The sequence below is a fragment of the Alkalibaculum bacchi genome (genome assembly GCF_003317055.1).
Classification (GTDB): domain Bacteria; phylum Bacillota; class Clostridia; order Eubacteriales; family Alkalibacteraceae; genus Alkalibaculum; species Alkalibaculum bacchi.
In genome coordinates, this window is sequence record NZ_QNRX01000003.1 from 115343 (window position 1) to 173013 (window position 57671).

The following is a 57671-nucleotide window of genomic DNA, read 5'->3' on the forward strand; positions in this document are numbered from 1 at the left end:
TATCTGATTTTTTAGGATTTACTTCTGCTTCTTTTACCACCTCTGCTACTGCAGCTTTGGTGATTTCTACTTTTACATTGTCGGGTTTTAATTCAATTACTACAATATTTTCTTTAAAACCTACTACCTTCCCGTGGAAGCCCCCTATTGTTACGATTCGGTCTCCCTTTTTCAGATTATTTCTCATGTCTTGTACTTTCTTTTGTTGCTTATTTTGTGGCCTTATAATGAAAAAGTAAAAGAATACAAATACGAGAACTAATGGAAGAAAACTACTTAATGTACCTAATTGTTGCCCAGTCATATATTTTCGCTCCTTTTTGTCATATAGTTTTATTATACATGAAATATTTAACAATATCCATATTTCTTGAAAAATTCCTCTTTAAAGTCTAAAAGTCGATCTTCTTCAATGGCTAAGCGGACGTTTTTCATTAAGTTTAAAGAAAAATAAAGATTATGATACGTGAGCAATCTAGCACCTAATATTTCTCCTGCTTTTATGAGATGTCTTAGATATGCTCTTGTGTAATTTTTACATACATAGCAATCACACTCGTGATCAAGAGGCGTAAAGTCCTCCATATATTTAGCATTACGGATAACTACCCTTCCACCACTGGTCATTGCTGTACCATTTCGGGCAATACGAGTCTGCAATACACAATCAAACATGTCTACACCTCGAAGAACTCCTTCTAATAAAGCATCTGGACTTCCTACGCCCATTAGATACCTTGGCTTGTCTTTTGGAAGAAGTGGGGTGGTGTACTCGAGCATTTCGTACATAAGATGCTTTGGTTCTCCTACACTGAGTCCGCCAATAGAATATCCTGGAAAATCGATTTCTAACATTTCTTTTACGCTTTTCTCTCTTAAATCTCTGTACATTCCACCCTGGATAATGCCAAATAGAGCTTGGTTTTCTGTATTCTTATGAGCGTCTTTACATCTCTTTGCCCATCTTATGGTTCTATCTAGAGAATCTCTTGTATACTCATAAGTAGCTGGATATGGGGCGCATTCGTCAAAACACATAATGATATCAGATCCTAGGGCGTTTTGTATTTCCATAACTTTTTCTGGGGACAAGAAGTGTTTAGAACCATCTAAATGAGATTGAAAGGTTACCCCTTCCTCTTTTATCTTTCTAAGTTCTCCTAAGCTAAACACCTGAAATCCACCACTATCTGTTAAAATAGGTTTGTCCCAATTCATGAACTGGTGTAAGCCCCCTGCCTTTTGAACCAATTCATGACCTGGTCTTAGATATAGGTGATAAGTATTGGATAAGATAATCTGTGACCCAATTTCCTTTAATTCTTCAGGGGTCATAGACTTAACTGTAGCCTGTGTCCCTACAGGCATAAATATTGGCGTCTCAATGATGCCATGTGGCGTATGCAATCTCCCACGCCTAGCACCAGTTTGCTTGCATTCTTTTATTAATTCGTATTTAATAGCTCCCATAATACCTCCAATTTAGTTCTAAGTTATATGTTCTAAGTAAAAACGCTGAATGCGGAAAGCGGAATGCGGAAGATTTGGGTCAAGTCTCTCGGGTCTAAGATTCGACCATTCGCTCAATAATGACTGAGCCTCCGCCCTTACTTGCCAAAGGCGAGGTTTGTAGCGACTGTAAGGAGCTACAAGCCTGCAACCTACGACTGTCCAACGGACCAACCGTCTAACTTTTCCGCTTTCCGCATTCAGCTTTCCGCTTTTAGGGTTTTAAGATTCTGCTGACCACCTGACCACCTGACCACCTGACCACCTTAAACAATAATCATCGAATCTCCAAAACTAAAGAATCGATATTTTTCTTCTACTGCTTCTTTATAGGCTTTCATTATAAAGTCCTTTGATGCAAAGGCGCTTACTAGCATCATAAGGGTGGATTCTGGTAGGTGGAAATTGGTAATTATTCTATCTACCACTTTAAATTCATATCCTGGATAGATAAAGATATCTGTCCAACCTGAAGACTCTTGCAAGGGGCAGGACTTTTGAGCAACTGTTTCTAGAGTACGGACAGAAGTAGTGCCTACAGCTATTACTTTATTGCCTCTTCTTTTTGTCTCATTGATTATATCCGCTGTCTCTTGAGTTAAAACATAATACTCTGAATGCATTTTATGTTCTTCTACATGATCTACCTTTACTGGTCTAAAGGTTCCTAAGCCAACATGCAAAGTTACGTAAGCAATATGAACTCCCTTTTGACGAATTTCTTTGAGTAGCTCCTCTGTAAAGTGTAGTCCTGCTGTTGGAGCTGCAGCCGAACCTTTTACTTTAGAGTATATGGTTTGATATCTTTCTTGATCTTCTAGTTTTTCCTTAATATATGGTGGCAAAGGCATCATTCCTAATTCATCGAGAATTTCTTCAAAAATGCCATCATATTGAAATTGAATATGACGATTTCCATCTTCTTTTATCTCTATGACTTCTCCTCTGAGCGTATCACCAAACTCAATAACAGCACCAACTCTTGCTTTCTTTCCAGGCTTTACCAATGTTTCCCAAATATCTCCCTGTACTCTCTTTAAAAGCAAAATTTCGATTACAGCTCCTGTATCTGCTTTTGTTCCAAAGAGTCGGGCTGGGATGACTCTAGTATTATTTAAAACTAGGGTATCTCCTTCACCTAGATATTCTAGAATATCGTAAAAATGTTTGTGCGTTATCGTAGTGTGCTCTCTATTTACGACCATAAGCCGGGAGTTGTCCCTCTTTTCACAAGGGGTCTGGGCAATCAGTTCTTCTGGCAAATCATAATTAAAGTCTTTTGTATTCATTTAGCTGCTCCTTTAAAACTTGTATTTCAATATCATACTAAATAAGCTGTAGTAAATCAAGAAAAAGCATATTCGTTCTAAGTTGTATGTTGTAAGTTCTATGTAAAATCTTTAGATTAAATTTGAACAAGCGCTAAATAAAAAGATACGCTTTTACTCAAAAAAAGCGCCATTGGCGCCTCTCTTGATGGTATTTGTTCTTTATTTTTATTGTTCTTCCATCGGCATATTTAAATGTTCATATGCCCTTTTGGTTACTATTCGACCTCGGGGAGTTCTTTGTATAAAACCTAGCTGTAAGAGATAGGGCTCGTACACATCTTCAATAGTTGTCTTTTCTTCGTCAATAGATGCAGATAGCGTATCTAAGCCTACTGGACCTCCGCTAAACTTTTCAATAATACTCATTAATAATTTTCTATCTACTTCGTCTAGTCCAATAGAATCTACCTCTAATAAATCGAGGGCATCATTTGTTGTTTCTATGTCGATGATTCCATCATTTTTAATCTGTGCAAAATCACGAATTCTCCTAAGAAGACGATTGGCAATTCGAGGTGTTCCTCTTGATCTTTTTGCCAACTCTAGTGCTGCCCTTTCATCTATTGGTGAATTAAATATATCTGATGATCTCAAAATGATTTCCTTTAATTGCTCATAATCATAAATTTGAAGTCTACATATGACACCAAATCGATCCCTTAATGGAGAAGTTAAAAGGCCTGCCCTTGTAGTAGCTCCGATCAAGGTAAACTTCGGCAAGTCTAATCGAATAGACCGTGCTCCTGGACCTTTACCCACAATAATATCTAATGCATAATCCTCCATTGCTGGATATAAGATTTCTTCAACTGCCCTATTGAGGCGATGGATTTCATCAATAAAGAGCACATCACCTTCGTTTAAATTAGTAAGCATAGCTGCTAAGTCACCAGGTTTCTCAATAGCTGGACCTGAAGTAATCTTAATTGCTACATTCATCTCATTTGCAATAATTCCTGCTAGTGTCGTTTTCCCAAGACCTGGAGGACCGTATAGTAAGACGTGATCGAGTGTTTCCTTTCTCTGCTTTGCTGCTTCGATAAAAATACTCATCTTTTCCTTTACAAGCTCCTGGCCTATGTAATCTTTTAAATATTGAGGGCGAAGGGTTTTTTCAATCTCATTGTCCTGTTCTATTAGCTCTGTAGTAATAATTCTCTTTTCCAAAAAAACACCTCCTAGTTTTTAGCAAAACTAGGTGGTCAGGTGGTCGGGTGGTCAGGTGGTCAGCAAAACCATACCCCGCCTAAAGGCGAGAAGGTCTTCCCGTCCAACCGTCCAACCGTCCAACCGTCCAACCTAGTCTATTTCCCCGATAACGCTTTTTTAATCAGCTCTTCTAATGTCATATCTTCTTTGTAGACTTTTCCTACCAGCTGCGCACCTTGGTGATAATCGTAGCCTAGAGACATAAGAGCGGCAATAGCGTCTTCGCGAATACCATTCTCTATAGGTGAAGCAACTGTTTCATTGTATTGGTCGATAACTGCTATTTTGCTGAACTTATCTTTTAATTCTAAAATCATTCTATTGGCAGTTTTTTTACCTACACCAGGTGCAGTTGAAAGTGCTTTTTCATCACCTAAACTAATATATTTTAAGAGTTCATTTCCCCTAAATTTTGATAGTATTCCAAGAGCTACTTTAGGCCCTATTCCTGAAACGCTGATTAAATCTTTAAAAATCTGCCTTTCGTTTTTATCAGAAAATCCATAGAAAGACAGTTCATCTTCTCGAATGTGTTCGTATATATATATTTGAGCACTATCTGAACCATTGCTTAAATCTGTCATTGTATTTGCTGAAATAAAAATAGAATACCCTATGCCATTGCACTCAAGTATTACTTTATCATCGTATATGTCGACAATTTGTCCTTTGATGTATTCGTACAAAAAAAAACCCCTTTCTATATAGATTACATTATATAGAAAAGGAACTACTTTAGCAACCAACTACCAGTATTTAGGCTACCCATGGTAACCTTAGCATTAGCTTATACCCCTAGCCATGATAGCTTTTTAGGCTGGTGGCTTAAAAATTATTCATCATAATTTTCTAATAGCTCGTATAAATTTTCTTCTCCTTTGACGATGATTCCTCCCTCTAGTTTTTCACGTTCCCCAGAGTATACTAACTCTATAGGCGTACTTGTAATATTATCTAAAACTTCCATCCCTTCAATATTATAAGTATAGACTGCCACAAATATATGTCCTTGTCCGTCATCGTGAGTCCCTACTTTATAGTAATCTGGAGAATAGCTATCAATATTTTTTTGTAGGACCAATTTATCAGATGTAAGCTCTACAATATTCCATTCAGAGTAAATCTCGCTTAATTGATTCTTATTTTTCCCAATATTCGTATTGTCAGCTACCTTTTGTTCCGTTGATACTTCATTACATTTTGTATAGACTCGATTGTAATATATAGTAGCATTTTCTCCTAGTCCCATATCTGTAGCAGATACTCTTGCCACCTCAGCTATGTTTCTACCTTTACTGGCATCTCTAGAATCTTGAATTTTACTGAATAAATCAGCACTTAAATATCCTAAAATCAATCCAAATATAACAATGAGTGCTACACCCACACCAATTCCTTTTCTCCTCATACTACTGCCATTTGGACTTTTCATATAGTAACCTCCAATTATCTTTACAATTTACTAAAGATTTTCTCCTTTTATTGTTGATTTCATTAGCGAAAAATATATTTCCACCTATGGGTATTTTAACCAAAAGTCTAGATATTATAACATTTGTTGAACAATTGTTGAAAACAGGTGGTCGGGTGATCAGCAAAAACTTTTGGAGTCATTGCTTTCAGCTCTAAGATCCTTCGCTTCGCTCAGGATGACGAGGGCAAGTGCTCGGGTCAAGTATGTAACTTACGTCGCAGTGAATAATGAACAGTACAGGACTACGTAATTAGTAGCAAATTTGTATTATTCCACTTTTCAGTTACAAAGTTCCGCTTTCAGCATTCAACTTTCCGCTTTTAAGTTTTCCCCGTCCAACCCTATGACTACTTCGTTAAAACAACAGTTTCACTAACTAGGAAAATTTCTTGACAAAAAAATAAGCCCTAAGGCTTATTTGTATTAACACTATTAAATTTACTCTTCTTCCCAATTGTGGTATATATCTTGCACGTCTTCGTTATCGTCGAACATATCTAACATCTTTTGCATTTTTTTTGCGTCGTCTTGTGATAATTTTGTGAAGGTATTTGGAATCATAGTAATTTCTGAAGATTCAAATTTGTAATTTGCATTTTCTAAGGCCTCGACTACTCCTTGAAAATTATCTACATCTGTAATTACTTCGTATCCTTCTTCTTCAATCATCATATCTTCTGCACCAGCATCTAGTGCAACCATCATAAGTTCATCTTCATCAATATCTGAAGTCTTTGCAATCATGATTTGGCCTTTCTTTTCAAACATAAAAGATACACAGCCATTTGTTCCTAAATTACCACCATTTTTATCGAAAGCATGTCGAACATCCGCTGCAGTTCGATTTTTATTATCTGTCAAAGCTTCTACGATAACTGCTACACCTGCTGGACCGTATCCTTCATATGTAATCGTCTCGTAGCTGCTTCCTCCTAATTCGCCTGCGCCCTTTTTAATTGCTCGATCTATATTGTCATTAGGCATATTATTACCCTTTGCCTTTGTAATAGCATCTCTTAGTTTTGCATTTAATTCTGGATCCGGACCGCCTTCTTTAGCTGCAACTGATATGGCTTTAGCTAGTTTTGTAAAAACCTTCCCTCTAGCTGCATCTGCTTTACCCTTTTTATTCTTTATGGTTGACCACTTTGAATGTCCTGACATTCTATTTCCTCCCTCATAATACTTCATTAGCGTTCTTAATTTTATCATAGAATACAGGCATAGGGCAATAAGAAGCTGATTTAAAGCTGACAGCGGTAAGCGGTAAGTGGAAAATCTCCCCTATTGACGAGGCGGTTTCCTTTCAGCATTCCGCATTCAGCTTTCCGCTAAAAAACGAATATTTTTCCCAATTACACACATGATACCATCATGAATATTAAAAATATTAATACCAATTTACTACTAGCTATTTTAGGATTGTCTATTGGGCTTCTGAACGGGATTTTTGGCTCCGGAGGTGGAATTATCGCAGTTCTTCTCATGACTCACGTTTTATCCTTTGAAAACAAAATGGCTCATGCAACCAGTATATCTATTATCCTCCCTCTCTGTATAATCAGTTCCTTTGTCTTCATCAAAAACGGATTTTATGATACTGGATTGATAATAAGAGTAGCACTTGGTTCTGTTATCGGTGGGATGGTAGGAGCAAAATTACTTTGCAATATATCAAATACATTAATACGCAAAATTTTCGGTATTGTTATGATCATTTCTGCAGTTAGGATGTTGTTATAATGGCTACGATTATTGGTTTTTTATCAGGAATTATTGGAGGGATGGGCATTGGCGGTGGAATCATTTTGATTCCTATGTTAACCATTCTTTTAGACGTAAAACAAAAAATAGCCCAGAGTACAAATCTAATCTGTTATCTCCCTTTAGCTCTAGCCTGTTTGCCAATCCACATTAAACATAAAAACATTGATCTATCTGTAACAAAAAAGGTAGTCCCTTTTGGGATAATAGGAGCTCTACTAGGTTCTTATTTAGCTGTCCATCTTTCACCAGCTATGCTCCGAAAATTATTTGCTGTTCTTCTTTTAGTCATGGGGTTGAAGGAGATATTTGATTTAAGGTGGTCAGGTGGCCAGCATTAAGATGGTCAGAAAAAGCGTAGACCACCAATGATGGCTTAGTCTTAAAAACAAAGTTTGTTTATGAGGATTAAGTAAAATATCATAAATTAAGCACAAAGCGTTATCTCGCCCGAAGGCGAGTTTAGTTTTTGCTGACCACCCGACCACCTGACCACCTGACCACCTGCTTCACATATTCTTCCCTTATCTTACAAACTCCCACCTGATCATTGGTGAGCTCAACTAGATCCCCTTGAAGCTTTTCTTCTTCACTAATGGGGATATAGACATGTATGCGGACTTTGTCGTCGTAGATTGCTTCTTCTTCCTTGATTTCATTTTTGGCTAGATAATCTTTGATTTTTCCTAAGTTCGTATACTCACAGGATATTTCCATTAAGGATGAATACTGCATTTTTACGTGAGTAGATTGATTAATGCCTAGTGTTGCAGTACCACTATATGCTCGTACAAGACCTCCAGCACCTAATTTAATCCCACCAAAATATCTCGTGACGATAATGAGTATATTCGTCAAATCATTATGTAATATAGATTCTAAAATAGGTTTTCCTGCAGTACCAGAAGGTTCTCCATCATCATTATATTTTTGTATTTCTTTTTGCATCCCAAGTACATATGCATAGCAATTATGCGTTGCCTTGTAGTGTTCCTTTTGTATGCTCTTTAATATTTCCTCAACTTGGCTTTCATTTTCTACATGAAAACAATTCACGATAAACTGAGATTTCTTAATAATCTCCTCTGCCGCACAATGTCCTTCAATGGTATAGTAATCCAAAATATCACCCTTTAAAAAACAGGTGGTCAGGTGGTAAGGTGGTAAGGTGGTAAGGAAAACCTTTTTTGGGTTAATCCATTCGGGTCAATAAATTATACTTCATAATTCCGCATTGCTTGTAAAGTTCCGCTTTCCCGTCCATCCGTCCAACGAACCAACCGTCCAACCTATAAATATTTTCGCACCATATGCTCCATCTCTTCTGTATACTGCACTTTTAGCTTTATAGCCTCTTCTTCATATTTTTCTTCTAGAACCATTCCTTGGTTATGCAGTGAAGATATAATAGACATATCTTCGTATGGTATAGAGATTTGTTTTACAAGGCGCTCACCATAAATTTGCTTTTGGATTAGGCCTAATAATTCTGAAATACCTATCTCGTATTTTGCGGAGATCATGGCTTTTATACCTCTAATGGTAGAATATTTCTCTTCAAAATTTTCACACTTTTTATCAACTTTATTAAATATATACATCACTTTTTTATGATCTGCTTTTAAAGAGCGAAGTACTTCATCTACCAGTTGTATCTGTTTTAAAAAATTCTCATTAGAAGAGTCGATAACATGGAGCAATAAGTCAGACTCTACAACGCCTTCTAATGTAGACTCAAATGCTTTGACTAAATCATGAGGTAGCTTATCAATAAAGCCTACTGTATCTGATAAAAGAATCTCTTGGTCTGAATCTTTAAACTTTCTCGTCGTAGCATCAAGAGTGGCAAATAATTTGTTTTCTGATAGTACGGTACTATCTGTTAATAAATTAAATAAAGTACTTTTTCCAGCATTCGTATAACCTACGAGAGATATAATCGGTACTTGATTTTTCTTTCGCTTACTCTTTTGCTGTTCCCTAATCTTCTTCATAGACTTAATTCGATTTTCTAGAATATTGATTTCTTTGTAAATTGCTCTTCGATCCGTCTCTAATTTCTTTTCACCAGGACCTCTTGTACCAATACCTCCCCCTGTTCTAGATAGAACTTTACCTAGACCTAAAAGCCTGGGAAGTCTATACCTTAATTGAGCTAGTTCAACCTGTAATTTACCTTCTTTGGTCTTTGCATGCCTTGCAAATATATCTAAAATCAAAGAAGTTCGATCGATAATCTTTACCCCTAAGTAGGTTTCCATAACCTTTAATTGAATAGAGGATAACTCGTCATTACAGATTACCAGATTAGCTTTGCTATTTTGTATGATAATTCTTAATTCCTCTAATTTCCCTTTTCCAACATAAAAAGTATTATCTACTTTTTCCTTGTTTTGCACTACCATTGCCACAGTTGTAGCGCCAGCAGTATAGGCTAATTCCTTTAATTCTTCCATGGAATGGTCAATTTCTAAAATAATATTATCTTGTCGAATGTTTACACCAATTAAAACAGCTCGTTCTTCTTCTAATGTATCCTCGTTGACTTTTTCTCGCAAGTGCTTATCAACCTGCTCATTGTATTCTCTAAACTGGAATCTATTTAAGGTTACTAGAGAGAGAGGACCATATTCCTCTACAGCTAGATCCTCGCCTTTTAAGTGAATAAAGCCAATATTAAATAGAGCTTGCCCTGCAGGGCTTTGTCCAATAGCTCCTAAAAGATTAAACTTCATCTCCATTATAGAGGATTTATCTGCAGAGGATAAACTTGGATTTCCATTTGGATGAGTGTGAAAACTTCTCAAACCATTTAAACCTCTTTTTCTTCCGAGTTTGCTGATATTAGGAAAAGTAGCTCTATTGTGCTCCCCTACACCTATTGCTGCTACAGTATTGCTGTGATCTATGATTACTATAATTTCTTTATTTATTTTTTGGGTAGTATCAAGTAAAATATTTACTACATATTCATCGAGAATCATATCCCGTGGTATTTTATAATCTATGAGACTCTCTAATTCATTGAGTATAGACTTTCGAATACCTTCTATATTTCCATTAACCATTATATCACTCACTTACTTTTTCATTTTTCTATTAATTTTACCACAAAACAAAAGTTTATTCAGTATACGGTTTCTACGAAAGCAAAGAGCTTATATACCGGAAAAAAATCTAATTATTAACTTTATTGTAAACAAATTTGCATATAAATCATAAATATTTGTAAGAATTCATAATAATGAGTGAAAAGGATTGATATTTATGTGAATAAAATATTATAATTAAGTTGAATTTAATAGTTCAATTTTTCCTATGATGGAAATCTTAATACTAAGATTTCATTATTCATCTTAATTACAGACAATCTGGTTCAAAATACATAAAAAATATGGTTGCCTGAACCTATTGTCTAATCTTAATAGGAGGTTAAGAATGGAAAACAATAACGAAAATGATGATAAAATCATTATTGAAAGTGATCATTACGATAGACAATACATAAATGATGATTACAACGACGAGAACGAAGATGACTCTTTAAAAGATATTGAAGAGCCAAAAGTGGAGCCAGAAGTGGAGATAGAGGTGGAGACAGAACCAGAAATGGAGGATAAGCCAGAAAAAAAGCCTAAAAAGAAGTTCAGCTTTTATCTTAAATGGTCTTTGATTATCCTATTGATTCTAACGCTTGTAAGCGGCATTGTTATGAGTGCTATTGCATTTTCATGGATAAATAAAGCTCCAGAATTAGACTTAAGTAATTTTGAATACATGGAACCTACTTCAGTAGTCGATAAAAACGGTGAGTTTTATCAACAATTACAAGGCAAAGAAAAAAGAGAAATTATCAGTATTGATGAGATCCCAGATCATGTTAAATATGCCTTTATTGATATTGAAGACGAACGTTTTTATTCTCACAATGGCGTAGATTTAAAAGGCTTGACGAGAGCAGGAATCAATGTTGTCACTACAGGTTCCTTAAATGGACCAGGTGGAAGCACTATTACCCAACAGCTCATTAAGCTTACACATCTCACACCGGAGAAGAAACTTGAAAGAAAAGTCATAGAGATCTATCTAGCTATGCAGTTAGAGCGAAAATGGACAAAAGACCAGATTCTACAAGCCTATTTAAACAAAGTCGGATTTGCAAATGCTTGGGGAGTACAGGCTGCTTCTCAGACTTATTTCCGAAAAGATGTAGCCGAAATAAGCTACGCACAGGCTGCTGTATTGGCTGCCACCATTAAAAGTCCAACATATTATAAACCATATATTGTCGAAGAAATTGAGGAAGGCATTTATTCAATTAAAAAAGATGAAAACGGAAAAATTAATTACAATGAAAAAAATCAAAGCCGTGCCCTCGCAGTAATTGACAAAATGAAAGAACTTGGACACATAAACAATGAAGAATACGATACTGCAAAGACGCAACTAAAAAATAACGATTTAGACTTGCATGAGCCACCAGAACTACAAATTTATTCTTATTTTACTGATGAGCTTTATATTCAAATCGTAAGAGATTTAATGGAATCGGATCAATTTAGCTTTGCATCAGAGCAAGAAGCCGAAAATTATCTATTAAATTCTGGGTTAACTGTACACTCAACCATAGACCCAAATGTTCAGAGAGTACTTGATGAAAAATTTGCCGATGACAGATTGTTTCCAGCTCAATCATGGGCTGCAAAAGAAGCATCAAAGGCCATGTCTAAAGTATTAGGAGAAGAAGTAAACTATATGCCCGAAGGGGCAATGACCATTATCGACAACTCAAACGGTTCTGTAGCCGGAATGGTCGGAGGAAGAAGTAAGGATGAGAGCAGATCTTTAAATAGAGCTACTAAAAAATATCAAGTGGGTTCTGCTACAAAACCTCTTACAGTTTATGCACCAGGACTAGAGACAAAAGCTTTTACACTAGGCACAACTTATGATGATGTACCTTTAAGCCTAAAAAATGGAACCTGGAAACCTGGAAACTCTGGTGGTAGTTACGAAGGCATGTTGACTGTTAGAGAAGGTCTTAGAAAATCCAAGAATATGGTTGCCATTCAAGCCTGGTACGATTTAGGATTGGAAAATTCAATTAAATACGGTGAGCTTCTCGGCCTTGAATTTGAAGACAGTGATAAGGATGTTGCTCCACTAAGTTTAGGCGGATATACAACAGGTCAGAGTACTCTGGCTATGGCCACTGCATTTTCAACTTTTCCAAATAAAGGCACAAGAACAGAACCAGTTATGTACACAAAAATTGTGGATAGAGATGGAAATATCATTTTAGAAAATAAACTAGAAAAGATTAGAGTCTTTTCTGAAGAAACAGCATACTTGATTACAGACGTTTTAAAAGGCGCTGTAAGAGGTGGATCTACCAATATCTCTATACCTAATATGCAGATTGCTGGTAAAACAGGAACCACAAATGATCAAAAGGATGCCTATTTCGCAGGGTATTCTCCATATTATACAGCAGCTGTATGGTATGGTTATGACCAATACAATGTAAAGGCTGGAGGGAGAACATATCAGCTTAATATTGGTAAATACGGCGGAGAGAAAACTGCCAGCCCCTCTGCAATGTGGAAATCCGTTATGCAAGAGATTCATTCAGATCTTAAATCTAAAAGCCTTCCGGGTAGACCGGGAGGCATTGTGTCTGCAAGTATAGACCGAGTTTCTGGTAAATTGCCTACAGAGTTAAGCTCAAGAGATCCTAGGGGTTCTACGGTAATCAGCGAAATGTTTATCTCAGGAACGGTTCCTACTTCTAGAGATGATTTTCATATTGAGCAAAGAATCGACATATCAACGGGCATGATGGCTACAGAATTTTGTCCTGATGAATCAGTAGAAACAACAGTAAGAATATTAAAACCTAATGGCCGATTTCCAAAAGGTGTAAGACCCTTATACGCTAACTATGTGGCAGGTCCAGAAAAAGGTGTACTAGCTGTTAATACAAGTACTCTTTGCAATATTCACAATGCTACCAGTCCAGTAGGTGTACAGTTTATGTTAAATGATACACCTATTGACACCTTAAGCTTAGACATAGGTCAAAGCTTAACCGTTGAGGTAATTGGTTATACCATTAACAGCGAAGTAGTTCAAACTGTAGAAAATTTAACTGTTACATCAAGTAGCCCAAATGTTACAGTTAAGTCAAATGGAAACAATACTTTTGTAGTAACTGGAGTAAATGGAGGAAGTGCTAATCTTGTGGCTACTATAACCTATAAAGGTGTTGAGAAAGATATCTCTTATACTGATACCGTTATAGTTACTGTAAATACACCTTCACCACCTCCTGAAAGTGAAACACCGCCTACAGATGAAACACCACCAGCATCTACAGAACCTACTAAACCGACAGAAGGTGAAACAACAATAGAAACGCCGGCAAATAAATAAAGATGGTAATATGGTAAGGTGGTAAGCAAAAGCATTTGCCACCATTGGTGGCATAAATGATGACAAAAGTAGCTTGACTCGCATGTTTAGTTTTATTATAAGATTTAACAAGAAAGTGCCTTTACACTTTAGTAGCCATTAGTGCTAGGGTCAAATCTTACAGGTCAAAGATTTAATCACAATAAAGAGGACTTAAATAATATCTAAGCCTAAAAGTAGGACTTTCCTAAATATGCGGAAAAGAGCAGTCTAAAAGGACTGCTCTTTTTTATATAGTAGCAAAGTGCTATTTTGGGTCCTAGCTCCTACCCAATCATCTTTGACCCATGAGACTTGACCCTAGAAAACTGGTAGCTGAACGCTAATCCCTTTTACTTCTTCGTCTTTGAATTTCCAAGTATCGCTGCTATATATCCAAATAATACCACAGCAGCTACACCTGCTGATGTAGCGCTTATTCCTCCTGTAAAGGCTCCAATAAATCCGTCTTTGTCCACTGCTTCCATAGCTCCTTTAGCTAGGGAGTAGCCAAATCCTATAATGGGAACTGTTGCACCGGATTGGGCTACTTCTACAATCTTAGGATAAATTCCAATACCAGTTAAAATAGCTCCTGTAACTACATATAGCACCAAGATATGAGCCGGCAATAATTTAGTTGTATCAAGAATAATTTGTCCTATGACACAAAGAATTCCCCCGACCACAAAAACCCAAAAATAATCAGCCACTACCCTTCACCCCCTACCCAATTGGGGTTCATTTTCAATAGTAACAGCATGAGCAATACATGGGATGCTATCCCCTTGCAATGTTGTTGTAGGGGAAAGTAATGCCCCCGTAGGCACGAATAAAACCCTATTTAATTCTTTGTTTCGCAATTTCTTGTATATATAGCCTGAAAATACTACAGCAGAACAACCTGCCCCACTGCCTCTAGCATGAGTATCTTGTTCTTCATTAAAAATTTCTACGCCACAATCTGTAAAAATATTGCTCACGTCAAAACCTTCTCGTGATAGTAAATCCATTGAAATCTCTTTACCTATAGTTCCTAAATCTCCTGTTATAATGAGGTCATAATCCTTTGGCTGAAAACCTGTATCATTAAAATGAGCTATAATGGTCTCTACAGCTGCAGGTGCCATTGCTGTTCCCATATTATCAGCTTCTTTCACACCATAATCTTGGACAATACCTGTAGTAATATGAGTAATATAAGGTGATTTTTGTTGATCAGATATGACTATAGCACCTGATCCTGTTACCGTCCATTGGGCAGTCATTTTTCTTTGGACTCCTGACTCTAATGGTGATCGATACTGACGTTCAGCACTGCTAAAATGGCTAGAAGAACTAACTATAACATTCTTTGCAAATTGCCCTGAAACGAGACAAGCCGCTAATTGCATTCCTTCGGAGAATGTAGCACATGCATTATATAAACCAAAAAATGGGATTGCAATTTTTTGTGCTGTAAAACTGGTACTTATAATCTGATTGAGTAAATCTCCCCCAAGATAATAATCAATATCTGTAGCCTGTAGTTTTTCCTTTTGAAGTAACATTTGAATAGCTGTATAGCAAATACATTCCTCTGCCTTTTCGTAAGATGTCTCACCACAAGTATCATCGGTTTCCACTTTATCAAAATATATTTTCAAAGGTCCTTCCGCTTCCTTAGGTCCTACAATAGAAGCTGTATTTGAAATAGAAGGTGGATTTGGAAATCGTATGGTTTGTCGTCCAATTTTATGCATTATCATCACCTCATTTCATAAAATAATAAAGCAGTCCTATTATTATTGATGTAATGGTTCCATATACCAACACTGGACCTGCTAGTGAAAACATCTTTGAACCTACGCCTAAGATATATCCCTCTTTTTTAAATTCGATAGCTGGTGCTACTACAGAGTTCGCAAATCCTGTTATAGGAATAGCAGATCCCGCTCCTGCATATTTTCCGATATTATCGTAAATTCCTAAAGTCGTTAAAAATGCACCTATAAAAATCAAAGTCATGCTTTGCATTCCGCCAGCTATTTTGTCGCTTACATCAAATGTATTAAGATAAAAATCTTTTATAAATTGACCTAGAACACAAATACCACCACCCCACAAAAAAGCATTGACACAATTTTTAAGAATAGTTTGCTTTGGTTGTTTGTTTTTTACATAATCTTGGTAATCTTTAGGCGTCTTAATTGTCTTCATGTAAATCCTCCTCATATCATCCGTTTTTTATATTACTGATGATGAATGTCAACTAATATTATTATGAGCAGTTGTAGTGGATTCTATTAAAAAATTTTGAAAATAAGGTGGTCACCTTTCTTTTTTCAAGCAACAAAAAAAGTGGTGATACCCAAACTTAAAAACAAAAACAAACCCTTTAGCAAGAATAAAAAGAACCTCTGCTGAAATAGTTATTCAGCGAGAGATTCTTTGAGTTTCCTTAAAATTTTCTTTTCTAATCTGGAGACTTGGACTTGGGAAATATTGAGTTTTTGTGCAATTTCATTTTGTGTTTTATCCTGAAAATATCGCATCATGACAATTTGTCTTTCTCTAGGAGGTAATTCCCCTATCATTTCTTTTAAGGTGAGCTTATCTAATACCTCTTCCTCCCCTTCATCCTCTGCTTCAATTTTGTCGATTAACATTACAGCATTACCATCGTCATGATGAATCACTTCATAAAGGTAATCTGGAGTATAACAAGCTTCTAGGGACATGATGATTTCTTCTTTCTCTACGTCGATTTCTTTGGCAATTTCTTCAACTGTAGGCTCTCTCTTATGTTCATTAAAAAACTGTTCTTTAACGTAGTACACCTTCTTATAGATGCTCTTTAAATTTCGATTTACTTTTATAAGACCATCGTCTCTTAAAAAGCGTTTGATTTCTCCCATAATCATAGGTACTGCATAAGTTGAAAACTTTACATCAAAGGAAGTATCAAAATTGTCTACAGCTTTTATAAGCCCTATGCTTCCTATTTGAAACAAATCCTCTCTATCATGTCCTCGATTGAGAAATTTATTTACTACGCTATTCACTAAGCCGATATTCGCCTCAATTAAGGTTTCCTTTGCTAGTTTATCCCCTTCTTGAGCTTGTACTATTAAATTAATGGTTTGTTCGTGATTATTATATGAATATTCTTCGCTAATCATATATAATTCCTCAACGATTCATAGCGCTATTAATCGTTTTTTTCATTTTAACTCTTGTTTCTACCCCAGGAATTGATTTTACTTCTACTTCATCCATAAAACTCTCCATGACTGTAAATCCCATACCAGATCTCTCCATTTCCGGTTTTGATGTAAAAAGAGGCTCCATTGCCTTCCCTACATCTTTAATGCCTACTCCATAGTCGATTACTTCAATGATTACTGTATTTTTATCGATTTCACATGTAATATGTATGACTTCATCATCCCTATTGTATCCGTGAATTATGGAATTGGTTACTGCTTCTGATACAGCTGTTTTTATATCTGTAATTTCCTCAATAGTTGGATCAAGTTTCGCAGCAAAGGCAGATACTACTACTCGAGCAAAACTCTCATTATCAGACTTACTTAGTATTTCCAATTTCATTCTATTATTCATCATCTTCACCTCTAATAGCTATTAGCGCTTTATTAAGATTAGCGTACTCGTTGTAAATATTAAACAAACCTGACATTTGTAAAAGCCTTCTATTTGAATTATGGATATTTATCATTATTGGTATACCGTTTTTACTTTTAATCTTCTTATATCTTCCCATGAACATGCCTACTCCAGAGCTGTCCATAAAATTCATCTGAGATAAATCAAATATTAAATTTTTGAGATTATTAGAAGTGAGTAAAGAATCCACCTGATTTCGAATATCCTCCGAAGTGTGATGGTCTAATTCTCCAACGATTTTAACATATAAAGAATCTTCTATAATTTTTGTCTTTAGTTCCATTCATCTAGCCTCCTTTTATACTATACTAGTTCTACATATTTTATAAAAATCCTGCAAAGAAAAATATACAGTTTTGTCGAAAATGTAAAATTTTTAAATAAGGTGGTCAGCAAAAGCAAATATGCCACCGATGGTGGCATAAATAAGGGCGAATAATGTTCGCCCTTACAACTTTAGTATAAGTATTCAGCTATTAGTAAGCTATCCCGCCTTTGTTCTTTAAACGCTAGGGAGTCTTCGGCTAAAGCCTCTGGATGACTGGAGCAGGAACTAGGGTAGAACATTGGGGCAAGAATCTTTCTCTTCGCTCTAGGATGATGTGGGATAGGCGCTTGGATCTTTTTCTCGCCCAAAGGCGAGTAATGATTTTGCTGACCACCTAAAAACGAAGTATCTCCGCATTTTTAATCGCTTCTTCTATCAACTCACCTACATCGGCTTTAGCTTCTTCTTCTAGAACTTTTTCTAGTTTTGGTCTTGTTTCAGGGTGTTTTGGGACGAATACGGTACAGCAGTCTTCGAATGGGAGGATTGAGGTTTCGAAGGTTTCAATTTTTTGTGCAATGTCGATAATCTCATTTTTATCCATACCTATTAAAGGCCTGAATACTGGTAGCTCTACTGCATTATTTGTGGCATTAATACTTTCCATCGTCTGGCTCGCTACTTGTCCTAGGCTTTCTCCAGATACTAAAGACATGGCTCCTTCCATATATGCTATTCTTTCGGCAATTTTCATCATGCCACGTCTCATAAGAAGAGTAGTATACTTTTCATTGCATTTTAAAAGTTGCTCTTGTTGAATATCTGTAAAAGAAACCACATACAGTTTCATTGGTCCTGTATAGCTACTCATAATACGAGCTAACTCAATCACTTTTTCCCGGGCTCGGTCGCTAGTATAAGGGTAGCTATGAAAATGAACCCCTACGATTTCTACTCCTCGTTTTGCCATCATATAACCTGCAACAGGGCTATCAATGCCTCCTGAGAGCATGAGCACTCCCTTTCCACTACAACCTACTGGCAATCCTCCTAAACAGGAGATAATATCTGTATATATATATGTTTTTTCCCGCACTTCAATATGGAACATGATCTGAGGTTTCTTTACGTCAACAGAAAGATTTGTATTGTTTTCTAAAAGATAACCTCCCATTTTATTATTTAAGTCCATAGACTTTATAGGAAAAGCCTTATTTGCTCTTTTGCTACGAACTTTAAAGGTGGTCTTCTCTGTAATGACTTGATCTCCCATTAATTCTAAGGATAATTTTTTCATTTCTTCAAAATCATTCTCAATAACATATGCTTTACTTATTGACACAATTCCAAAAACCTTTTGAAGAGCAGCTACTGCTTTATCGTATTCTTCAGGTGCAAGTCGTACAATAAACCGGCCTTGTATTTTTTCTAATTTTAAGCCACTTAAGTTTTTAAGGGCGGCCTTTATATTTCTTAATAATAAATCCACAAAATAAGACTTGTTTAAGCCTTTTAAAGCGATTTCTCCATATCGAACTAATATTACTTTTTCCATTTATCTTCTCCTCGTAAATTTCCTTACATTATCCACAGACTCTTTTAACATCTTAACCATATACTCTATTTCTTCAAGAGTATTATATTTAGAAAAACTAATTCTAAGAGAGCCTTCAATGTACTTACTTGATAAATTCATGCTTTTTAGAACATGGCTTTGAGAGTTTTTCTTAGAAGTACAAGCAGAGCCTGATGAGATAAAAATTTCTTTCTTTTCTAGCAAATGCAAAAGAACCTCACTTTTTACATCTTCTATAGATATATTTAAAACGTGCGGGGCGTATTTTTCACTTTCATCAGAGTTAAAATGTATTCCACTTAGTTCCGCTTTAAGGAGTTCTATGGCTTTCGATTTTAGCGCCTGTAAATGATCTACTTGCTGCTGAAACTGGGACAATTGCTCTACTGCTACACCAATGCCCACAACCCCAGGGAGATTTTCTGTTCCCGATCGAAATCCTCTTTCTTGGCCACCTCCAAAAAGAATTGGTTGCAAAGCTAAATCTTTTCTCACATAAATAGCACCTATTCCTTTAGGCCCATGAATTTTGTGACCGCTAAATGTCAATATATCAATCCCTTCAGATAGTGGCTCAACTGGTACTTTTCCAACTGCTTGAACACAGTCTGAATGAAAAATACAATATTGTGATCTTTCTTTAATGATTTTGGCGATTTCTCTTGTATTCTGGATAGATCCTACTTCGTTATTTACTTTCATGATGCTCACAAGTATGGTCTTGTCATCAAGGGCTTCTTCTAATTGCTCTAAATCGAGAAAACCCTTCTTATCTACGTCAATGTAAAAAACATCATATCCATTATTTTCATAAGATTTAAATACTTCTAGGACAGAAGGATGCTCTATAGCACTAGTAATAATCTTGTTTCCCAGTCGCTTATTTTTGTTAATAGCGCTTCTTATAGCAAGATTATTCCCTTCTGTACCTCCAGATACAAAGGTTATAGTCTTCTCATCTACCTTTAAAAAACCAGCTACTTGCTTTCTGGCCTTGTTCATAGCCTTTTCCGCTTCTAGACCCATTCTATGAAGAGAAGATGGATTTCCATAACATTCTAAAAAGTATTTGTTCATGGCAGTGACCACTTGTTCATCAGCCCTTGTAGTTGCACTATTATCTAAATATATCAAAGACTTACATCCTTTCTCGCTCAATTTTTACAGTACATTACAGCTCTTAAAGATCTACAATATAAATATCCCCATTTGAATTAAAGAATATCCTATTATCTTGAACAAACAGGGTAGATGGAATATCATTAAAAATTGATAATAATGTTTGTACTTCTCCATTCTTTTTTCGAATCTTAAGATCTTGTTTTTGAGAGTAATTCTCATCTTTTTCTGCAGATTCTTCAAGCCATATGTACTCTCTTTCGTCTTCTAATATATTTAAACTATGTGGATCTTTTATCTTAATTCCAGTATTGTACATTCTGCCTGAATTCATATCTATTCTTTTTATTGTATGAGTGGTGAGCAATTCTTCATCATTAATCGTGCTTTCTGTTAACTCTATTAAGAGTTGATTTTTACCATACAAATCCAAACAATCCGCTACTCCTTCGGCCTTTAAATTCGTAATGTTTACAATATTGTTTCCTTTTAGGTTTATCATAATTAAATCTGTTGTACTAGACGTTTCATCTTCTATGCTTAATTGGTTTTCTTTTTTTACTTTTGCTAATGAAAATAATTTATCACCAGAAAAGTGTACAAAGTCTGTTAACACTAAATCGTCTCTTTTCTCTATATCAATCTGTTTTACTTGTCCATTTATAGAGATGATTTTATTGTTGTATTGTCCCTCCTTAACGGTCTGTAATAAGAGTTGATCTCCATTACTCGACAATATAAAGTTACGAGACACTTCACCTTCTAGTTCGTATAAAAGCACACTTTTTCTGTCCTTTAAATTCATAAGGTAAATCTTTTGATTTTTTTCATAGGCCATTGCATTCTTATCCGTAGATAATACCGCATTGTATACATCCTGAAGTAATTCTGTTTCTTTATTTGTCTTAAGATTGTATAGGAGCAAATCAGAATCGTTTTTTAGCAAAAGCTGCTGATTATTTAAAGCCTCTACTACTATTCCTTCGCTTTGAATCCGTTTTATTTGTACAGAATCAGTACCTGAAGAAGATACGCTTTCAAAGACTTCTTCGTAATTTATTGGTGATTGAGTTTGAGCTAGACTTTCTTTGTCTTTCTCAGCAACAGCTTCTTCTTTACTACAAGCTGTAAATAATAAAATCCCAAAGATAAAGGTTGCAATTATTAATTTTTTCAAGACCGTTTATCTCCTTTTTCTTTTGACTTTCTCTTTCATTCTTTTTTTCTTTATCTGTCTCTTATAATCTTTATAATCTCCATCAAATCCTGCTTTTTTTAATTTTCTATCATTAATGTAGCAAAATTCAATATAGGCTTTTGCAATGATCCACAATAGATATAGTGTAAATAAAAATAACAATATAAATCCTACTATTTTTATCATGGTCTTTACCTACTGATCTTTATCTAAAAATACGCGACTGCCCACTGAATTTTTCTGTCCTTGATACTTTCCCCTATAAGGATTTTCTGCAGCTTGATCCATCTGAGCAAATACTAATTGGCAGATACGTCTTCCCGATTCTAATTTAATAGGAAGTCTATTTGCATTATACAATTCAAGGGTTATATTCCCTTCAAAGCCAGGATCGACCCAACCAGCGTTCTGTATAAAAAGTCCCATCCTACCAATTGAACTCCTGCCTTCTACAAAAGCTGTCAGATTATTTGGCAGCTTTATGTATTCTCTTGTAGTCGCCAATAAAAAAGAATTAGGTGGAATGATAACTTGATCTGCTTCAAAAGAGATGTACTTGATCTCATCGGTCATAGTCATAGCTTCGATTCTATTTTCATCTAATTTTAAGAAGTGATTACCTAATCGAATATCCACAGACGCCGGCTGTATCTGTTCCTCGTCAAGAGGATGGATTTCTAGTTCCTTTTTATTGATTAATTCAATGATTTTTTTGTCTGATAAAATCATTTATTTTACCTCCTTTTTGGGTGGAAAGTGGAATGCGGAATGTGGAAAGGCTTACGTCACCGCTGGTGACATTATTTTTTTCTTACCACCTTGTCACCTGACCACCTGTTTTTACTTTAGGGTGGCTATTGTCGCTCCAGTACCACCTTCATTATAATTTCCTATACGGTACTCGTCTACATATTTGTTTCTTTTTAACAAATCGTGAACGGCTTGTCTTAATGCTCCTGTACCTTTTCCGTGAATGATGGTTATTTGAGCTAAATTGGCTAATACTGCATCATCTATAAATTTTTCTACATCTAATATGGCTTCTTCTGTTGTCATACCTCTTAAATCAACGGAAGTCTTTATGGTTCTCGCCTTGCTATTGATGGCTTTCCTGCTATAGCTTTTTTTCTGTGAGGATTCTTCTTCAATATGAACTAAATCAGCAACTTTTACTTTTGTCTTAATGATCCCCACTTCTACTAGAGCAAGTCCATCCTGACCTATACTTAAGATATATCCTTTTTGGTTTAAGGATGCAATTAGTACTCTGTCTCCTGGCTTAAAGGGCTTTTGTGATCTTTTAATTGGCCCTCTTCTTTGAGTAACTTCTTCATGCAATTTATTTTCTTGTTCCTTAAGCTCTCTTTTATACGCCTCTAGTTTTGCAGCACTTTCTTTGTTTACAGCCTTTATTCTATTCATTTCCTTGATGATTTCAAGAGCTTGTTCATTTGCTTCTTCTACTATTTTTAGAGCATCTTCCTTCGCTTTTAATTCAATTTCTCTTTTCTTTTCCTCTAAATTGCTCTTCTCTTCTTCAAGTTGTTTAAGGCTACTCTCCATATCTTCTTTGATCTTTTCAGATTCGTAGTAATTTTGCTCTGTCTCTTTATTTCTCTTTTCAATATCTCGAAGAATATCCTCAAATTGAATATTTTCTTCACTTATATAAGCTTTTGAATTGTCTATAATTTCATCTATCAGTCCCAGTCTTTTACTGATTGCAAAGGCATTACTTTTTCCAGGAACGCCAATAAGAAGTCTATAAGTAGGACTCAGAGTTTCCACATCAAACTCTACGCTGGCATTTTCAACACCATCTTGAGAAATTGCGTATTGCTTTAATTCGCTGTAATGTGTAGTCACTAAAGTGCTTACCTTTCTAGAACGCAAATAGTCTAAAATAGCCATAGCAAGGGCCGCACCTTCAGTAGGATCTGTACCTGCACCTAATTCATCAAGTAAAACCAAAGTATTTTCTTCTACTTCCCTTATTATTTGCACAATATTGGTCATATGGGAAGAGAAGGTACTCAAGCTTTGTTCAATGCTCTGTTCGTCTCCAATATCTGCAAAGATATTTTTAAAGATGCAAATGCTACTTTGAGACTTTACTGGGATAAATAAGCCCGCCTGGACCATAAGACACATTAAACCAACTGTCTTTAAGGCTACAGTCTTTCCTCCTGTATTTGGTCCTGTAACTACTAGAGTATTAAAATTCTCTCCTAAATAAATATTGGATGGAACAACCTTATCTGGTTCGATAAGAGGGTGCCTAGCATTTATTAAATGAAAGGACATATCCTCATTCACAATGGGAAGTACACCATGGATCTCTAGCGCGTATTTTGCCTTAGCAAAGATTACATCTAATTGCAATAGCGTATTATAATTGCTGCTGAGGACAAGGTGATTTAAAGCTACATTTTCTGTAAATGCCCTTAATATTCTCTCTATTTCAGCTGCTTCCTGAAGTTTTAACTTCTTTAAATCATTATTCATCTCCACGACAATCATTGGTTCAATGAAGAGAGTTGCCCCAGTAGAAGACTGATCGTGTATAATACCTGCTACATTACTGCGATACTCTTGTTTTACAGGAAGGACGTATCGCTCTTGCCTAATGGTAATAATCTGATCCTGTAAGTATTTTTGATAGCTTGGCGAAGTAATAATAGCATTTAAACGATCTTTAATATTTTGATTTTTTCGATTGATTGCTCTTCTTATTTGAAAGAGCTCATGACTAGCTCGATCCGATAATTCGTCTTCTGAAATAACTGCTCTAGAGATTTCCTTTTCTAATTCTCTTAAATCCTCAAAAGAAGTAATAAGGTTTCCTAAAATAGGAAATTCTTCTTTATGAGCAATTTCCCCACAGTATTTAAGCACACTTGCTACAACTCTCAAAGTAGCTGCTAAATGGAGTAGGTCCTTTAAGCTTAAAAGAGAGTTAATTTTCGCCTTCTGCAGAATAGTAGAAAGGTCGTGAAATCCATCTAGGGGAATAGAGCCATTGCTCAAAATCATTCGCACGCCTTCATCTGTCTCCTGAAGAAGCATATTAATTCGCTCTTTTGAATTAATAGGGCGAAGTTCTTCTATGATTTCGCCACCTCTGCTAGAGACGGCAAAATGTTTCAGTCTTTGAATTACTTTATCGTATTCAAGGGTTCTTAATGTCTTTTCATTCATTTATTTATTCTACACCTCGTCTAAAATGACCTTTTGTAAAACTAGGATTTGGACTTTTTAGAGACTCTTGTATTCTAGATGAGCCGTCTAATCGATCCCTGTATCCTTCTATAATAGCACGTATTTCTTCCATTGTTTCATTCGTAATATCAATTCGAAACTTATCTACATTTTTTATTTTACCAATTTCCTCATATAAGCTCAACTTTTTGCTATTGAAGATATGGGTTCTATTTTTATAGTCTGTACTCACTGGAAATTCATATCCTAGTTTATCTACTAAAACCCCATCTTTATTTGCATCTTCTAGTAGGCTGTACTGGCTTACCATTAATTCTGTATTACCATGGACAAACATCCCCAAACTCATTGGAGAATGCTCACATATATGATTGATTTCACCTTGATTTAACTCTTGAGCTAAATATGCAGAGGAAAAACCCATGTCCTCCAGTTGGTATAAGGTAAATACATTAAAGGCATTTAATTTGTAATCTGCTTCTAGAGGTAATCTTGTACTTTTCAATAAGGAGAATAACTCGTAATTGGATAGTAAAAAGCCATTTGGTTTTAGATTTTCTAGCTTACTTATATGGATTTTTAACTCCTCAATATAATCCTTCCGAGTAACACTTGGAAAGGCAAGTAAAATATTCTTATTATGGTGTTTACAAAGTGTTACAGCTTCTTCATACTGTTCCATACTTAAAGGAATATCGCCTCCAAAGATGATCTCATCCACCCTAGTCTTTACCAAATGGGGTAAAATGTCAAATCGTGAAGTCTTTAGGACTAGTTTTTGGTCTTTATTTTTATGAACTAGGCGATTTTCTTTTATAGTATCTTTAATAGCTTTTACTTCTACTTTTGGTCGTGATAATTTTACAATCTCTTCTGTCAATAATTGGACTGCTTTTCTTCTTACTTCGTTCACTTCCGATATAGGGAGAATGGTACCACTTTCAAGTTTCACTTTAATTTCTACAAGTTCAAAAGGAGTATTGCCTAATTTTCTAATTTGATCTTCTACTCTTGAAGGATCCAAAGGTTTATTGATCGCCTTTTCGCTTAATTTTTCTCCTCTGCACTCTACTACTATATCGCCATATTTCATTTTCACCTGCAAAGGCTGTGACATTTTAAGCTCAACTTCTGCTTCTATAGGAAGTTTTCTTGGAAACTGCGGACTTAATAATTCTACAGTCTTTAATTCTATAGCGTGATCGGAGGTTTTGTAAATACGGTCTTTTGAGTGGAAGGATCTGCGTAAAGGAATCTGAACCGTGTCCCCTGCCTTTGCTTTTTCTACCTCTTTGCCTTTCATATCGAATATCTTCCCGAGAGTTTCTCCAAATTCTGTACGGTCTCCAAGGATTAATAAGCCATCTCCCTTTGTAAGATGATTCTCTAATTTTACAGTGGCCTTATCTTTTTGTGTAGATACAATTTCACCAACAAAGATTCCTCTTTTTCTCGGATTATCTTTGACAATAAACTCTTCAGATGATAAGTTTTCGCTATCAAAATATCCTGTAGTAAATTTGCGATTAAAAACTTGTTCTATATCTAATCTCTCTTTTTGAGAAAGATTTGCAATATTTCCTTCAAAATAGCTGTCTATTAATTTTCGATAAGCACTTACAACTGTATAGACATACTGAGCACTTTTCTTTCTGCCCTCTATTTTGAAGGAGTCTGCTCCCGTCTCAATAAGGTCTGCTATAATATCTAATGTGTTTAAATCTCTAGGGCTTATAAGATGACCTTTGTCTATTATATGATTATCTACTCTTAGTTCATAAGGTTTTCTACAAGGCTGAGCGCAACTCCCTCGATTTCCACTTCTTCCACCAATCATTGAACTCATAAGGCATTGTCCTGAATAACACACACACATAGCGCCGTGATTAAAAATCTTAATTTCTGCCTTTGTACTATCCACTACTTCCTTTATCTCTGGAGTAGTCATTTCTCGGGCTAGCACTACTCTTTCAAAACCTAAATCTTCTAAGAGCTTTACTCCCTCTAATCCATGGACAAACATCTGGGTGCTACTGTGTATTGGAAAATAAGGCAGAACTCTCTTTAAAAGATAAAACAAGCCTAAATCCTGTACAATTAGAGCATCTGCTCCAGCATGGTATAAAAAATGTACATAATCTAATACATCCTCTAATTCTTTATCCTTTAGAAGAATATTAATGGTGATATATACTTTTACTTGGAAGAGATGACAATAAGTAATGATTTCACTTATTTCTTCTCGACTAAAATTTGTTGCATTTCTTCTAGCGTTAAACTCTTTCCCACCTAAATACACCCCATCTGCTCCTGCAAACACAGCTGCTTTTAAGGCTTCCATATGTCCAACTGGGGCTAGTAATTCTGGTTTTTTCATATTGCTCCTTACCTCGTTTTCTTAAGATGATGAATTATTAGATAGACCATAGCCATCGCTATTATGATTTCTATGTAAAGTAAATAATCCAAAATGCTTTTTACCTTAAGGTCTGACTGGGAATAAATATCCGCTCTACCGATCTCTTTTCCATCAAAGGAGTAGATTATTTGGCCAATAATTTGTTCTAAAGAAATATCATCCCTTAAGATATATGTGTTTTCTGAAGTCTCTTCTAAAAGATTTTTATCGTAGATGATTTGGCTTTTCATATGTTCGCTTTCTTCTTTGCCTAAAAGCAATACCAACTCTTTCTTAACAATTACAGGAACTTGATCTATTGATTTTGCATTATCTAAGAGGAGTTCGCCTATTTTCCCGCCGGCTTCAAGAAGTTTCGTGTACTCATATTGATCTTCTGCATAATCTAGAAGCTCTACTGCCTCACCCCATATTTCTTCATCCGTACTTTTATAGAGGATACCTATAAGCTCCTGATTATCTCTAGAAGACGAAAACACGAGACACTTTCCAGCTTGTCTTGTATTTCCCGTCTTTATACCTTTTACATCTTCTGTATAATAGGGATTTTGTCCTGTTTTTAGCCCCTTAGACACCTGGTCTAATATGGGGTGTAAGAGGTAGTTTGTATTATACCATTTATGTGTAACTAGGGGATTAGCAAGAGAGTAATTTGTGGTTTTAACGATTTCTCTTGCTATATCGTATTTTAATAACTCTTTCGTCATTAAAAGCATATCCTCTAAAGTAGTATAGTGATTATCGCTATGTAAGCCATGAGGGTTTTCAAAATTGGTATGTACAGCTCCTATTTCCTTTGCCTTCTGATTCATCATCTCGATAAAGTACTCAATGGCCTCGTCTTCGCCTTGCATCTTTCCTACTACGTTACCAACACCACGAGCTAAAGTGTATGCTGCATCATTGCCTGATGGGAGCATCAAACCGTAAAGGAGCTCCTTAACAGACAAAATCTCTCCCTCTACTAAATCAGCTTTGCTGCTATCACTTGAAATCCGCTTGATCTCACTACCAACTGTAATTTGGTCTTCTAAATTCATATTTTCTAAAGCTACAATTGCTGTCATGATTTTTGTAGTACTAGCAGGATAAAACCTCTCTTCTTGGTTTTGTGCATAAAGGATCCTACCACTGGTCTCTTCAAAGAGAAGTATTCCCCTCTCCTCAGGAAAAGAAGGCTCTACTGCTAATACGGTATTTCCTGATATTATCATTGCTATTAAGAATAGTAAAATTGCGCTTTTTTTCATTGTAATACCTCACATGTTAGTTCTAAGTTCTATGTTGTAAGTTCTATGTAAAAACAATAGTCGAACCATTGTTTAACAATGGTTTAAGGATGTAAAGTTAAAATGTAAAGTACAAGATTATACACTTCACCTATGGGCGAGTTCCGCTTTCCACATTCAGCCTTCAGCTTAAATAAGAAAGTTGGCCACTTGCAATGCCAACTTTCTTATATTTCTATTCAAATAAATGTACTGTAGTTTCAAAGAGTTCTTTTGCTTCTTGGATTTTCCGGTCGTTTCCAAGTACGCAAAGGTAATTTTCACTCATAGCTTCTTTTACAATCTTTGCAGCGTTTTGGATGTCTTCTATGGTGCAAGATAAAACCTGATCTCTTTCTCTTTGTAAATCTTCTTGTGTTATATTTCTCAAATAATTACCTGTAGCCGTATTTCCCTTCATTGCTGGAGTCATAGGTGTATCTAGATTGCTTATAGTACCTATAATGTACTTATTCATTTCTCTTTGAGACGCTTCAAAAGTCTCAATATACTGTGACATATTGTCGATTGTATTTACAGTTTCCTTTAAATTAGGATCTCGATAGGAACCTACAAACAAGGTACCTGATCTACCTATGCTAAAGAAAGCACCATATGCGCCACCTTGAACTCGGATTTTATTCCACAAATACTCTGTGCTCATAATAGACTTTACAACCTGTAGTGCACCATTGTATTCATATCCTAAATCTAAGACATTATATGCTTTTCCTACATATTGTACCTTACTGGAAGTCATAAGTCCTTCATTAAATTTTCCCATTTCAAAATCGTATTCATTTCTTTTCACTTTTTCATCTTTTAATTGATTATACAAAGACTTAAAGGAATTTGTCACTTCGTCGTAATTCTCTTCATCACAAGCCAAACTAAATATGATGCTATTTTTGTTAAAGAGCAGTTCACTCGTCTCTTTAAGTTTTGCAAAGATTTCATCAGCTTTGTTATCAAAGTCCTCTTCTAAGGTTTTAATGAATTCATAGTAGTCAATCCCATCAATAGACTCTAGAAACTTTGCTGATTTAGCATAATAAGAGTTTACTCTATTGGCTACGATTTTATGACCTGCGCTCATAAAGAGCATTTCTGTTCTAGCCTTAGAACTTTGAATAATTTCTTTTAATCTTTGCTTTTCATCGTATTTACAATGAACAATCATTTGACTCATAATGTGGAAGAGTTTATTAAGATGTTCCTTTAAAGCTCTTCCCCTTACGATAAATTTAGGTTCATATTCTTCGATATTTTTACTATTTGCATAGACATCAATATCAAAATCAATGCCGCCAGTGTAAATTTCGATTTCATTGGTCAATTGCTCAAAAGAGTATTCTTGTGTGCTGACTTCTCCTAAATACCTAGCTAGAAGGGCAACATAGGGAATATACTCTTTTCTCACATTTTTAATATCAAAAAGTAAGCTAGCGTAGACAATTCCATTTGTGTGTATTGGCGTATGAAGCACTTCTACATTTTCAAGCTTCTTTATCTGTAAAGGTAATTCTTCTGTCTTTTTTCCAATATCTTCAATAGGTAAAACTGGAATCTTCTCAATATCCGCAGGATCATCAGATGTATTTTGTCTTATGATTAAATCTTTTGTTTCCTTAATAAGAGATTCTAATTCCTCTTGGCTCAATTGTTCCTTGTATCCTTTTAGATGCTTTTCAATCTCATTGTCCCCTTTATCCACTAATCCTTGTTCTGGTTTTGCGATCAATAAACTACAGTGATTGTTATTTAGAAGGTACTTTTGTATCAAGTTTTCAAAATAATTCTGATCTATGTTTTTCCGTATGAATTCAAAATCATCTTGATACTCTAAATACATAGAGGGATCTGCATCGTAAAGCCAACTATCCATAATATTGATGCCATAGATTAAGCCTTTAGGGTATGATCCAAAATCTGCTTCTTTCATTTTAAATTCTGTAATATTGATTGCCGCTTTAATTTGATCTCTCTCAATACCTTTTTCTACTAAGCTATTTAGAGTCTCATTAATAATTTTCTTAAACTCCTCTTTTTTGCTTTCTTCAGAGTTTTTAATCATAACGCTAATAACAGGTTGTAAAATACCTCCATCGAAAGAACCGATAACATCCTTACCTAATTCCGCCTGAAGTAAGGCCTTCTTTAATGGGGCAGATGGAGAGTTTAATAGGATATGAGCCAAAATCTCCAAGCCTAAATGAGTTTGTGGATCTGTCGAGACACCAGTAACCCAGTTCATCGTGAGGAAAGTCTTCTCTTTTGTAGACTCTGTGTTGGATATAGGATAAGAGTAGACTTTTTCTTTTGGCTCTTTAAAAGGCTGTTGTATTGAAATAGAAGAATCGATTTGTAATTTGTCGTATTTAGACAGATAGTTTTCATGAACAAAGGCCAAATGCTCTAAAATATCTCCATTACCGTAAAAATAAATATAGCTATTAGATGGATGATAATATTTCTTGTGAAAATCGATAAAATCTTCATAAGTCAAATCTACAATAACATCTGGATCTCCTCCAGATTCCAAGCCATATGGCGTATCTGGAAATAAAGTCTCTTGAACTTTTCGATTGACTACTTCCTCTGGATTAGAAAAGGCACCTTTCATCTCATTGTAAACTACGCCTACATAGCGAATATCATCTTCTACATTTTCTAAATGATAATGCCATCCTTCTTGCAGAAAAATTCCTTTTTCATCGTAGATCTTTGGATTAAACACAGCATCTAAATAAACATCCATAAGATTTATAAAGTCCTTATTATTCATACTTGCAATAGGATACATCGTCTTATCTGGGAAAGTCATAGCATTTAGAAAAGTATTTAGGGACCCTTTAATCAATTCTACAAAGGGTTCTTTGACAGGATACTTTTCCGATCCGCATAAAACAGAATGCTCCAAAATATGAGGTAAACCTGTGCTATCTGTTGGTGGAGTACGAAAAGAAACCGAAAAGACTTTATTGTCGTCTTCATTTGAAAGATAGTAAAGTTTTGCCCCTGTCTTTTCATGTTCAAACAAATACCCAGTAGATTCTACCTCTTTAATGGATTTTGATTCTAGTAATTTGAATCCGCTATATACTTCATTGGTTTTTAAATTCATTCAATCACTCCTCTTCTTTTAAGGTGGTAAGCAAAACCGTTAAGCCACCGCTGGCGGCTTAAGTGCTGGTTGCTATTGCGGCCTTTCGACCCTAGCTACTGCTCTAGTCATCCTGAGCATAGCGAAGGATCTTTACAATTTAACTAGTAGCCAATCTTTTAAAAATTGTTAGTTAATTAATACTCACTGTTCATTCTTCATTGCGACGTAAGTCGCGTATTTGCTGACTACCTGACCACCTTAATGCTGACCACCTGTTTTTATCTTTTCCAATCGTTCCTTAATCTTCTTCTCGTACCCGTTTTCTGTCGGTTCGTAATACTTTATATTTACCATTTCTTTGGGTAAATAATCTTGTTTTGTGTAATTGCCCTCGTAACTGTGAGGGTATTTGTAGCCTATTCCGTGACCTAATTCCTTGGCTCCTTTGTAATGGGCATCTTTTAGGTGGGATGGTACTTCTCCTAGTGGGTGCTTTCGAATATTTTCTATGGCCTTATCAATAGCCATGTACGAAGCATTGCTCTTTGGAGCACTTGCTAAGTAGGTCACTGCTTGAGCTAAATTAATTCTTGCTTCTGGCAAGCCAATAATCTCTACTGCTTTAAAGGCTGCAACTGCCACCACAAGGGCTTGTGGATCTGCATTGCCAATGTCTTCAGATGCAGAGATGATTAATCTTCTAGCAATAAATTTGGGATCTTCGCCTCCTTCAATCATCTTCGCCATCCAGTAAATAGCAGCATCTGGATCTGAGCCTCTTATACTCTTAATAAAAGCAGATATCGTGTCAAAATGATTATCGCCTTTTTTATCATAGTATACCGCTTTTCTTTGAATACATTCTTCAATAATTTCTTCCGTGATATGGATTCTTCCGTTTTCGTCAACTGGTGTAGTCAATGCAGCAAGTTCTAAAGCATTTAATGCACTTCTTGCGTCACCCTCACTTAATAAAGCTAAACTTTCTAATGTTTCTTCACGTATCAATATGGGAATATTACCCAGACCACGTCTTTTGTCTTCAATTGCCTTTAATAGAATATGAATAAGGCTCTCTTTTGATAACTTTTTTAATTGAAAGACTCTAGACCTTGAAATAAGAGGAGAATTCACTTCAAAATAGGGGTTTTCTGTAGTAGCCCCAACGAGGATCACAATCCCCTCTTCTACTGCTGGCAACAGTGCATCTTGCTGTGATTTATTAAATCGATGGATTTCATCGATAAAGAGAATGGTCCGCTTGCCATACAAACCTAAATTCTCCCTAGCCTTATCTATGACTTCACGAATATCCTTAATTCCTGATGTTACTGCATTGATTTGAACAAAAATAGATTGAGTCTTGTTGGCAATGATCTTAGCTAATGTAGTCTTGCCCGTTCCAGGAGGTCCATATAAAATGAGAGAGCTAATTTTATCTGCTTGAATAGACCTGTAGAGGAGCTTTCCCTTTCCCACTAAATGTTCCTGTCCAAAAAAATCCTCTAAAGACACCGGCCTCATTCTCACGGATAAAGGAGCTTCCTTCTTTAAAGTATTCTCCATATTCTGTTGAAAAAAACTCTGTTGCACACTAATCTCCCCTTTCTATGCTGCCATTTTGAGTTCTGGTTGCATATTATAGCTAAGAATCAATAGATGTTCACGTTGGTCGGTTGGACGGGAAAACCCATAAAGCAGAAAATAGGAATTTTTGGTTCTGTACTTTCTTCAAAACGCCTCTCTCTAAGTTTTTCCTGACCACCTTACCACCTGACCACCTGACCACCTTACAAATCAGCTAGCTGCCTACCCAACCACCTTAAGAATCGTTCCTAACGTATAATCAATATCTCCTACAGCAATCGGATAATGTGTTACAAATCGGATTCGATTCACTCCTGCAGTTGCGCAGAGGATTCCTTCTTTTCTTAGATCTTCTACTAATTGATTGGTGTCTATTTTGGGGTTGATTACATCGCACATGACGATATTGGTTTGGAGCGTCTTAAGATCCACTTTTAAGCCATTTATCTCAGACAAACCTTCCCCTAAGGCTTTCGCTGTAATGTGATCTTCTTCTAATCGATGTATCATTTCCTCTAATGACACAATTCCTGCAGCAGCGATAATACCTGCTTGTCTCATGCCACCGCCAAACATCTTACGGACTTTTCTTGCTTTTTCAATAAACTCTCTATCTCCTACTAATATAGAACCTATAGGAGCACCTAATCCTTTAGACAAGCAAAACATAATAGAATCTGCATACTCAGCAATGTTTTTAACATCCGTTTTTAGATAGGTAGCTGCATTAAAAATCCTAGCGCCATCTAAGTGAATGGGAATTTGATTCTCCTGTGCAATTTCGTAAACAGTTTTCATATTTTCTATTGGTACTGCCATTCCACCATGTTGATTGTGAGTGTTTTCTAGGCAGATTAGTCCCGTCTCTGCATAGTGAATATCCTCTTCTCGTATAGCTTCTCTTAAAGTGTCTGGATTTATTGCACCAAGATCACTGCTTATTGGATGAGCTTGCACTCCACAAATAGATGCTAGGGCTCCCACTTCATAATTGTATATATGACTTTTATTTTCTACAATCACCTCATGACCAGCAATTGTATGAGTCTTTACGGCTATTTGATTTCCCATCGTGCCACTTGGTACAAATAAGGCAGCTTCTTTACCTAGTCTTTTAGCGGCTATTTCTTCTAGAGCACTTACTGTAGGATCTTCACGGTATACATCATCACCTACTAAAGCACCAGCCATAACTTCCCTCATCTTCTCTGTGGGCATAGTCACCGTATCGCTACGAAAATCGATTATGTTCATATGATCAGCTCCTTTCTAAGGTAGTAAGGTAGTAAGGCAGTAAGCAAAATCACAATGCAAAAGTGGTAGCTAAACGCTTGTAACCGCCCTTTTTTCCTCATCACTTAGTCCAAAATATTTGTACAATTCATCATCTATCCTGTCCATAACTTCCCTTACTTTTTCTTTTTCGCCTACTTCAGTATAATATTTAATATTATCATAATACTCTTTAAATTTGTCTTTTATCTTGATATTTGAGTTAGGAATTTTTAATCTCATTACCGTATTAGGATAATAATCATACAATTTCCCACCTAGTTTTTTTCCAAAGGTTTTAAAATAAAACTCATAAAGACTGCTATTTAATAAGCAAACCAGGTACTTGTAGCTCATATTTTCCGTAAAGAGATTGTGCTTTAAAACCAAGGCGTAAATATCTGCGCTGAAAAAAAGATGATTTTGATCATATGCAAAGCGATTATAGGATGCTTTATAAGGAAAGACAATTTTAGGACGAGTGAAGTTATCTGGATTTCTTCCCCATTGCAACATATACCACTTTCTGATACCGCTCTTACATTCTCGTCGATTGCTCAAAACTTCTTTAAATGGATTTAAGTATTCTTCTGCTTTAGAATACTTCCTTATGTCTTTTATATAATCCGTATACAAGAGATATTTTTTGCTGTCAGTAATCTCATACTTTTGAATGTTTTTATTTTTAATCCAAGGAACCAGTAGTTCTTTATCAAACAACTCTTTATCTCCATCATCTAAGACAAAAGCCTTGTCACAGCCTGTAATAATCCCTTGAAAACTATCACAGATTTCCTCTAAAGCTATTGTTGTTTTATCATTTATTTTCTTCAAAATATCGTGCGCTATCTTCTCGGCGAGAATCCAGCCATCTTCTCGCAGATTACTTTGAGGCATAAAAAATCCCTTGTAACTATCAGACTGAAAGATTTCACTATAGTCTTTTACTTTTAAATCTTCTTTTAATTTATATACCTCCATGGAGTTTTTCTCACTTATACGCTTTGACAAATGAATAATTACTAAATCTACCTTTGCTCCTTTTATGAGCCGATTTCCATTAAAGTCTACGATTTTATTAATTCTAGTATTACTAGATATATATTTTCGTAGGCCCTTCCCACTTGGAGACTCTATAAAGTAACGTGAGCTAATATAGATAAGCTGTCCTTCCTCTTTTAAAAGGGAGACACCTAGTGGAAAAAAACAATAGGATAAATCTCCTTTATCGTAAAAAACATCTCCATATTGTTTTTTTAAAATAGAGGATATATTCTTGTCGATCATTTTATGACCAATATAAGGAGGATTACCGATGATATAATCAAAGGATGATTGTAAGGACTGATCTATTTGATCTAATAAGGCATCTTGACAAAAAAAATTGTGAATTGGCGTAAAGATGGGATTCTTTAGATGTAAAATCAGTTTTGAAATCAATACTGCCATAGGGTCTTTGTCCATGCCAAATAATTGATTGGTCAAAATAAATTGATGTAGTTTAAGTCTACACTCTGCAGAATTGGAGTTTACTGTAGAAAGAATTTCATCATACCAAGCCGACAAAAAGAAACCACTGCCACAAGCAGGGTCTAATACTTTATGTTTTGTACTAAAATCTACGTGTAAAATATCAATCATATGTTTTACAATCGAAGGGGGGGTATAGAACATTCCCTTCTTTTTTTTTGATATTTCACTAGATATATGTTCATATACAAAACCTATTATATTGCTGTTAATCCCTTTAAAAGTGTGACCACCTTTAATATAGTCTAGTAGTATGGGATAGTATCTTTCATTTAAGAATCGCTCTTCCTCTTTAAAAGAATGAATCTCTTCTTTTGCCCATTGAGAAATTATTCTATCTATAGTAAAAGGCCCTCTTAGAATCTCTTTCACCTCATAGATATACTCATTGTCATAAAGGTACTTTAAAAAGACCGCTTTAATAATAAAGAGATTATTATCCTCATCTGATAAAGTACTATTATATAATATCTCTACATCTTGAAAAAACTTTTTCACCTTAAGCTCCTCGTTTTCTTATGTATATAGATTTTATGATAGCTTTGATGGGTGGAAAAATCAAGTTATTACATTACCACCTACTAACAACACAAAAAAAAGACAAGACACACACAAGGTGACTCCTCTTTCTTACGTACTACATAAGCAGGAAATTTAAAAAATCAAAGATTTCATCTTCAACGGAAGCCATTCGATCTGCTCCTGTTTCTGTTAATGATGGGTTTTCTTTTAACATTTGTTCTTTTGTGAGATAGTATTTGCTGTCTAAGGTTCTATTTTTAGGATCTATTGTGTAATCCTTCTTATAAAACACATCCCCTACTACTTCTCCTATATTGCTCGTATACACACCGTATTCATGAACAGCTTTTGTTACTGCATTAAATTTCTCTAAATCTACTTCTGCACCGCTTAGTGGTCTTTTATCGAAATCAAAGATATACTTTCCTCCAGGGGCTAGAGTGTCTATTAACTCTTTTGCTAAATCTACACACTCTTCTTTTGTATGGTTCTTAAAATATGTTACTGGATACAAACCTGATATGATGTGTTTCTTTCCTACCTTCTCCTTAATCCGTTTAGGTGTACCGTATTCAAAGAGCAAAACTGTATTCGTTGGAAGATCATTTAGATAATCTAAATATCTATCCCAATTGTCTTCACAAAAGATTTTACAGTGGATGCCCATAGCTGCATATTCTTCTAACAGTCTTTTAAAAGAAGGCCACCAGTGATTAGCAAAATCAACTTCTCTCATGAAAGTAGGCATATGTAAAGGCATAAATACATGACCATAATCTGAAATCGTCTTAGGCATTCCCTTTTTAAGTACAATAGGATATAAGGCTTCAATCGCTGCCTGTAATTGTTTAGGCCTTCTTCGAATATCTACTGCAATTCCTCTAAACCCTCGGAGAGTATCTGCTAAAAAGTCATACGGAGCTTCTGTAAAGCCGCTTGAGCCTGTAGGTACTATAGAGCAATAACCGTATTTTTCAGCTATTCGACTTTCAATTGCTCCTGTGATAGCTTTATCCTGCTGATATCCTTTAAAAGCTTTTGTAAATTTTTTCATCATCTCTATAGGATTGTTTAAATCTAAACCTGTATATAATCTAGGAATAACGATCTCGTAAATGCATTCTAAAGGATTGGAAATTAGATAATCAAAATCTTCTGGTTTCATTCCCGACACATCAGGATGTTGAAAGACTCCACTTGTTCCCATAACAAAAGATTTAGATTGTAATGTTTGATAATAGGATGGGAACCTAAGAGAAGTACCTCCTGGTACTACATCTGTGTACATTCTTTCTGAAACATATTGTACAGCTGGTTCAATGAGTTCAGGATTCCACTGTGCTTCTAAAAGATTTAAACCTGCCAACTCTGCAATCGTCTCAAAAGGCAAAGTTATATTTACAGGTACTCTATTTGGAATTTTACTTTCATAAATATTTTTAAAATTTTGATTTCTCTCTTGTTGAATTTTTTTTATGTCACTCATTTACTTGCACACCCTTATTAATCTTATTCATATTGTTAAGTCTATGCTATACCAAAGATAACTTAACTGTAATTTTATATATCAATTATAAAATGTTACATAGATTCAATATTTATTATTATAAAAACATCTTATTTTATTTTTCAAATTAAGTCAAGTAAAACGATAGAGATAATACAACATAAGATAAAGTGTAAAGTTTAAGGTATAAAATTGATAGTAGAATATAAGAATGCACTTTAGCAATCAGGCACCAGTATTTTAGGGTTAGACTTTGCAGGTCAAAGACCTTCGATAACTGGATCAGTAGCAAGGGTAAAAAAAGGACATTTCTATCGTAAAAAAAGAGTAGATCTCTTATTATGATATGCTTCCCTTATGGTAGACCGTTTAAATAATAAAAACTGTTTATCATAAGGAGGAGTATATCAATTTATAAGATCCTACTCTTTTTTGTGTTATAAGTAAGAAAACTTATATCTCTAAGATATATTTACCCATCTGATGGTTGTTCTGTTGTCTCATTAGGATCTGTTAAGTTATTTCTAAATACTCCATTCTCATACGTTATATTTTCCAAATCTTTTTCCTCAAGTGTCACTAGTTTCTCCCCATGAAGCGCATTGTATGCCTCAGTTTTACTATCACCAAGTGTGTCGACTCCTTTACCATCTTCAGCTAAATACAATGCTACAGCACCATTTAAAGTTCTTACATTTGCTTCTGTAGCAGTGTATTTTGCATCTTCTATAGCCCCTACAACTCTTGGCACTGCAATTACAGCCAATAAACCTAAAATCGCAATAACCACAATCAATTCCACCAATGTAAAACCACTTTCACTTTTCTTTAATATCTTTTGCATACTCAACACCATTATTCCCTCCTTTATTTATTTTTTATCGTAGTGTTGTATTTCTCTAACCAACTAACTTATCCTATAATATTATACAAATCGAATACAGGTAAGATCATTGATATGACTATAAATCCTACTATCCCCCCTAAAAAAACGATAATCAAGGGTTCGATCATAGTAGTGAGCTGCTGTATAGAGTTTTCTACTTCGTCTTCATAAAAGGTGGAGATTTTCTTTAATACATAGTCTAAAGAGCCTGAGCGCTCGCCTATATCAATCATTTGATATACTAAAGGTGGAAAAACTCTTGTGGATTCTATTGTCTTTCCTAGACCATAGCCTTCACGTACGCCTATCTTTACTTTTTCTAGGCTAGCTTTAATATACTCATTTCCTACAACCTTCTGAACAATCTCTATAGCATCTAAAATATCCACACCACTTGAAAGAAGGACGGATATTGTACTGGCAAATCGCTCCATAAAGACTTTATTATTTAGTTCTCCAAATAAAGGCATTTTTATTTTGAGTTTATCGACTATGAAGCGCCCTTTTGGCGTATCTATATATTTCTTTAAGCTGAAAATCGTTGTACTTATAATAAACAAATATATATACCAAAAATTCTTTAAACTGTTGCTAATCCATAAGATCATTTTAGTTGGAAATGGCAATTCAGAACCAAAGGAATCGAATATACCTACAAAGGTGGGCATTACAAAGGTTAAAAGAAGTCCTACCACCAATACTGCTACAATTGAAACGATAACAGGATATGTAAAAGCGCTCTTTATTTTTTGATTTAATTTGTGCTGCTTCTCAAAATGATCTGCCATATCCTCCATTACACGATCTAAATTGCTGCTTGCTTCTCCACTTTCTACCATACTGATTAATAAATTAGGAAAAACAGAAGTCTCCTTACTCATAGCCTCAGAAAGGGAATTGCCTTTTAAAATATCATCACAAATATCACTTATAACTTGAGACAGCTTTTTATGTACTGTTTGCTTGCTTAAAAGGCTTAAACCTTCAACTACAGTAATGCCCGATTTAAGAGTAGTGGCAAACTGCCTACAAAATATAGCCAAATCCCTTACTTTTACTCTTCTATTGATATCTAAGTTTACATTTATATTCCAAGATTTTTTTTGTATTTCTACACTTAGAGGATAATATGATCTTTCTCGCATGTATTTAAGAACTTCTTCCCGGCTTTGGGCCTCAAAATGTCCCTTAATAGTTCTACCTGTTTTATCTTTAGCCTTATATTGATATACAGCCATGAACCTCTCCTCAATTATTTTTTCTTAACTTTCTAACTCATCGCTGCATATATACCCCATTATTACAAATAATAACATATAATTACATTATTTACCATAACATAACCTTTATTAATCGGTAGTTGAACAATTGTTACTTACTTAGTCAAAAAACGAAATGTTCAGTACTTCATCAATCGTTGTAATTCCTTGTAATACTAGTTCTTTTGCGTTTTGGATTAAAGGTACCATGCCGCTTTTTTTCCCTTGATCTATTAGTTGATCATAGCTAAATCCTTTCGAAATCGCTTCTCTCATTTTTTTGTCAATCTTGACTACTTCGTGAACTCCTCGCCTACCTCTATAGCCAGTATTATTACAAATATTACATCCAACTGGGTAGTGCAATAGGAGTTCTCCTTCAGGCATATTTAGTAGTTGTTGTTCTTCGCTTGTAGCTTTGCGGATTGTCTTACATCTGCTACAGAGAACTCTCACTAATCTTTGAGAAATAATCCCTAAAATAGAAGAAGAGACAAGATAAGGCTCTACTCCCATATCCACTAATCGAGTAATAGTAGACACGGCATCATTAGTGTGTATGGTACTTAATACTAAGTGACCAGTAATAGAAGCTCTTATGGCTATTTTAGCTGTTTCTGAATCTCTTATTTCGCCAATCATAATAATATCAGGGTCTTGTCTAAGTATGGAGCGCAATCCTTCTACAAAAGTTAGACCTGTCTTCATATTTACTTGAACTTGATTAATGCCGTTTATTTTTAGTTCTACTGGGTCTTCTACAGTAATAATATTATCTTCATATGAATTTAACTCTCTTAATATCGTGTATAAAGTAGTACTCTTGCCGCTACCAGTAGGGCCTGTCACTAAGATAATCCCATGAGGTGCTTTCATAAAATCTTTGACCATTGAAAGTTCATGATTTGTAAAATGTAATGCATTAAAATCTAGATTGAATTGTCCTTTATCTAATATGCGGATTACGACTTTTTCTCCGTATATAGTGGGAAGAATAGAAATACGAAAATCAATATCTCTATTGTCTATATGCATAACCAATGCTCCATCTTGAGGGAGACGTCTTTCGGCTATATTTAAATCACTGAGGATTTTTATTCTGCTTACCACTGCATTATGAGTGTTAATATTCAGATCATCTATGAGCTTTTGTAAAACTCCATCTACCCTCATTCGAACGTAAACAGAATGTTCAAAGGGCTCAATATGGATATCGCTGGCCTTAGATCGAACCCCTTTTTCAATGATATTATTTACAATTCGAACGATAGGGGCATTATTTATAGAAGATTCGTCTTCAATCTCCTCTTGCACCCTATCACCTACACTTTGACTTTTATTAAACTCCTCGACTGCCTTTTGGGCATCAGAAGAATTATAAAATTTTTCTATATAACTGATGATTTCACTCTTCGTAGCTATATATGGTACTATTCTCTTTTGGGTTACTAGCTTAAGATCTTCTATTGCAATTAAATTTAGAGGCTCATTCATTGCTACAATAAGATTGCTTTTTTCATCGTATTTAAGGGGTAAAGCAATATGTTTTTTAGCTAATACGTAGGGAATTGAACTTACAGCCTCGGAGTCAATCGTTATATTCATAAAATTTACCCGGGGGACACCTAACTGTAATGATACTATATTAATGAGGTCTTCCTCGTCTACAAACGCCTCCTCCAGAAGAACTTCTTCAAGTTTTTTTGCAGTCTTAGCTTGTACAGAAAGAGCTTTAGATAATTGATTTTCATCTATCACTCCACTATTCAACAACAAGTCTCCCATTTGTTTCTCATTTTTCATCTTATCACCTGGTATAATGTTACATTTTTTCACTATTATACCATATACTGTAATAAAGTTCCACTATGTAGCTGTTTATAGTCGTAAATTGTAAATAAAACCTGTGCCACCGGAGGTGGCTTTTTGCTTTTGCTGACCACCTTACCACCTGACCACCTGACCACCTGACCACCTACTTTTATTCAAAACTTTGTTTCGAAAATTCTTGAGCTAATTTCTGAACTGCTTTTTTCTCAATTCTCGATACATAAGAGCGGGATATGCCCATTTCATCTGCTATTTCCTTTTGAGTTCGTCTATCATGATTATCTAAACCGTACCTAAGTATGATAATTTCTTTTTCTCGTATATTTAATATTCTATTCATGATTTCCTCTAGTTTTTTTGCTTGAATTGCTAATAATACATTATCGTATACCGTGTCTCCTTCAGTACCTAAAATATCCATTAAGGATATTTTATTTCCTTCTTTATCCGTTCCAATTGGGTCATATAGGGAAACATCGTTCCTTGTTTTTTGCTCTGATCTTATGTACATTAATATTTCATTATCGATACATTTTGAAGCATAAGTTGCAAGTCTTGTTCCCTTATCTGGATTGAAGGTTGATATGGCTTTGATTAAACCAATTGTACCTATTGATATTAAGTCTTCTATTTCAATATTAGAAAAAGTATATTTTTTCACAATATGAGCTACTAGTCGCATATTGTGTTCTATAAGTATATTTTTTGCTTCATAATCCTCTTTGTGTTTGTATAAATCAAGATATTTTGCCTCGTCTTCCTTACTTAAAGGATTGGGAAAAGAATTACCGCTGACATAGCCTAGTAGGAAAAAAATATTTTTAAGTAAAACGATTATTCCCATAAATGATCCAAACAAGAAAAGCACCCCCATGTGTTCCATTTCTTAATATATATGCAAGAGGATGCTCTTTTGTGCTTTGTTTGTATATTTAGGGACAGGTGCATAATACAGCGTCCAGCAATCAGCAACCAGTACTTGAGCCACCAATGGTGGCTTAATGCTTCGGCTCTATGAATTGGAAGATGGGTGTAAATTTAGGATTGATCGCAAACCTTTTCGGTCACCTTAGTAGCCTGGATGCTGGTAGCTATCTTTTAATCGTACAAATTCAGTATCTTATTTGCTATGCTATCAAAAATTGGTAATGCTGTAGTGGCGGAGCTGCCACCTTCTTCTACAAAAATTGTCATAGCATACTTAGGATTATCTGCTGGAAAATAGCCTGTAAACCAACCGTGGGCTTCTCTTTCTTCAATGTGCTGAGCAGTACCACTTTTACCTGCTAATCCTCCCCGCTCTTCGAGAGTATTGTTCTTTCCAGTACCAGTTTTGCCTACTTCTCTAAGGAGAATTTTTAGCGTATCGTTAACTTCTTTAGAGAAAATCTGCTTTTCTACTTTTTTCATCTCTTTTTGCTGTCCTAATGGACTCACTTCTTTTAAAGCGATTGTAGGTTCAATTAACACCCCATCATTTCCAATGGTTTGTACAATTTTTGTCATCATCAGTGGTGATGCCATAACTGTTCCTTGTCCTAGGGACATATTAAACACATCCATGGGTACAGATATCTTTGAAGGAATAATAGGAGCTGAATAAGAGTAACTCAGAGGAAAGTCTTTAGTCTTCTCGACATTTTCATCTTGAAAGCCAAATTGTTTTGCCAATTCCAGTACATCATTATAAAGTAAAGTATCATTTTCACTAGATTGATTTAACAACATACCAGTTTCATAGGCTGCAATATTACAGGACTCTGCAAAGGCCTCCACTGTATTGATTTTGCCGTGACCCTCTGATTTGTTACAGTTTTTTATTTTCCCATCGACTTCAATAGTTCCCTTGCATTCAAAAGTCGTATCTAAATCGACTATGCCTTTTTCAAGAGCTTGTGCAAATACCAGTATTTTAAAAACTGATCCTGGTTGATAGTTGAGAACAGCTTTATTTGTTAAATCTCCTACAGAGGCCATAGATAAGACTTCGCCAGTATGCACATCGCTGACTACGGCTGCAATCCCTTCATATTTTTCTTTATTGTAGGTAAGATCCAGCTCATCTTCTACAATTTTTTGTATATGATAATTTAAGGTGGTAACAAGATCCGTCCCTTCGTTCACATGATCTCCATATACTTGTACGGATATTGGGGCGTATCCCTCATTTCGTCCATCTCTATAAGAAGAAATCTTTATTGGGCTGCCTCCATTGAGTGTAGAATCGTATAAAGCCTGTAAACCAGACTCTCCTTTTATCCCTTCAGCTGTCGTATCCTTAGGATTATAAGAGACTTTTCCAACTACATCTTCCCCCACATCGGCTACGTATTCTTTTATAGGAACTTCTCCTTCTTTTTTATTTACCTTTGGACTCAATACGATCCCATTTCGATCCATTATGCGGCCTCTAGGATAAAACAACGTACTACTTCTCTCTATTTGATTAGAGATGGAAGAGGTCACATTGTTGCTGTCATCTAGTAGCAAATAAGCAGTCCGAGCCCCCACAATAGTAAAAGCTAATAAGAAAATAAAGGCAAAGGCAACGATTCGATCTCGACGCATAAAAAAACTCCCTTTGTTTGATACTATTATTTTGTACCAAATAAAGGGAGAATATGCATTTTAAGTTCTAAGTTCTATGTTTTAAGTTCTATGTGAAACCCTTGCCACAACTGGTGGCTTTTTTGTTAGAGCCAATGCTTTAGGGTTTAATATCCTTCGCTACGCTCAAGGATGACAAAAGCAGGAGCTCGGATCATTATCTCGCCCGAAGGTGAGTGTGGTTTTTCCGCTTTCCGCTTTCGGCTTTCCGCTTTTTAAGATTTTGCTGATCACCTTACCACCTGACCACCTGACCACCTGACCACCTGCTTTTCAAACTTTCTTTCTCAACAAATCCATGGCTGCTACTGGTTGAGTCATCTTCATTTTAAAAATCATCTTTGGATGCGGAGTGGATTCTAGGGGTTCATTTTTTTCGTCATATAGTTCTGTGACGAATTGAGTTTTAAAATCTTCTTTTGGTGTCATGATTTCGATATGATCCCCTATTTCGATCTTGTTTCTTTGTTCTATAGTAGCTATTTGGCTTTTTTCGTCGTAGTCTAATACTATACCTACAAAGTCATAATTTCTTACATAGGTGCTAGAATCGTAATTTTGATCTTTATTCGTTGGTTTATTTTGAGAAAAACCACTTGTATACTCCCTATGGCTGATTTTTCTTAGCTCCTCAAAACTCTCTGGATCAAATGTATAATTTTCAGGATCACTCAAATAGCGATCAATTTCTTTTCTGTAAACATTCGTTACACTAGAAACGTAAAACACGCTTTTCATTCGCCCTTCAATTTTAAAGCTGTCTATTCCTGCATCGATTAATGCTGGAATTTGGTCTATTAAACAGAGATCTTTTGAATTAAACACATAAGTTCCTCTTTCATCTTCGTAAACGGGAAAGTGTTCGTTTTCTCTCGTCTTCTCCACTAGAGAATAGTTCCATCTGCAAGGTTGAGCACAATCTCCCTTATTAGCATCTCGATTTGCCATGTAATTGCTAAGAAGGCATCTGCCTGAGTAAGAGATGCACATTGCCCCATGAATGAATGTTTCAATTTCTAGAGTATCTGGGGTATTACGCACAATTTCTTTTACTTCCTTTAGGCTCACCTCTCTTGCTAAAACGATTCTCTTTACGCCCATGTCATGCCAAAATTTAGCACTATAGTAATTGGTTGTATTGGCTTGGGTGCTCATAGAGATTTTAAGATTTGGTGCTGTCTCTCTTATTAATCCTATGATTCCTGGGTCAGCTACGATGACTTCATCTACTTTTAATTCTTCTAGGTATTTAATATACTCTTTCATACCTTCAAAGTCTTCATTGTGAGCGATAATATTCATAGTAACGTAGATTTTTTTGCCCCGATTATGGACGTATTCTACAGCTTCCTTTAATTCTTTTGGGCTAAAATTACCTGCCTTAGCACGAAGTCCAAAACGACTTCCAGCACAATATACAGCATCAGCGCCGTAATGTAATGCATATTTTAATTTTTCCATATTTCCAGCTGGCGCAAGCAGCTCTGGTTTTTTCATAAATAATACTCTCCTTTTTTTGAACAGTTGTTGAACAATAGTTGAACGGTAGTTAAACGATAGTTATGTGGTTATCAGATAACTTGTGGTTTCTAACATTCGTATGTGAGATCCTTCGCTGCGCTCAGGATGACCTGTGTGCGCTTTGCGCACAATTGAGAATTTACAATTTAGAGTTAAGAATTATCTCGCCTGTGGCAAGTTTTTTCCACTTTCCACTTTCAGCCTTCAGCTTTTTACTTTAAGATTTTACAGACCACCTGACCACCTGACTACCTGACCACCTTATAATAACTAATCGCCAATCCATCTCCAATAGGTACAATGCTCGTTTCTAATTGGGGATGTTCTGATATCACATCAAGGTATTTTCTCATTCTCTTTACAATAGTGATCTTTCTTCTCTTTACAAGCTCCTTGCTAGCGATCATGCCTCTAAAGAGGACATTATCTGAAATAAGCAATCCCCCTGGATTTAATAAGTTTAAGCAGTCCTCTAGCAAATGTACATAATGTCCTTTTGCACCATCTAAAAAGATACAATCGTACTTTCCTGTAATGCTTTTAATAACTTCATTTGCATCTCCCAGGATGATATCAATATTATTTTCATATCCAGCTCTTTTGATGTTTTTAGTAGCAAGATTTTTCATCTCTTCATTAATCTCAATCGTAGTAACCTTGCCTTTATTCATTGCTTTGCAAAAGGCAATAGAGGAATAACCAATGGCGGTACCAATTTCTAAAATCGACTCTATTTTCTTGCTCTTAATGATCACAGAAAGTAGTTGCTTTACTTCTGGATGAATAATGGGTACGTGGTTTTCCATAGCATAAGATTCTAATTCACATAATAAAGAGTCTTCTTCGTGAAGAAGACTCCTAAGATAATCTTCTATATAATCATAATTTATATTACTCATTTTTTGTCACCTCAAGACTTGCCTTAGTAATTTTTCATATTATATCACTTTTTTATATTTGTATCAAAATTGTTCCGTAAAGATGCAGTCCTTAGATGCAGTCCATAGACTCTAGTCTTTAGTCTCTAGCATAAATACCTACAATAGTAGCCGTAGAGTTTGATTTTTTGCAGATAGAAGGGGACATACATAGAAGGGGACACATTTAAAATGTGTCCCCTTCTATGTATGTCCCCTGGAGTTTGTATAAACCATGAATATCATTACGTCGCCCCAGGCGACATGTGCTAGGGACTAGTGTCTAGTGACTATATCTTTATCTTAAGTATTTGTTCACATCTACATCGTGCTCTTCAAAAGTTTCATTGAATACGCAATACCCATCTGGTTTTGCAAGAAAGTATAGGTAATCATTGTCATCAGGATACAGTGTGGCTTTTAGGGCAGCTTCTGAAAAGGAGCCTACAGGACCAATAGGCAAACCTGGGTATTTATAGGTATTGTATTTAGATTCTACTTCTAAATCCTTGTACAAGACTCTTTCCTTCTTTACTCCTAATGCGTACAATACCGTAATATCCGATTGCAATGGCTTATTTATTTCTAATCGATTATAAAATACTTCTGCAACTTTAGGTCGGTCTTCTGGATATTTTGTTTCTTGTTCTACAATAGACGTCAGTATAACAATATCGTCAATGGTCATATTAAGGGATTCTGCCTGCTCTTCATATTCTGGTTTTAATATTTGCCCAAAGCGAGATAACATCTTTCTAATGATTATTTCTGAATCATCCTCTTTGTAAAAATAATATGTATCTGGAAATAAATACCCTTCTAAACTTCTCTCCTCAATATTCTTAATACCTGAAAGAAAAGGAAATTCCTCTTGATATTTAGCGATATTATTTGTTTCCTTTATAAACTCATCTTTAGATACTAATTCATTTTTCTCTAGTGCTTCTCCTATTTGTGAAAGATTCCATCCTTCAGGTATCGTTATCACGATACTTTCCCTGGCTGTCTCCCCTCTAGCAATTTTTTCTACGATTTCTCCTACAGAATAACTAGGACTTAAAATATATTTTCCAGCTTTAATTTGACCTGCATATCCTTTTGTGATGGCATAGATTTTTAGACTTAATTTGTCTTTTATAATATGAGCATCCTCCAGTAAATCAGCGATATCCATTAGTGAATATCCTGAAGGGATTTCTACTAGCTTCTCTTCTCCATTACGATTAAGGGGCTTTATACTATTATAATAATATAATATGAAAGCACCAATACTTACTATAATCAGTAGTAGTAGCAATAACATTTTTCTTTTTTTATCTTTCATAGGACCTCCAGCGAGATAATTAATAGTTAGTAATAAGCAATTTTTTAATTGCTTATTACTAACTACTCGTTTTATTAAGTCTACGTGTTAAGCGATATTTTCCGCTTTTGGTAAACAGTTATTAGTGCTCCCACCTAAAAACTCTAATATAAGTGGGAGACTTGGGACTATAAAGTGAATTATACTTCCATAATAATTGGCAAAATCATTGGCTTTCTCATAGTTTTTTCATATAAGAAATGTTCTAATGAATCTTTAATCTCACCTTTTATTTTATTCCATTCGTGAATGTTTTTTTCTTCACATTTCGCAAGTGCAGTTTTTACCACGTCTCTAGATTGACTAATCAATTCTTCGGATTCTCTCACATATACAAAACCTCTCGATATTACGTCTGGTCCTGCTACGGTTTTACCTTTGCTTAATGTTACTACTACAATAAATAAGCCATCCTCTGAAAGATGCTTACGATCTCTTAAGACAATATTTCCTACGTCTCCAATTCCTAATCCATCTACTAAGGTAATCCCAGAAGGAACTCTTCCGACAACTTTACAGCTCGTTTTATCCACTTCTACAACAGCACCATTTTCGGTAACTATGGCATTTTCTTCAGGCATTCCCAATTCTTCTGCTAATTGAGCATGTCTCATTAACATTCTGTACTCACCATGAACAGGCATAAAGAATTTTGCACCGACTAAGGTGTGTATAAGCTTCAGTTCATCTTGTTTTGCGTGTCCAGATACATGGATATCAGCTAATTTTTCGTAAACGACTTCTGCACCTAATTTATATAGATTATTGATGACCTTTGTAATCATCTTTTCATTTCCTGGTATAGCAGATGCTGAGATAATTACTAAATCTCCTCTATTAATAGACAATTGTCTGTATTCACCTGCTGCCATTCTACTAAGGGCTGCTAAAGGTTCCCCTTGGCTTCCTGTAGTAATTACAACGATTTCGTTAGGTTCATATTTATTGATGTCTCTAATATCTACGATGCAATCCTCTGGAATATGCAAATACCCTAATTCTCGAGCTGTCTTCGTTACGTTTACCATGCTTCTACCACTGATTGCCACTTTTCGGTTATGTGCTCTTGCTGCATCTGCAACTTGCTGCACTCTATGAATATTTGATGCAAAAGTTGCCACGAGAATTCTACTTTCTACTCCATCAAACAAAGACATGAATGTCTTTCCTACGGATCGTTCCGATACTGTATAACCCGGAAGTTCAACATTAGTACTATCTGCCATTAGTAAATCAACGCCTTCAGAACCAAGCTCTGTAAATCTCTTAAGGTCAATGACATTTTCATCAATAGGCGTAAAGTCAATTTTAAAGTCTCCCGTGTGAATTACTGTTGCAGCTTCACATTTGATATGCAAAGCCACACTATCCGCTATACTATGGTTTGTTTGGATAAACTCTATTTCAAAACCTCCAATTTGAATTTTATCTTTGGCTTTTACTACTTTTCTAGTAGTAGCGTTTAAGAGTTTATGTTCAGCTAATTTATTTTCAACTAACCCAATCGTAAGTTTCGTTCCGTATATAGGTACGTCAATTTGTTTTAACATATACGGTAATCCACCAATATGGTCTTCGTGACCATGAGTTAAAAGAACCGCCCTTATCTTATCTTTGTTATTTATAAGATAGGTATAATCAGGTAATACGGCGTCGATTCCGAACATGCTTTCATCTGGGAAAGCGACCCCACAATCTACAATAATAATATCCTTTTTATACTCAAATAAGGTGATGTTTTTTCCTACTTCTCCTAGCCCCCCTAATGGTATAATTTTTAATTTGCTTTTCTTTGCTGCCATTCCATACTCCTTTCTATATAATCCGTTCCGACTATTTACTCTTTACAATCCTCACATATTCCATAAAAGGTTACTGTGTGATTCGTAATATTAAAATTCATATCATCTTGAATATGACGCTCTAATTCATCAAAATAAGTATCTTGAATTTCCATGACCTTTCCACATTTTGTGCATACTATATGATGGTGGTTGTGATTTTTGGTTTCATCTGCAAATTCATATCTAGAACAACCTTCACTAAAATGATGTTTCGTCAATAAATTCAATTCCTCGAGCATTTGTACTGTGCGATATACTGTTGCAATTCCAATTTCCGGACACACTTTTTTTACTTCTGCATAAATCTCTTCAGTGCTCCAATGTTCTTGATTATTTTTCATCATTATCTCAATAATATACCGCCTTTGAGGCGTTAATTTATGCCCATTTTCTTTTACATTTGAAAGAATTCGATTTAGGCTAATCGTAGACATGATTCTTCACCACTTATCATTTAATAATTATTATCATTAATAATTGTATCATAATATGCACATCTTGTCGAATGGTCAAATAATACAAATTTCATCTCATTGCGAGCATAAAAGTCTTACTTCAAGATTTTTAGTTTATTGTCTTACGGATACTATTCAGTAGAAGGTAAAGACCTCCTACTAAATATGATTCTACTTATATTAAAATATCAAATCTATTTCAAAAATTATTCTTCGTCTTGTGCAAGTTGATCGTAAAGCTCTTGAATCATTATAATCTCATCTTCATCTTCTACAGGAATAAGGAGATCTCCTTCTTCGTCTTGATCGATTCTAAATGCGTACATATCTCCTTCTTCTTCTTCAACATTTAAAAGAAGAGCATATTCTACCCCTTCTTTTTCAATAGTTACAATTAACTCAAACTCTACTTCGTTTCCTTCTTCGTCTAGCAATACAATTCTGTTTTCATTTTCTTCGTTCATTTTTGTCCTCCTCATTTATTATTTTTTATATTCCCTTTATATTAACCACAAGAAATGCACAGAGTGCTCTAACTTCCTAGTCATCATGCCATTTCCATCCGGTAACATACTATGAATTACAGCGAATCCATATAATTTTGTAAAATACTTTGAGCTGCTATTTTATCAATAAAAGCTTTTCGCTTTTCTCTTCGCACATTTCCTTCAATGAGGATATTCTGAGCAATTTTTGTCGTAAGTCGCTCGTCCCAAAAGATAATCTCACAATTTAATCTCTTCTTTAGATAATTCCCAAAATTGATTGCTTTATTACCTTGTATTCCTATAGATCCATCCATATTTTTAGGTAAACCTATTACAATCTGCTTTACTTGGTACTCTTCAACGATTTTTTTTATTTGATCTAGATCTTCATCTAGTTTTTGTCTCCTTAAGGTACTTACTCCTTGGGCAGTAATCCCGAGTAAATCTGAAACAGCTACTCCGATATACTTATCTCCCACATCTAAGCCAAGTATTCTTTCTTTCATCTTACACAACCTTTATACAAAATTGTGGACAATAGGCTCCACAATAGCCACAGACTAAACATTTTTCTGAATCTACTTCTGCTTTTCCATGGATGATTTCCATGGCATTTTGGTGACACTTTTCTACACATGTGCCACAGCCCGTGCACCAAAATTCTACTAATAATTTTTTATTACGATTTTTTACCTTATTGGACAAACTTTCATCTATTTTAAGCCCTAAAACTTTATTAATATTGTAGTCTATTTCATCACGAGTAATCATGCCTATAGCCATAGAGTCTAAATCCTTTAAATTAAGGGCGTACTCAAAACATTCTTCTGTATCCTTAGATAGATTTCCGCCACCAAAGATTTTCATGGCATAAATTCCCTTGCCCTTTGATTTAGCATAAGAGATGGCTTTTTCCATATCTTCTCTATTGCCATCCTCAATACCTAAACCCTTTACATTTATTATAGGATGTATGACTTCTAATTCTGAAATTTCACATGCTCCATAAACCCCTTCAACTCGATGAGTGGAAATGCCAAGGGCTCTAATAGTGCCTTTTTCTTTTTCTTTTATTAAATACTCGATAGCTTCCCAGTGCCCGCGAATGGTATGAATACTCTCCTGTTCATGAAGCAAATAAATATCAATATAATCTCTATTTAATTCTTTTAATGCTTTATGCAAATTTTTTTGTGCACCTATTTTGTCGTAATCATAAGATTTAGTAGCTATGATCAGTTCCTCTTTAGAATATTCCATTGCCTTACCAATGGCACCATAATTCTGGTAAAGGGTAGCCGTATCCAAAAAGTTAATTCCCCGCTCCATTCCATAAGCAATCAACTTTCCTCCTTCTTCTATGCTCAAATTTCCTTGAAGAGGAGCTAAAGTCAAACTTCCAAAGCAAAGTTTTGACACTGTCATGCCTGTAGTGCCAAGTGTATTGTAAATCAAAAATGAATGCCTCCTTATAAGTATTGCCGGTTCCAGTCATCTCTATCAAAATTCTTCCCAAAAAATAAGACCCTCATCAGGGCCTTATTTTTATGTTCTACTATAAGTTAAGACCACGCTTTTACGTCAAAGAGATAAGCGGGTACAACTCCTAGTAATATTTTGTATTCGTTCATCTTTGTTTATTTTAAATGGTCAAAATATACTTTCACAAATTCTTCTAAAAGTTCATCTCTATCGACCTTTTTAATTGCATTTCTAGCGTTTAAATGACTTGTTATAAATGTAGGGTCCCCGGACATGATATAGCCTACAATTTGTTCAACAGGTTTATATCCTTTTTCAGTGAGAGCAGTGTAAACAACTTGTACGATTTGCTTGATTTCTTCAGATCGGTCCCTTTCCAGTTCAAACTTTACAGTAAAATCCTTATTTTGATCCATATTGAGTGCTCCTCCTTAAGAATATATCTCGAACGTATTTATTTATAATTTAAGTTTAAATCATTCACAACAAAAAAGCAAGTACTTACGATATTATTTGCTTTTCAATAACTTCTTTTGCTACACCTAGAGCTTTTTCTAAGGCTTCTGGTTTCTTACCGCCAGCTTGTGCCATGTCTGGGCGGCCACCGCCTCCACCACCTGCAATTGTTGCCACTTCTTTGATGAGTTTTCCTGCATGGAAGCCCTTACCTACTACGTCTTTAGAACCCATAGCGACAAAATTCACCTTGTCTTCGCTCTTTGCACCTAATAACACGATTCCAGATTGTAACTTATCTCTTAACTTATCTCCTAAATCTCTTAAGTCGTTCATAGGCATGGAATCTACAGATGCGATAATAGTCTTTACTCCATTGATTTCTATTGCTTGATCTATAAACTCACCTATAGAATCGCTGTTCATTTTCTTTCTTAAAGCTTCTAACTCTTTTTCTAAAGCTTTTACATTAGCCAGTGTATCTTCTATTTTTTGTTCTACATTATCTGGATTTGCTTTTAAGATTGCTGCAACAGATTTTAGCTTTTCCTCTATAGTATTTGTATATAAATAAGCATTATTCCCTGTAACAGCCTCAATTCTTCGAATGCCAGATGCAACACCTGCTTCACTGATGATCTTAAATATGCCTACTTGACTAGCATTCTCTAAATGAGTTCCACCACAAAGTTCTGTACTATAGTCTCCAACTTTAACAACTCGAACAATTTCTCCGTATTTTTCCCCAAAGAGAGCCATAGCGCCAAGTTCTTTTGCTTTATCCATATTGGTTTCAAAAACTGTAACTTGTGGAGAATGAAACACTACTTCATTTACCTTTTGTTCTACTGCACTAAGTTCTTCATCGGTTAATTTTTCAAAGTGATTAAAATCAAATCGAAGTCTCTTTTCATCCACTAAAGAACCTGCTTGTGCTACATGATCACCTAAGACTTCACGAAGTGCTTTTTGAAGGAGGTGAGTAGAAGTATGATTGCGAGCTATAGACAAACGGCGACTCCTGTCTACGCTGTTTGTAGCCATTTGCTGCACCTTTACCGTACCTTCTGTTACTTTTCCATAATGAATGTGCCTTGCTAAACTTCCCTTTTTACAGTCTATAACTTGTATTACACCAGTTTGAGTCTTTATTTGTCCATAATCTCCTATCTGTCCACCACTTTCTGCATAAAAAGGTGTCTCTTTTAGAAGTACTAAAACTTCCTCTCCAGCTGTTGCTTCTTCACAAGGCTGTCCCTCTTTTACCATTGCTATAATAGGGCTTTCATTTTGTAAAGTATTATAACCAACAAACTCCGTTAGCACGCTTTGATCTAAATATTCAAAAGGATCGTCAGACCATGCACTAATGTCTTTATCTAATCGAGCACTACGAGCTCTCTCCTTTTGTTTTTTCATCTCTTGATTGAAGGAATCTTCATTTACAGTTAGACCAGACTCTCCTAAAATATCTTTTGTTAGGTCAAGTGGGAAGCCAAAAGTATCGTAAAGCTTAAAAGCAGCTTGTCCTGATAATTCTTTTTCGCCTTTTGCCTTTAATTCTTTCATTTCATCTTCTAATAGAATAAGCCCTTGGTCTATAGTCTCTTGGAATTTTTCTTCTTCTATGCGAATTACTTTCGTAATGTATTCTAGCTTTTCTCTTAATTCTGGGTAAGCATCGCCAGATACCTTTGCAACTTCTGCTGCTAATGGATGGAGGAATAATCCATCAATTCCTAATAATTTGCCGTGTCTAGCAGCTCTTCTTAAAAGTCTTCTAAGAACATATCCTCTACCTTCATTACTTGGAAGCACTCCATCTGCCACCATAAAAGTGACACTTCGAATGTGATCTGTTATAACTCTAATAGAAACATCGATCTTTTCATCTTTTTGATAAGTAACATTTGCCAAACCACAAATAGTATCTAATACGTGTTTAATAGTATCTACTTCAAAGATAGTATTTACGTCTTGCATTATTGTAGCCATTCTTTCAAGCCCCATACCTGTATCGATATTTGGATTGGCTAATGGCTTGTAATTACCTTGTTCATCTTTATCAAATTGTGTAAAGACTAAATTCCAAAATTCAATAAATCGATCGCATTCACAGCCAACAGCACAATTTGGATCTCCACAGCCATGTTCTATCCCTCGATCATAGTATAATTCAGAACAAGGACCACAGGGACCTACACCGTGTTCCCAGAAATTATCTTCCTTGCCTAAGCGAACTATATGATCTGCAGATATGCCAACTTCTTTATGCCAAATTTCAAAGGCTTCATCATCGTCTTCGTAAATAGAAGCATAAAGTCTATCTTCAGGAATTTCTAAAACCTCTGTAACAAATTGCCAAGCCCATGGAATAGCTTCTCTTTTAAAATAATCACCAAAAGAGAAATTTCCTAACATTTCAAAAAAAGTACCATGACGTGCTGTCTTACCTACATTATCAATATCAGGTGTACGAATACACTTTTGGCAAGTTGCAACTCTCTTACTTGGTGGAACTTCATCTCCAGTAAAATATGGCTTTAAAGGTGCCATACCTGAATTGATTAATAGTAAACTATTGTCGTTAATAGGTACTAAAGGAGCACTCTGCATCCTTAAATGGCCTTTCTCTTCAAAAAATTTCAAGTACATTTCTCTAATTTCATTTAAACCGAGTTTTTTCATGATGTTAACCTCCTATTTCGTTCTAAGTTTTAAGATTTAAGTTCTAAGTAAAAGAATTATAGCCACTGTGTGGTTTTGCTGACTACCTTAATTAATCAAAAAAATCCCCTAAGAAATTGAGGGGCGAAGTGTCGCGGTACCACCCTCATTAATCTGGGATTATCTTTCTATGGATAACGTCGTCGACGTAAGGATTAACCTTCAACTCCAAAACAGCTTCCCTTCAATCTTTATAAAAATCTTTCAGCCATGGATTTTTTCTCTTTTCCACTTTATTAAAGGTACTTATTTTCTTCATTGTCTTTACAATATAATCAGAAGTATTATCTTCTTCTTTTACGTTCTACATGCACTAAAACATTCTACCACATGATATAGAATTTATACAAGCAAAAAAGCAGGTGGTAAGGTGGTAAGGTGGTAAGCAAAAACATTTCTTAAGCACGAGCTCGGGTCATTATCTCGCCCGAAGGCGAGTTTGGTTTTTTCCGCTTTCTGCATTCAGCTTTCTGCCAAGAGAGTTTTCCAGTCCAACCATCCAACCAACCAACCAATGTAGCTTTTTATTCTTCTACATAATCAATACGATTCCTATCTCTCCGATACTCCCTTATATAGTCCACTAATACTTTGATCGTTCCCATAATTGGTACGCCTATGATCATGCCTACTATTCCAAATATATTTCCGAAAAGTAATACCGAAAACATGACCGCAAGAGGGTGTAGACCTACGCTTTGAGACATAATCTGTGGTGAAAGGAAATTTGATTCTATTTGCTGAACAATTAAAATTAAGACTATAACCCATATGGCTTTTACAGGGTCTACAATTAAAGCTAAGCTTACAGGCAAAATGCCTCCTAACCAAGGTCCAAAATAAGGGATTACATTGGTAAATCCTGCTACTACTCCTATAGTCAGAGAATAAGGTAATCCAATAAGAACACAGCCAATGCCCGTTAGTAGACCTACAAAGGTAGCTACAATCAATTGCCCTCGGATAAATCCCCCCAACACCTTACTTATGTCCTCTGCTATAGACTTTACCTTACCCTTGTACTTGTTTGGAATAATACTAGCAATGATACCAATGGCATCGTCTTTATCCTTTAGGTAATAGAAAGTAATAATAGGAATCATAATTAAATCTAATAGCTTTCCTGTACCAGAGATAATGGATGTAGTAATAGCGCCTACTGCTGCTACTACTTTTTCAGATAAATTGGCTAACTCTTTTTCTAGGTCTATAAAAGAAGGGATCATATCCATATCATAGGGTAACGTTCCTTCCTGCACACCTTCGATAAAATCGACTACTTTTCTTACAATATTAGGGAAAGCCACTACAAAATCACCGATCTCATTAACTAACTTTGGAATAAAAGATGCAAATATCCCTGAAACCACAGCTAGGATGATGACAAAGACAATAATAATGGATACAGTCCTACTGAGCTTTCGTCTTTGAAAAAACAAGACTAATGGGTCTAATAAATAAGCAATGACTAGAGAAGCAATAAAAGGTCCTATTACTTCTATAATATTTCGACGTATGAGCCACAACAAAATAAAGGCAAAGAGAAGCAGACTTAAGTCAATCAGTAAATCTTTATTACGCTTTGAAAATTCCATAAACACTCCCTTATCTTCTTTTAGAACAAGGCGAATTATTCTAATTTATTTTATATCTATAATATTACCAATTATTACATGACTTAATCAAGTACTTTGTAGCCAAAAGCAGAATGCAGAAAGCGGAAATTTTACTCGCCTAAAGGCGATATTATGTAAGATCCTTCGCTCATAGGATGACTTTTGTACGCTTTGAACACAATCAAGAAAGCGCCCTTGGCACTTTATCCATCAGCGCCCAATCTTC

47 protein-coding genes (1 of these 47 cut by a window edge) are annotated in these 57671 nt (G+C 35.4%); 3 read left to right on the forward strand and 44 right to left on the reverse strand.

Going from position 1 to position 57671, the window contains the following annotated elements:
• From yajC to DES36_RS03225, 7 genes are all read right to left on the reverse strand, one after another.
• On the reverse strand, positions 1–304 hold the 5' portion of the coding sequence (gene yajC, locus DES36_RS03195; protein ID WP_113919779.1) for a preprotein translocase subunit YajC. 11 nt of this gene lie to the left of the window's left edge; only the first 304 of its 315 coding nucleotides appear in the window; it begins with the start codon at positions 302–304; its stop codon lies beyond the left edge, outside the window.
• Positions 305–351: 47 nt separating this feature from the next.
• A complete protein-coding gene (gene tgt, locus DES36_RS03200; RefSeq protein WP_113919780.1) occupies positions 352–1470 on the reverse strand; it encodes a tRNA guanosine(34) transglycosylase Tgt in 1119 nt (372 codons plus the stop codon).
• Between the two features lie 305 nt (positions 1471–1775).
• Complete coding sequence (gene queA / locus DES36_RS03205) at positions 1776–2798, reverse strand: tRNA preQ1(34) S-adenosylmethionine ribosyltransferase-isomerase QueA (protein WP_113919781.1); 1023 nt, start codon at positions 2796–2798, stop codon at positions 1776–1778.
• A 207-nt stretch (positions 2799–3005) separates the two neighbouring features.
• Positions 3006–4007, reverse strand: coding sequence for a Holliday junction branch migration DNA helicase RuvB (ruvB, locus tag DES36_RS03210; RefSeq protein WP_113919782.1), 1002 nt, complete (start codon positions 4005–4007; stop codon positions 3006–3008).
• A gap of 137 nt (positions 4008–4144) precedes the next feature.
• On the reverse strand, positions 4145–4735 hold the full coding sequence (ruvA, locus tag DES36_RS03215) for a Holliday junction branch migration protein RuvA (RefSeq protein WP_170128157.1): 591 nt from the start codon (positions 4733–4735) through the stop codon (positions 4145–4147).
• Between the two features lie 146 nt (positions 4736–4881).
• Positions 4882–5481, reverse strand: coding sequence for a hypothetical protein (locus DES36_RS03220; protein ID WP_113919784.1), 600 nt, complete (start codon positions 5479–5481; stop codon positions 4882–4884).
• Between the two features lie 480 nt (positions 5482–5961).
• Positions 5962–6687 carry a YebC/PmpR family DNA-binding transcriptional regulator gene (locus tag DES36_RS03225; RefSeq protein ID WP_113919785.1) on the reverse strand — a complete coding sequence of 242 codons (726 nt, stop codon included), beginning with the start codon at positions 6685–6687 and terminating at the stop codon, positions 5962–5964.
• A 210-nt stretch (positions 6688–6897) separates the two neighbouring features.
• Between DES36_RS03225 and DES36_RS03230 the strand changes: the two genes are divergently transcribed.
• Together DES36_RS03230 and DES36_RS03235 are read left to right on the forward strand one after the other, a co-directional pair.
• A complete protein-coding gene (locus DES36_RS03230) occupies positions 6898–7266 on the forward strand; it encodes a sulfite exporter TauE/SafE family protein (protein ID WP_113919786.1) in 369 nt (122 codons plus the stop codon).
• Entirely contained in the window at positions 7266–7628 is a 363-nt protein-coding gene (locus DES36_RS03235; protein ID WP_242981684.1) for a sulfite exporter TauE/SafE family protein, read from the forward strand. The genes DES36_RS03230 and DES36_RS03235 overlap by 1 nt, the downstream gene beginning before the upstream one ends.
• Positions 7629–7749: 121 nt before the next feature.
• Here the strand turns inward: DES36_RS03235 and DES36_RS03240 are convergent, their stop codons facing one another.
• Both DES36_RS03240 and hflX read right to left on the reverse strand, forming a co-directional pair.
• Positions 7750–8409, reverse strand: a complete 660-nt coding sequence (locus tag DES36_RS03240; RefSeq protein WP_170128158.1) for a YigZ family protein — start codon at positions 8407–8409, stop codon at positions 7750–7752.
• A 167-nt stretch (positions 8410–8576) separates the two neighbouring features.
• Entirely contained in the window at positions 8577–10367 is a 1791-nt protein-coding gene (hflX, locus tag DES36_RS03245) for a GTPase HflX (protein WP_207657422.1), read from the reverse strand.
• Positions 10368–10725: 358 nt separating this feature from the next.
• Here hflX and DES36_RS03250 point away from each other — a divergent pair, with 358 nt between their 5' ends.
• Positions 10726–13719 carry a transglycosylase domain-containing protein gene (locus DES36_RS03250; RefSeq protein WP_113919790.1) on the forward strand — a complete coding sequence of 998 codons (2994 nt, stop codon included), beginning with the start codon at positions 10726–10728 and terminating at the stop codon, positions 13717–13719.
• Between the two features lie 371 nt (positions 13720–14090).
• On the opposite strand, the gene spoVAE is transcribed toward DES36_RS03250, so the two are convergent.
• The 35 genes from spoVAE to DES36_RS03425 all read right to left on the reverse strand — a co-directional run bounded on the left by spoVAE (position 14091) and on the right by DES36_RS03425 (position 57424).
• Positions 14091–14450 carry a stage V sporulation protein AE gene (gene spoVAE, locus DES36_RS03255; RefSeq protein WP_113919791.1) on the reverse strand — a complete coding sequence of 120 codons (360 nt, stop codon included), beginning with the start codon at positions 14448–14450 and terminating at the stop codon, positions 14091–14093.
• A 6-nt stretch (positions 14451–14456) separates the two neighbouring features.
• Positions 14457–15485 carry a stage V sporulation protein AD gene (gene spoVAD, locus DES36_RS03260; RefSeq protein ID WP_113919792.1) on the reverse strand — a complete coding sequence of 343 codons (1029 nt, stop codon included), beginning with the start codon at positions 15483–15485 and terminating at the stop codon, positions 14457–14459.
• Between the two features lie 4 nt (positions 15486–15489).
• The gene (gene spoVAC / locus DES36_RS03265; RefSeq protein ID WP_207657423.1) at positions 15490–15936 is read right to left on the reverse strand and encodes a stage V sporulation protein AC; all 447 of its coding nucleotides are present in this window, start codon (positions 15934–15936) and stop codon (positions 15490–15492) included.
• A gap of 212 nt (positions 15937–16148) precedes the next feature.
• Positions 16149–16898 carry an RNA polymerase sporulation sigma factor SigF gene (gene sigF, locus DES36_RS03270; protein ID WP_113919794.1) on the reverse strand — a complete coding sequence of 250 codons (750 nt, stop codon included), beginning with the start codon at positions 16896–16898 and terminating at the stop codon, positions 16149–16151.
• Positions 16899–16908: 10 nt separating this feature from the next.
• Entirely contained in the window at positions 16909–17343 is a 435-nt protein-coding gene (gene spoIIAB / locus DES36_RS03275; protein ID WP_113919795.1) for an anti-sigma F factor, read from the reverse strand.
• A complete protein-coding gene (spoIIAA, locus tag DES36_RS03280) occupies positions 17333–17686 on the reverse strand; it encodes an anti-sigma F factor antagonist (RefSeq protein WP_113919796.1) in 354 nt (117 codons plus the stop codon). The genes spoIIAB and spoIIAA overlap by 11 nt, the downstream gene beginning before the upstream one ends.
• Positions 17687–18065: 379 nt before the next feature.
• Positions 18066–19226 carry a tRNA uracil 4-sulfurtransferase ThiI gene (thiI, locus tag DES36_RS03285; protein ID WP_113919797.1) on the reverse strand — a complete coding sequence of 387 codons (1161 nt, stop codon included), beginning with the start codon at positions 19224–19226 and terminating at the stop codon, positions 18066–18068.
• Complete coding sequence (locus DES36_RS03290; RefSeq protein ID WP_113919798.1) at positions 19227–20381, reverse strand: cysteine desulfurase family protein; 1155 nt, start codon at positions 20379–20381, stop codon at positions 19227–19229.
• A gap of 46 nt (positions 20382–20427) precedes the next feature.
• Positions 20428–21543 carry a hypothetical protein gene (locus DES36_RS03295; RefSeq protein ID WP_113919799.1) on the reverse strand — a complete coding sequence of 372 codons (1116 nt, stop codon included), beginning with the start codon at positions 21541–21543 and terminating at the stop codon, positions 20428–20430.
• A 6-nt stretch (positions 21544–21549) separates the two neighbouring features.
• Positions 21550–21750, reverse strand: a complete 201-nt coding sequence (locus tag DES36_RS03300) for a hypothetical protein (protein ID WP_113919800.1) — start codon at positions 21748–21750, stop codon at positions 21550–21552.
• Positions 21751–21759: 9 nt separating this feature from the next.
• Positions 21760–22293 (reverse strand): dCTP deaminase, encoded by a 534-nt coding sequence (gene dcd, locus DES36_RS03305; RefSeq protein ID WP_113919801.1) that lies wholly within the window; start codon positions 22291–22293, stop codon positions 21760–21762.
• Between the two features lie 111 nt (positions 22294–22404).
• Complete coding sequence (locus DES36_RS03310) at positions 22405–24762, reverse strand: endonuclease MutS2 (RefSeq protein ID WP_113919802.1); 2358 nt, start codon at positions 24760–24762, stop codon at positions 22405–22407.
• A gap of 4 nt (positions 24763–24766) precedes the next feature.
• Complete coding sequence (locus DES36_RS03315) at positions 24767–27160, reverse strand: U32 family peptidase (protein WP_113919803.1); 2394 nt, start codon at positions 27158–27160, stop codon at positions 24767–24769.
• Between the two features lie 8 nt (positions 27161–27168).
• Entirely contained in the window at positions 27169–28452 is a 1284-nt protein-coding gene (locus DES36_RS03320; protein WP_113919804.1) for a D-alanyl-D-alanine carboxypeptidase family protein, read from the reverse strand.
• A 214-nt stretch (positions 28453–28666) separates the two neighbouring features.
• The gene (locus DES36_RS03325) at positions 28667–31594 is read right to left on the reverse strand and encodes an insulinase family protein (protein ID WP_113919805.1); all 2928 of its coding nucleotides are present in this window, start codon (positions 31592–31594) and stop codon (positions 28667–28669) included.
• Between the two features lie 240 nt (positions 31595–31834).
• The gene (locus DES36_RS03330; RefSeq protein WP_341457119.1) at positions 31835–33169 is read right to left on the reverse strand and encodes a replication-associated recombination protein A; all 1335 of its coding nucleotides are present in this window, start codon (positions 33167–33169) and stop codon (positions 31835–31837) included.
• A gap of 216 nt (positions 33170–33385) precedes the next feature.
• Positions 33386–34417, reverse strand: a complete 1032-nt coding sequence (gene ltaE / locus DES36_RS03335; protein WP_113919806.1) for a low-specificity L-threonine aldolase — start codon at positions 34415–34417, stop codon at positions 33386–33388.
• A 69-nt stretch (positions 34418–34486) separates the two neighbouring features.
• On the reverse strand, positions 34487–36463 hold the full coding sequence (locus DES36_RS03340) for an Eco57I restriction-modification methylase domain-containing protein (protein ID WP_113919807.1): 1977 nt from the start codon (positions 36461–36463) through the stop codon (positions 34487–34489).
• A gap of 139 nt (positions 36464–36602) precedes the next feature.
• Entirely contained in the window at positions 36603–37973 is a 1371-nt protein-coding gene (locus DES36_RS03345) for a uroporphyrinogen decarboxylase/cobalamine-independent methonine synthase family protein (protein WP_113919808.1), read from the reverse strand.
• Positions 37974–38466: 493 nt separating this feature from the next.
• Positions 38467–38850, reverse strand: coding sequence for a type II secretion system protein (locus tag DES36_RS03350; protein ID WP_242981685.1), 384 nt, complete (start codon positions 38848–38850; stop codon positions 38467–38469).
• A gap of 56 nt (positions 38851–38906) precedes the next feature.
• The gene (locus DES36_RS03355) at positions 38907–40118 is read right to left on the reverse strand and encodes a type II secretion system F family protein (protein WP_113919809.1); all 1212 of its coding nucleotides are present in this window, start codon (positions 40116–40118) and stop codon (positions 38907–38909) included.
• A 141-nt stretch (positions 40119–40259) separates the two neighbouring features.
• Positions 40260–41942 (reverse strand): GspE/PulE family protein, encoded by a 1683-nt coding sequence (locus DES36_RS03360; protein ID WP_113919810.1) that lies wholly within the window; start codon positions 41940–41942, stop codon positions 40260–40262.
• A gap of 178 nt (positions 41943–42120) precedes the next feature.
• The gene (gene sigK, locus DES36_RS03365; RefSeq protein ID WP_207657425.1) at positions 42121–42843 is read right to left on the reverse strand and encodes an RNA polymerase sporulation sigma factor SigK; all 723 of its coding nucleotides are present in this window, start codon (positions 42841–42843) and stop codon (positions 42121–42123) included.
• 224 nt (positions 42844–43067) lie between these two features.
• Positions 43068–44537: a peptidoglycan D,D-transpeptidase FtsI family protein gene (locus tag DES36_RS03370; protein ID WP_113919811.1), complete on the reverse strand. Its 1470-nt coding sequence runs from the start codon at positions 44535–44537 to the stop codon at positions 43068–43070.
• Between the two features lie 312 nt (positions 44538–44849).
• Positions 44850–46073 (reverse strand): peptidase U32 family protein, encoded by a 1224-nt coding sequence (locus DES36_RS03375; protein WP_113919812.1) that lies wholly within the window; start codon positions 46071–46073, stop codon positions 44850–44852.
• Positions 46074–46345: 272 nt separating this feature from the next.
• Positions 46346–46996: an O-methyltransferase gene (locus DES36_RS03380; protein WP_113919813.1), complete on the reverse strand. Its 651-nt coding sequence runs from the start codon at positions 46994–46996 to the stop codon at positions 46346–46348.
• Between the two features lie 316 nt (positions 46997–47312).
• The gene (gene mltG, locus DES36_RS03385) at positions 47313–48338 is read right to left on the reverse strand and encodes an endolytic transglycosylase MltG (protein WP_113919814.1); all 1026 of its coding nucleotides are present in this window, start codon (positions 48336–48338) and stop codon (positions 47313–47315) included.
• Between the two features lie 179 nt (positions 48339–48517).
• A complete protein-coding gene (locus tag DES36_RS03390) occupies positions 48518–50179 on the reverse strand; it encodes a ribonuclease J (protein WP_113919815.1) in 1662 nt (553 codons plus the stop codon).
• Positions 50180–50214: 35 nt separating this feature from the next.
• Positions 50215–50655, reverse strand: a complete 441-nt coding sequence (locus DES36_RS03395; protein WP_113919816.1) for a Fur family transcriptional regulator — start codon at positions 50653–50655, stop codon at positions 50215–50217.
• A gap of 227 nt (positions 50656–50882) precedes the next feature.
• Positions 50883–51140, reverse strand: a complete 258-nt coding sequence (locus DES36_RS03400; protein ID WP_113919817.1) for a DUF1292 domain-containing protein — start codon at positions 51138–51140, stop codon at positions 50883–50885.
• Positions 51141–51256: 116 nt separating this feature from the next.
• Positions 51257–51670 (reverse strand): Holliday junction resolvase RuvX, encoded by a 414-nt coding sequence (gene ruvX, locus DES36_RS03405; protein ID WP_113919818.1) that lies wholly within the window; start codon positions 51668–51670, stop codon positions 51257–51259.
• A 1-nt stretch (position 51671) separates the two neighbouring features.
• The gene (locus DES36_RS03410; protein WP_113919819.1) at positions 51672–52619 is read right to left on the reverse strand and encodes an aldo/keto reductase; all 948 of its coding nucleotides are present in this window, start codon (positions 52617–52619) and stop codon (positions 51672–51674) included.
• 182 nt (positions 52620–52801) lie between these two features.
• Positions 52802–53062, reverse strand: a complete 261-nt coding sequence (locus DES36_RS03415) for an IreB family regulatory phosphoprotein (RefSeq protein WP_113919820.1) — start codon at positions 53060–53062, stop codon at positions 52802–52804.
• Between the two features lie 85 nt (positions 53063–53147).
• On the reverse strand, positions 53148–55790 hold the full coding sequence (gene alaS, locus DES36_RS03420) for an alanine--tRNA ligase (RefSeq protein ID WP_113919821.1): 2643 nt from the start codon (positions 55788–55790) through the stop codon (positions 53148–53150).
• A gap of 563 nt (positions 55791–56353) precedes the next feature.
• Complete coding sequence (locus DES36_RS03425; RefSeq protein WP_113919822.1) at positions 56354–57424, reverse strand: AI-2E family transporter; 1071 nt, start codon at positions 57422–57424, stop codon at positions 56354–56356.
• Positions 57425–57671 lie beyond the last annotated feature (247 nt).

Excerpts from the sequence above, each read along its gene's own strand:
- tgt (WP_113919780.1), bottom strand. The coding sequence starts at position 1,470 with ATGGGAGCTATTAAATACGAATTAATAAAAGAATGCAAGCAAACTGGT.
- queA (WP_113919781.1), bottom strand. The coding sequence starts at position 2,798 with ATGAATACAAAAGACTTTAATTATGATTTGCCAGAAGAACTGATTGCC.
- DES36_RS03220 (WP_113919784.1), bottom strand. The coding sequence starts at position 5,481 with ATGAAAAGTCCAAATGGCAGTAGTATGAGGAGAAAAGGAATTGGTGTG.
- DES36_RS03225 (WP_113919785.1), bottom strand. The coding sequence starts at position 6,687 with ATGTCAGGACATTCAAAGTGGTCAACCATAAAGAATAAAAAGGGTAAA.
- DES36_RS03230 (WP_113919786.1), top strand. The coding sequence starts at position 6,898 with ATGAATATTAAAAATATTAATACCAATTTACTACTAGCTATTTTAGGA.
- DES36_RS03235 (WP_242981684.1), top strand. The coding sequence starts at position 7,266 with ATGGCTACGATTATTGGTTTTTTATCAGGAATTATTGGAGGGATGGGC.
- DES36_RS03250 (WP_113919790.1), top strand. The coding sequence starts at position 10,726 with ATGGAAAACAATAACGAAAATGATGATAAAATCATTATTGAAAGTGAT.
- spoVAD (WP_113919792.1), bottom strand. The coding sequence starts at position 15,485 with ATGATAATGCATAAAATTGGACGACAAACCATACGATTTCCAAATCCA.
- spoVAC (WP_207657423.1), bottom strand. The coding sequence starts at position 15,936 with ATGAAGACAATTAAGACGCCTAAAGATTACCAAGATTATGTAAAAAAC.
- sigF (WP_113919794.1), bottom strand. The coding sequence starts at position 16,898 with ATGATTAGCGAAGAATATTCATATAATAATCACGAACAAACCATTAAT.
- spoIIAB (WP_113919795.1), bottom strand. The coding sequence starts at position 17,343 with ATGATGAATAATAGAATGAAATTGGAAATACTAAGTAAGTCTGATAAT.
- spoIIAA (WP_113919796.1), bottom strand. The coding sequence starts at position 17,686 with ATGGAACTAAAGACAAAAATTATAGAAGATTCTTTATATGTTAAAATC.
- thiI (WP_113919797.1), bottom strand. The coding sequence starts at position 19,226 with ATGGAAAAAGTAATATTAGTTCGATATGGAGAAATCGCTTTAAAAGGC.
- DES36_RS03300 (WP_113919800.1), bottom strand. The coding sequence starts at position 21,750 with ATGATAAAAATAGTAGGATTTATATTGTTATTTTTATTTACACTATAT.
- dcd (WP_113919801.1), bottom strand. The coding sequence starts at position 22,293 with ATGATTTTATCAGACAAAAAAATCATTGAATTAATCAATAAAAAGGAA.
- DES36_RS03310 (WP_113919802.1), bottom strand. The coding sequence starts at position 24,762 with ATGAATGAAAAGACATTAAGAACCCTTGAATACGATAAAGTAATTCAA.
- DES36_RS03315 (WP_113919803.1), bottom strand. The coding sequence starts at position 27,160 with ATGAAAAAACCAGAATTACTAGCCCCAGTTGGACATATGGAAGCCTTA.
- DES36_RS03320 (WP_113919804.1), bottom strand. The coding sequence starts at position 28,452 with ATGAAAAAAAGCGCAATTTTACTATTCTTAATAGCAATGATAATATCA.
- DES36_RS03325 (WP_113919805.1), bottom strand. The coding sequence starts at position 31,594 with ATGAATTTAAAAACCAATGAAGTATATAGCGGATTCAAATTACTAGAA.
- ltaE (WP_113919806.1), bottom strand. The coding sequence starts at position 34,417 with ATGAACATAATCGATTTTCGTAGCGATACGGTGACTATGCCCACAGAG.
- DES36_RS03345 (WP_113919808.1), bottom strand. The coding sequence starts at position 37,973 with ATGAGTGACATAAAAAAAATTCAACAAGAGAGAAATCAAAATTTTAAA.
- DES36_RS03350 (WP_242981685.1), bottom strand. The coding sequence starts at position 38,850 with ATGGTGTTGAGTATGCAAAAGATATTAAAGAAAAGTGAAAGTGGTTTT.
- DES36_RS03355 (WP_113919809.1), bottom strand. The coding sequence starts at position 40,118 with ATGGCTGTATATCAATATAAGGCTAAAGATAAAACAGGTAGAACTATT.
- DES36_RS03360 (WP_113919810.1), bottom strand. The coding sequence starts at position 41,942 with ATGAAAAATGAGAAACAAATGGGAGACTTGTTGTTGAATAGTGGAGTG.
- sigK (WP_207657425.1), bottom strand. The coding sequence starts at position 42,843 with ATGGGGGTGCTTTTCTTGTTTGGATCATTTATGGGAATAATCGTTTTA.
- DES36_RS03370 (WP_113919811.1), bottom strand. The coding sequence starts at position 44,537 with ATGCGTCGAGATCGAATCGTTGCCTTTGCCTTTATTTTCTTATTAGCT.
- DES36_RS03375 (WP_113919812.1), bottom strand. The coding sequence starts at position 46,073 with ATGAAAAAACCAGAGCTGCTTGCGCCAGCTGGAAATATGGAAAAATTA.
- DES36_RS03380 (WP_113919813.1), bottom strand. The coding sequence starts at position 46,996 with ATGAGTAATATAAATTATGATTATATAGAAGATTATCTTAGGAGTCTT.
- mltG (WP_113919814.1), bottom strand. The coding sequence starts at position 48,338 with ATGAAAGATAAAAAAAGAAAAATGTTATTGCTACTACTACTGATTATA.
- DES36_RS03390 (WP_113919815.1), bottom strand. The coding sequence starts at position 50,179 with ATGGCAGCAAAGAAAAGCAAATTAAAAATTATACCATTAGGGGGGCTA.
- DES36_RS03395 (WP_113919816.1), bottom strand. The coding sequence starts at position 50,655 with ATGTCTACGATTAGCCTAAATCGAATTCTTTCAAATGTAAAAGAAAAT.
- DES36_RS03400 (WP_113919817.1), bottom strand. The coding sequence starts at position 51,140 with ATGAACGAAGAAAATGAAAACAGAATTGTATTGCTAGACGAAGAAGGA.
- ruvX (WP_113919818.1), bottom strand. The coding sequence starts at position 51,670 with ATGAAAGAAAGAATACTTGGCTTAGATGTGGGAGATAAGTATATCGGA.
- DES36_RS03415 (WP_113919820.1), bottom strand. The coding sequence starts at position 53,062 with ATGGATCAAAATAAGGATTTTACTGTAAAGTTTGAACTGGAAAGGGAC.
- alaS (WP_113919821.1), bottom strand. The coding sequence starts at position 55,790 with ATGAAAAAACTCGGTTTAAATGAAATTAGAGAAATGTACTTGAAATTT.
- DES36_RS03425 (WP_113919822.1), bottom strand. The coding sequence starts at position 57,424 with ATGGAATTTTCAAAGCGTAATAAAGATTTACTGATTGACTTAAGTCTG.